The organism is Streptomyces sp. NPDC002467 (assembly GCF_042889825.1).
In the GTDB taxonomy this organism is placed as follows: Bacteria; Actinomycetota; Actinomycetes; order Streptomycetales; family Streptomycetaceae; genus Streptomyces.
In genome coordinates, this window is sequence record NZ_JBIARJ010000015.1 from 139,627 (window position 1) to 195,011 (window position 55,385).

Here is a 55,385-nt window from a genome sequence, read left to right on the forward strand (position 1 = left end):
GGCGTCGCCGGGTCCGTACCGGCCGGGGCGACCGGCGGGGCCGCGTACCTGCACGTCGGCAGCGGGCTCGGCGCGGGGCTGTGGCTGGGCGGCGGGGTCTATCGCGGGGGCCGGTCGGCGGCGGGCGAGTTCGGGCACCAGGTGCTCAGCCTGGACGGCCCGCCGTGCCGGTGCGGGGGGCGCGGGTGCGCGGAGGTGCTGTGCCTGGACGCGGTGGCCCGCGGGGACCTCGTCGAGGCGGCGCGGATCCTGGGGGAGGGGGCGGCGAACCTGGTGGCGCTGCTGGACGTGGACCGGGTGCTGTTGGGTGGGCGGGTCGTCGAGGCGGCCCCGGAGGTGTTCGTGGCCGGCGTCGGCGGGGTGCTCGCGGCGCGGCGGCTGAACCCCGATCCGCCGGTGGTCGCGGTGGCGGCGGTGGGCGTGGCGGAGGGCGCGGCGGAACTGGCCCTGGCCCCGTTCTTCGGCCGCACGGGCTGATCCGTCGTACGCGAGTGCTCGGCGGGGCGGCCCAGGTGACACCCCCGCAGGGGCGTCGCACGCCCGGCCCCGACGGCCCACCCTGCGGCCCGACCCGGGGTGCCGCTGCGCGGAGCCGGTCCCCTACCCGCCCTTCCACCGTTCCCCGGGCTCTGCCCGGACCCTCCCCCGGCTACCGCAGGGAGGTAACCCCGTCCCCAAACGCCGGACGGGCTGAAAAATCCAGCCCCGCCGGCGTTCGAGGCGCGGGCGCGGAGCGCCGTAGGGGGAGCACACGGCGGGCCGGCGCGGCTCGTCCGCCGATTGGGCGGAAAGCGGGGCCGGGCGGGCGCGGCTGCGATCGGGAGTGCGGACGGCATGGCAGGGTGCGGGCTGAGCCGGGGTGATTGTCGGCTGGTCCGACCAACGTCCCGTCCCGTCCTGTCCAGTTCAGTTCGGTCCAGTCCGACTAGCAGTGAGGGTCCTCCATGCGGCGACTGCGCAAAGCACTGGCCCTCACCGCCGTCCTCTGCGCCGCAGCGGTCGCCACCGCCCCCACCGCCGGCGCGGACATCGGCACCGGCGGCGGTGCCCGTCCCGCCCCCGCGATGCCCTCGCGCGCCCTCGCCACCTGCGGCGACGGGAAGAGCGCCGCGTTCCCCATCGGGGCACGCATCCGCGGCGGGCCGGCCGTGTACCGGACCGGCGGCGGACCGCAGAGCTGGTACCTGGACCTGACGAACGGCACGAACACCCAGTGCAAGGCCATCCACCCCGTCATCGTCTTCACGGACAAGGCCCGCGCCCTGCGCCCCGCGCACCTGCGCATGGACTTCGACGCGCCCGGCGGCCCCTTCCCGGTCAGCCTGGAGCGGACCGACCGCGACGAGATCATCGCGGTGTTCGACGGCGGCGACGCGTTCCCCGGGTTCTCCGTCGGGCCCGGCGGAAACCTGACCGTCAAGGTCTCCCTCGCCTTCGCCCCGGACGCCCCCACCGGCGAGGTCGTCGCCGACGCGGCCCTCGTGCAGCGCAAGGGCGACGACGGTGACTGGGTCGGGGAGGCGGGCGGATACCGGTTCTCCGTCGAGGGCCCGGACAGCGACGCCGACGGGTACGGGGACGGGTACGGGGACGGCTACTGGGACGGGGACGTCGGTGCGGCGGGCTCCCTCGCCCACACCGGCGGCGGCCACCACGACCTGGCGTACGGGGTGTACGGGGCGGGTGGCGCCGCCGTCGCCCTCCTCGCCGGCGGCGGGCTCGTCCTCGGCGCCCGGCGCCTGCGAAACCGCCCCCGCTGAACCGCCCCCGCTGAACCGCCCCCGCTGAACCGGCGCCGCCGACCGGCCCCCGAACCCCCGTACCGCGGCCGGGACATCCCTCCCGCATAGAGTCCCACCGTGGAAGAACAGAACCCGCCGCACCGCCCCGGCTCACCCGTGCGCTCCGGTATCCCCGAGCACGGCCGCATCCCCAAGTACTACGCCGTCAAGGCCCGGATCGCCGGACTGCTCGACGAGCTCGGCGAAGGCGGCCTGTTGCCCACCGAGCGGGATCTCGCCGAGCGGTACGAGGTGTCCCGCGAGACCGTCCGCCAGGCCCTGCGCGAGCTCCTGCTGGAGGGCCGGCTGCGCCGCTCCGGCCGAGGGACCGTCGTCGCCGGGCCCAAGTTGGAGCAGCCGCTGTCGCTGGCGAGCTACACCGAGGGCGTACGGCGTCAGGGCCGGCGCCCGGGGCGTCACCTCATCGGTCTGGAGCGGTTCCCCTGCCCGCCCGACCTCGCCCCCGGCATCGGCGCCGAGGCCGGCGAGCCCGTCTGGCACCTGGAGCGCGTGCTGCTCGCGGACGACGAGCGCGTCGGCCTGGAGAGCACGTACATCCGGGTGGCCCGCGCGCCCCGCCTGGACAGCGATTTCCGGCCCGACTCCTCCTTCTACGGATATCTGCGCGACAGCCTCGGGATCTCCTTCGGCGACGCCGACGAGAAGCTGGAGACGGTCCTCGCGACCCCCCGCGAAGCCCTGCTGATCGGCACCCCGCCCGCGCTCCCGATGCTGCTCATCCACCGCTTCTCGCGCGATACGGACGGCCGACCGCTGGAGCGGGTGCGTTCGCTCTACCGTGGTGACCGGTTCAGCTTCACGACCCGCCTGCGCCCCGAATAGACGGCCGGGAAACGGCGCATAGGGGGTGGAGCGGGGCGAAGCTCAAACGCCATTCGATCACGAGAAGGTAACGGGTCTAGGCCAAGTTTGGGGGGCTGTTCACCGACGCGTTGTCCTTCGGATCCCCCTCCGTCACGGCGCGCGGCCACTTTGGTCGGCGTGAGAGTCATAGTCGTCGGAGGCGGCGTGGTCGGCACCATGCACGCCTGGCAAGCAGTCCAACGCGGCCACGAGGTCGTCCAGATCGAGCGCGAGGCGGAGGCCCGTGGCGCGTCCCTGCGCAATTTCGGCCAGATCTGGGTCAGCGGTCGGGCGGGGGGCGAGGAGCTCGACACCGCCCTGCGGGCCCGCGAGCTCTGGGAGAGCATCGGCGCGGAGGTGCCCGGCCTGGGCTTCCGCGCCATCGGCTCCCTCACCCCCGTCCGCGGCGAGCGCGAGTACGCCGTCGCCGAGGCGGCCCTGGCCCGGCCCGATGCCGCCGCCCGCGGCTACGAGCTGGTCGGCGCCGAGGAGGCCCGGCGGATCAACCCGGCCCTGCGCGGCGGGTTCGACGCCGCCCTGTGGTGCGAGCGGGACGCGGCCGTCGAGCCGCGCACCGCGCAGCCGCACCTGCGGGCGGCGCTGACGGCCACCGGCCGCTACACCTTCCTCCCCGGGCGCGAGGTCCGCGAGGTCGTCGGTACGGGCGCCGTCCGCGACGACCACGGTGACGTCCACCGCGGCGACGTGGTCGTCCTCGCCACCGGAGCCTGGCTGGCCGGCCTGGTCCGCGAACTGGCCCCCGAACTGCCCGTGCGCCGCGTCCGCCTCCAGATGATGCAGACCGCCCCGCTCGGCGAGCCGCTGACCACCTCCGTCGCGGACGCCGACAGCTTCCGCTACTACCCCGCCTACAAGAGCGAGGCCCTCGACGCGCTCAACGCCGAGCAGGCGCAGGCACCGGTCGCCGCCGAGCACAAGATGCAGCTGCTCATGGTCCAGCGCCTCGACGGCGGTCTGACCATCGGCGACACCCACGAGTACGAGCACCCCTTCGCGTTCGACACCCTCGAAGACCCGTACGAGCACCTCGTCGGGGTCGTCGAATCCTTCCTGGGCCGCCCGCTGCCGAAGATCCGGCGCCGCTGGGCGGGCGTGTACGCGCAGTGCACCGACACCACCCGCGTCGTCCACCGCCGGCAGGTGGCCGACGGCGTCTGGCTGGTGACCGGACCCGGCGGACGCGGCATGACGTGCTCGCCCGCCATCGCCGAGACCACCGCGAACGAACTGGGCTGGTGAGCCGCATGACCACCGAACACAACGACAACGGCAGCAGGCTGATCGTCCTCGACATGGCCGGCACCACCGTCGCCGACGGCGGCCTCGTCGAGCGGGCCTTCGAGCGGGCCGCCGGCCACCTCGGCGTCGAGCCGGGCAGCGCCGATCACGCCGCGAAGCTCCAGTACGTCCGCGACACCATGGGCGAGTCGAAGATCTCCGTCTTCCGCCACCTCTTCGATACGGAGGAACTCGCCCAGCGCGCCAACTCCGCCTTCGAGCAGGCCTACGGCGAACTCGTCGACGCCGGCCTGATCTCCGAGATCCCCGGCGCCCGCGCCGCGATCGAGCGGCTCCGCGCCGAGGGCCGCACCGTGGTCCTGACCACCGGCTTCGCCCGCGTCACCCAGGACGCCATCCTCGACGCGCTCGGCTGGCAGGGCCTCGCCGACCTCACCCTCTGCCCGGCGGACGCGGGCGGCCGCGGCCGCCCGTACCCGGACATGGTGCTCGCCGCCTTCCTGCGGACCGGCGCCGTGGACGACGTACGCGAGATCGTGACCGCCGGCGACACCGCCTACGACATGCTCAGCGGCACCCGCGCCGGCGCGGGCACCGTCGCAGGCGTCCTCACCGGCGCCCACGACCGGGCGGCCCTGACCGGACACGGCGCCACCCACGTACTCGACTCCATCGCCGAACTCCCGGCGCTCCTGGCCGCGCCCGCCCCCCGGGCGGAGTCGGCGTGAGCGGCATACGTTTCGAAGGGGTCAGCGTCGCGTACGGCGGCAACACCGTCCTGGACTCCCTCGACCTCACCGTCGAGCCCGGCGAGGTGATGGCCCTGCTCGGCCCCTCCGGCTCGGGCAAGACCACGGCGCTGCGCGCGGTCGCCGGATTCGTCCGCCCCGCCGCCGGCCGCGTGCTCATCGGCGGCCGGGACGTCACCGCGCTCCCGCCGCACAAGCGCGGCATCGGCATGGTCGTCCAGCAGTACGCCCTCTTCCCGCACATGCGCGTCGAGGACAACGTCGCCTTCGGCCTCAAGGCGCAGAAGGCGCCCAAGGCGGAGATCCCCGGGCGGGTCGCCGAGGCCCTGGAACTCACGGGCATGGCCGCCTACGCCAAGCGCTACCCCCGCGAGCTGTCCGGCGGGCAGCAGCAGCGCGTCGCCATCGCGCGGGCGCTGGCCATCCGCCCCGGGGTCCTCCTCCTGGACGAACCCCTCTCGGCCCTCGACGCGCAGCTGCGCTCCGGGATGCTCGCGGAACTGGCCCGGCTGCACCGCGAGTTGCCGGACGTCTCCATCCTGTACGTCACGCACGACCAGGTGGAGGCGCTCACCCTCGCCGACCGGATCGCCGTCATGGACAAGGCCCGGCTCCAGGACTGCGGGACCCCGCAGCAGCTGTACCGGGCCCCGCGCACCGAGTTCACGGCGTCGTTCGTCGGCAACGCGAACCTGCTGCCGGTCACGGTCGCGGAGGGCGGCGCGGTGTTCGCCGGGCGGCCCCTGGCCCTCGACTCGGGCCGGGCCCTGCCCGGCTCCACGGCCACCTTGTGCGTACGGCCGCACCTGCTCGGCCTCGGCGACGGCCCGAACGCGCTGAGCGGCACGATCGCCGAGGTCCAGTGGCGGGGATCCACGCACCGGCTGTACGTGGACGTCGACGGGCACCGCGTGAAGGCGGACCTCCCCGAACTGCGGGAGACTCCGGCGTTGGGGGACCGGGTGACGCTGCACTTCGAACCGCGCGATGCGGTGCTGCTGGCCGCAGGGGTGTCCGATGGCTGAGGCCACGCGGCGTGCGGCCGCCGGCGTCCCGACCCGGCAGGCCCCCACCGGGGAGGCTCGGGGCTCCGCCCCGGACCCCGCGCCTCAAACGCAGGCGGGGCTGAAAGATCGGGGCTCCGCCCCGGCCCACCGGCATGTGCCGCCGTGGGTGTGGTCCGTGCCGCCCGTCGTCGTGCTCGCGCTCGTGTTCCTGTACCCGCTCGGGCTGGTGGTCCAGCAGTCGTTCAGCCCGGAGAACGGGGGCGGTGCCTTCGACGCGTACGGGTCCGTCCTCGCCTCCGCCTCCTTCCGCGAGGCGCTCGGGAACACCGTCTGGCTCGCCGTCGGCGCCACCGCCGGCTGTCTCCTCCTCGGTTTCACGCTCGCGCTGATCATCGCGTTCGTGCCCTTCCCCGGGGCCCGCGGCGTCGCGAAGTTCATCGACGTCTTCCTCTCCTTCCCCTCCTTCCTCATCACCCTCGCGCTGCTCTTCATCTACGGCACCGTCGGCATGGCGAACGGGGTCTGGACCGACCTCACCGGCGCCGCCGAAGGGCCGTTCCACTTCCTCACCACCCCCTGGGGCGTCCTCCTCGCGGAGATCACCTACTTCACGCCCTTCGTGATGCGCCCGCTGCTCGCCGCCTTCTCCCAACTGGACACCGCCCAGCTGGAGGTGGCGTCGAGCCTCGGCGCCCGCCCCGCCCGGATCGTGCGGAAGGTGATCCTCCCCGAGGCCCTCCCGGCCCTCGCCGCCGGCGGCAGCCTCGTCCTGGTCATGTGCCTCAACGAGTTCGGGATCGTCCTGTTCACCGGAGCCAAGGACGTCACGACCCTTCCGATGCTGATCTACGGCAAGGCCATCCTCGAATCCGACTACTCGGCCGCCTGCGTGGTCGCCGTCGTCAACATCGCGATCTCCGTCGGCCTGTTCGGCCTCTACCGGGTGGTGGGCAAGCGTGCTGGTGCATAGCAAGACCGGCCGCTGGGCCGCCTGGGGCCTGTTCGGCCTCCTCTTCCTGCCGCTCTTCGCCCTGCCCCTGCTCGTCGTGGTCGCGGCCTCCTTCGCCACCCGCTGGTCCGGGGCCTTCCCCTCCGGCGCGACCACCGCGAACTACGCCTCCGCCGTACGGGGCGAGTCCCTCCAGGCCCTGACCACCAGCCTGGTCACCGCCGTGGTCGCGAGCCTGCTCGCGCTGACCGTCGGCACCTGGGCCGCGCTGGCCGGCGCCGCACTGAAGAAGCGGGGCAAGCGGGCCATCGACGCGCTGTTCATGCTGCCCGTCGCCGTGCCGTCCGTGGTCGTCGGCCTCGCCGTGCTCGTCGCCTTCAGCCGGCCCCCGGTGCTGCTCAACGGCACGAGTTCCATCGTCATCCTGGCGCACACCGTTCTTGTCACGGCGTTCGCCCACCAGTCGGTTTCGGCCGCCATCGTTCGTCTCGACCCGGCCTACGAGCAGGCGGCGGCCTCCCTGGGCGCCCGCCCCTCGTACGTGCTGTGGCGGGTCAAGCTCCCGCTCCTGCTGCCGTCGCTCACGGCGGCCGCCGGGCTCTGCTTCGCCCTGTCCATGGGTGAGCTGAGCGCCACGATGATGCTCTACCCGCCGGACTGGATGCCCCTTCCCGTCCGGATCTTCACGGCCACCGACCGCGGTTCGCTCTACGGCGGCTCCGCCGTCGCCGTGGTCCTGATGGCCGCCACGCTGATCGTCCTGCCGGCGGTCTCCCGGATCCGCACCAGGGCCTCGTACCGCTGACCGGTTCCCCGGATTCCCTCGCTCGCCACCCCCGCCAAGTCCCCGCCGACTCCCTTTCCCCGTGAGGAAGTTCCATGCCCAGCAAGGTCCTGCTCCGTACCGCCTCCGCCGTCACCGGCGCCCTCGCCCTCGCCGTCTCCCTCACCGCCTGCGGCGGTGCCTCCACCGCCGCCGCCGGCAAGGACGGCGGCGGCGAGAAGGTCGTCACCGTCTACAGCGCCGACGGCCTCAAGAGCGAGAAGGGCGACGGCTGGTACGACAAGGTCTTCGCCGACTTCACCAAGAAGACCGGCATCGAGGTCAAGCTCGTCGAGGGCGGCTCCGGCGAGCTGGTGGCGCGCGCCGCCCGCGAGAAGACCAACACCCAGGCCGACGTCATCGTCACCCTGCCGCCCTTCATCCAGCAGGCCGACGGCAAGGGCCTGCTCCAGGCCTACAAGCCCCAGGGCTCCGACAAGGTCAACGGCGGCGACAAGGCCGCCGACGGCAAGTGGACCTCGGTCGTCAACAACTACTTCGGCTTCGTCTACAACAAGAAGGAGCTGACGCAGGCCCCCAGGACCTGGGAGGAGCTGCTGGACGCCAAGTACAAGGGCAAGCTCCAGTACTCCACCCCGGGCGTCGCCGGCGACGGCACCGCCGTTCTCATCAAGGCGATGCACGACTTCGGCGGCAAGGAGCCGGCGAACGAGTACTTGAAGAAGCTCCAGGCCAACAACGTCGGCCCGTCCTCCTCGACCAGCAAGCTCGCGCCGAAGACCGACAAGGGCGAACTGCTCGTCGCCAACGGCGACGTCCAGATGAACTACGCGCAGTCCAAGTCCATGCCGAACCTCGGCATCTGGTTCCCCGCGAAGGACGGCGGCAAGCCGACCACCTTCGCGCTGCCCTACGCGGCCGGTCTGGTCGACAAGGCCCCGCACAGCGAGAACGGCAAGAAGCTCCTCGACTTCCTGCTCGGCGAGGACGCCCAGAAGCTGGTCAGCGAGGTCGGCGGCGGCTTCCCGGCGCGCACCGACGTCAAGCCGACCGACGCGAACGCCGTCGAACTCACCAAGATCATGACGGGTGTCGAGGTCTTCGAGCCGGACTGGGCCGACATCGACAAGAACCTCTCCGCCTACGTCGACGCGTGGAAGTCGGCGACCGGAAGCTAACCGGTCACCTCCCGGTCACCCACGACCGGAAGAGTGACGCTTGCATAACGGGTCTGGACCGAAGCCGTCCCTCCGGTCCGGGCCCGTACGCACGCCCCCGCAAGGTCCCGCGCCTTCCGCCGCTCACTTGCTCCCAGGAGGAGTACGTGTCCACTGTCCTGCCCGGACGCACCCGCACCCGCACGCTCGCCGTGGCCGCCACCGCCACGGCCCTGCTCGCCACCGCCCTCGGCGTGCACACCGCCACGGCCACCTCCGCCGCCGCGGCCGGCAACACCGACAAGGTCCTCGTCATCGGCATCGACGGCACGGTCCTCGACCGCGTCAAGGTCGCCAACGCCCCGAACCTCCAGGGCCTGATGGCCCAGGGCATGACCGCCAAGAGCACCCTGTACGCGAACCCGATGGCCGCCACCTCCTCGGGCCCCGGCTGGTCCACCATCGCCACCGGCGTGTGGCCCGACAAGCACGGCGTGAAGGACAACTCCTTCACCGGCAAGAACTACACGGCCTACCCGGACTTCCTGACCCGCATCGAGAACGCCAAGCCGGCGCTCAACACCTACGCGGCCGCCGACTGGGAGCCCATCACCTCCACCGACCAGAACGGCCCGATCTTCTCGCCGAAGGTCGACAAGCGGCTCAACCTCAAGGGCGACCGCGACGGTTACGGCAGCGAGGACCCGAAGATCGCCGCCGCTGCCGCCGCCGAACTGCAGGGCCAGAACCCGGACGCCGCCTTCGTCTACCTCGGCGAGGTCGACCACGCCGGACACTCCTACGGCGCGGCCAGTCAGCAGTACCTCGACGCCATCGGCCGTGTCGACGCGCTGATCGGCCAGGTCCTCACCGCCGTCCGGAACCGCCCCACCTACGGCCAGGAGAACTGGAAGATCCTGGTCACCACCGACCACGGCCACACCGACGCCGGCGGCCACGGCGGCTCCTCCATCCAGGAGCGCGGCACCTTCGTCATCGCCAAGGGCGCGGGCATCCCGGCCGGTTCGGTCCGCAGCGACGTCAGGCTGGTGGACGTCGCCGCGACCGCGCTCCAGCAGGTCGGAGTCCCCACCAGCGGGCTGGACGGCGTCCCGCTGGACTCCCCGGACGACGACCCCTTCGACACCCTGCGCCCCAACCTCCAGGCGCGCGTGGACGAGACGGGCATCCCGGCCGGCACCAAGGGCTTCACGCACACCCCGCCCGCGGGTTGGTCGATCGACAACTCCAAGATGGGAACGGGCGGTGTCGCCGAGTGGGCCGGCTGGGCCTTCGCCACCGACGAGTTCTGGAGCCAGGCGCAGCGCGACCAGTGGCGCGAGCTGAACGTCCGCTCCCGTGACGTCTTCGCCGTCGCCGACTCCGACGAGTGGGACGACAAGAGCCACACCGGCGGCTACGACTCCACCCTGATCACCCCCAAGTGGGCGGTCACCGGCGGCACCACGCGCAACCTGACCTTCCAGACGCACTACCGCCACGAGGCCGGGCAGACCGCCCAGGTCCTCGTCTCCTACAACGGCGGTGCGCAGACGGTCGTCAAGAGCTACACGGCCGACGCCGTCGCCAAGTCCGAGTCGATCGCGCTCCAGGTCCCGGCCGGCGCCACCGACGTACAGGTCCGCTTCCGCTACGCGGGCAGCAACAACTGGTACTGGACCGTCGACAACGTCCGCCTGGGCTGATCCGCGCAGTATGCGGGGACCCGCAGTCCGGGCGGACGACGCTTCTGCGTCCACGACCCGGACTGGGGGACCTCGCGGTCAGATGAGGTCGACCAGGTTCGCGATGGAGTCCTTCACATGCGTCGGGCGGTACGGGAACTTGTCGATGTCCCCCGGGGCTGTCAGTCCGGTGAGGACAAGGAACGTCTCCATCCCCGCTTCCAGTCCGGCGAGGATGTCGGTGTCCATCCGGTCGCCGATCATGGCACTGGTCTCGGAATGGGCGCCGATGGCGTTGAGGCCCGTGCGCATCATCAGCGGGTTCGGCTTCCCCACGAAATAGGGCTCCTTCCCCGTCGCCTTCGTAATGAGGGCGGCAACCGCGCCCGTAGCGGGAAGCACACCTTCGGCAGAGGGGCCCGTCTCGTCTGGATTCGTCGCAATGAACCGTGCGCCATTATTGATCAAGCGCACCGCCTTCGTCATGGCTTCGAACGAGTAGGTTCGCGTTTCGCCCAGAATGACAAAATCCGGCTCGGTATCCGTCAGGATGTACCCCACCTCGTGTAGCGCGGTGGTCAGGCCGGCCTCACCGATGACGTAGGCGGAACCGCCGGGATGCTGCTTGTCGAGGAACTTGGCGGTCGCGAGTGCCGAAGTCCAGATGTTCTCGGCGGGCACGTCCAAGCCGATTCGACTGAGTCGCGCGTTAAGGTCTCGCGCCGTATGCATGGAGTTGTTCGTCAGCACCAGGAACGGGCGACCGGAGTCGCGCAGCTTTTTGATGAACGCGTCTGCTCCCGGCACGGGGACGCCTTCGTGCATCAGTACCCCGTCCATGTCGGTGAGCCACGATTCGATGGGCTTGCGCTTCGCCATGTTGCCGGTCTCCTGTACGCGTGGGTGGCTGGGGGTGCGCCGGGACGACGCTGTGCCGACACCCCAGCCTATCGATGCCAGTGGCTCTTGAATCATGCTTCCGGTCTGACGTGATGCGCGCAGTGGCACCGCGCAGCGCTCTTCCTGGAACCGGTGGCGACGAGTGCGTTGTGGAGGTGCTGCCCTGTTTCGGCTACTTCCAGATGATCTCGATCAGGTCGGGGCGGAAGGCTCCTCGCTGGGCCCCACCTTTGCCGACGGGCTGCACCACCACGGCCTCGACGCGCTTCCGGATCTCTTCCCGTTTCATGTCGATGGTGTAGTTGCCCCACTCTCGGACGACGCGTGCCGCCGTGCTCCCTGCCCGTGCGGGTGCAGCCGAAAGGTCGGAGACCTTCTCCTTCGTCTCCTGCTCCTTCTCCTCCAGTCGCCGGATCTCCCGCACGAACTCCGCGAGAGAGAACAGGCCATCGGCCCGCAGTCGGCGGGCTTCGACCTTGTCGGCTTCGATCTGTTTCAACGTCGCCTTGGCGGCGGCCGGCTCGGGGTCCTCTTTCGGGGCGGATTGAAGGGACGTGGTCTGCTCCATCAGGTTGCCGAGCAGGGCTTTCTCCATGTAGTCCTCGACCGGAGGTCCACTTCTCGACAGGCTGCCGCAGCCGCCGTCTGCCTTGCGGCAGTAGTAGTAATACCCGTACTTCTCGTAGCTGGTAGTGCCGCGCGCGTATGTCCCGGAAGAGAGGCCGGAACCGCACTTCCCGCAACGTGCGATGCTCGTCAACAGGCGCTTGGTGACGGTGCTTCCGGCCTTCCGGCCCTTGCCGGTCTTCGTGCGGGCGTCGAGCACGTCCACCAACTCGCGCCACTCGTCGGGCGTGAAGATGGTTTCCCACTGGCCCCTCACGGGGGTCCCGTCCGTCCGTTCGATGAGCCACTCGACGGGATCGACTCGGCCTGACCGCTCGCGCACCTCCTGGGGAATGTAGGCGCGATAACCGCACAGCCTGGGGTTGCGGAGCACGTATTTAACGCTCGTGTACCCGATCGTCTTGCCCGGGGGCGTCTGAGGGCTCCGAATGCCGAGTTCCGTCCATTCCCGATGGACGGTAGCGACTTTCTTTCCGTCGATGATGTCCTTGCGTGCGATCGTGAGGAGCTCGGCTTCCCGTTCGTCAATTCTTACGGAGTCCATCCAGCCGAACGCCCGCTGCCCCTTGTGGGGCCTTCCGTCGCCGGCCTCCGCGAGTTTTTGCCGGGCAACTCGGCGCGCGGCGTCTGCCGAGAACTTATTGGCGATGGTGACGTAGATCCGGGCCTGGAAGCGTCCGTCGGCGGTCGTGAGGTCGTAGTCCCCCGACGTGGTGGCGAAGGCCATGGGGCGACGGGCCTGCTCGTAGATGTCGATGAGGCGTTCCAGGTCGCGAGGCTGGCGTGCAATGCGGTCGATGTTGTACGCCAAGATTCCACTGATCAGGCCTCGTTCAAGGTCGATGACCATCGCTTCGAAATCGTTGCGCTTCACGTGGCGCTTGTAGGCGGAGGCATCTTTGTCCTCGTACATGCGGTGCACGTTGCATCTCATCAGCTTGGCCAGGTCGTATACGTCTTCGCGCTGACGTATGAGGCCCTCTTTGCCGTCGCGTCCATCGCCCAGCCGGCCGATGTCCGAGATCCGGATGTACCCGCCGACTGTGAGCACGTCTCCCCCATTGACAGATGTTTCACGGTCATCTCGCAGCATATGTTCTATGCGTGCGGAATGAGGTGCGAACGTACATGTTCGGGCACGGCGCGGGGGCCCGTTTCGTCTCCGACGCGGTCGCGCGCTGATCATCAAGCCGCCCGACCCGTTCGGGCCGGCGCGTTCGGCCATGGGGGCGAACCGTGTTTGAGGCGTACGGCTGACAGGGCTGACACGTACGGCGCCGCTCCGGATGCGGAGCGGCGCGCCGCGCGTGAATCTCCTTGACGAGGAGGTTCACCATGCGCAGTGTTCTGATCGCTCTCCGTGCCACCGGAGTGGCCGTCGCCCTGACGGCGCTCACCACGGTGGCCGCGCCCACCGCCCTGGCGGGCGAGGAGGACCACGGCGACCGCCGCGACCGGGGTGGAAACATCTCGATCGAGCCGAATCCGGCCCACCCCGGAGCGGAGGTCAAGCTGCGCGTCCACGGCTGCGAGGGCACCCGGGGCTCGGCGAAGTCCTCCGTCTTCGTGGACGACATCGACCTGTACGGACGCGACGGCGGACGCAGCCCGCTCTACGGGTCCGGCCGGATCGTCTCGCACGCCTCGCCCGGCTGGCACGCCGTCCGGGTGACCTGCGACGGCCGCGACGGGGTCACCGGCTCCATCGAGATCGGCCACCACCCCAGCCACCACGCCTCGCCGGTCTGGCCGGTCCACGCCGGCGGAGGCGGGATGGCGGCCGAGGTCGCCAAGCAGCAGCCGCAGAAGGCCGGCGACGCCGAGCTGGCCGCGGCCGCGAAGAAGGAGCACGGCGGCGGCGGTCCGGGCCTGCCGCACACCGTGATCGGCGCGGTCCTCGCCGCGGTGGCCACCCTGGCGGTGGCCGGCCGGGCGCTGACCCTGCGCCGCCGACGCAGCGGCGAATGAGCGCGGAGGCCAAGGGTTCCCCCGGCGGGCGGCTGCTGACCTTCGCCGCCTGGTCGGTGCTGGTGCTCGGACTGTGGCTGTGGGGCCGCCAGATCACCGGGGTCCCGGCCCCGCTCGCCGGCCAGGCCGGAGGGACGGTCGGCCCGGGGCTGCCCGCCGCGCGCGCCCCGCTCGCGGGGGCCCTGCCGCAGCGGGTCGACGTGCCCTCCATAGGCATCCAGGCCCCGGTGATCCCCCGGGACCTGGACAAGGACGGCGCGATCGAACCGCCCCCGTACGACAGCCCGGGCACGGTGGGCTGGTGGGGCAAGGGCGTACAGCCGGGCGCGGCGGGAACCGCGCTGATGGTGGGGCACGTGGACACCCGCGCCAAACCCGCGGTGTTCTACGGCCTGAGCTCGGCGCAGCCGGGCGACAAGGTGCGGGTGGTGCGGGCGGACGGCTCGGTCGCCGAGTTCACCATCGAGGACGTGCGGGTCTACGAGCGCGCGGGCTTCGACCCGCACAAGGCGTACGGACAGCGGATCGCGGGCCGGGCCGAACTGAGGCTGGTGACCTGCGGCGGTTCGTACGACAAGGAGGCCAAGGAGTACACGGCCAACGTGGTGGTCTCCGCCTACCTCACGGGTGCGGGCGTCCGCCCGGGCACGGCGGCGTAGGCGCTCGCACAACGAAGAAGCCCCTCGCAGTTCTCACTGCGAGGGGCTTCTTCCGTCTGTGCGCCGCCAGGGACTCGAACCCCGGACCCGCTGATTAAGAGTCAGCTGCTCTAACCAACTGAGCTAGCGGCGCTTGCTGACAGGGAAAACTCTACCCCACTTGCGGAGGTGCTCGTGACCAGCCACGCCCGCCTTGTCCGATTAACCCATGTTTGGGGGGTTTATCGTGCACGATATGTCTGGCCGTACCGCATCTGATGCCCCGCCAGACGCGGTCCGGCCGAACAGTGGACGAGCAGGGGAGTGGACGGAACCGCATGACGATGCAGCCTCCGATGCATGAGCCGACACCGGCGCCCGAGCGGGTGCCGATGCCGATGCCCGCCTTCGAGGAGTACGAGCCCGCGGGCGACTGCCCATGTCGGGGATGCGCGGAGCGTCGCCGCGCACTGGCCCGCGCCCGGGCCATACCGCTGCGGGACGGGGGGCATCCCGCGGCGCGCGGCGCACGGCGCGCGCTGGTCCTGGTCACCGCGGCGGGAGCGGTCCTGGGCGGTGGCGGCTCGGCCGCCGTCGCGGTGACCGCCCCGGCCCCGGGACCGGTGGCGCACGACGACCCCGGCACCCCCCAGGGCGGCAGGTCCCCGCTGCACGGCCCGAAGGCCGGCCCGGCCGGCAAGCCCGGGGCCCCGGGAGCTCCGGCGGCCGCGCTGAAGCGACTGGACCGGACGACGATCGTCAACCGGGCGAAGCTGTGGCTGGACGCGAAGGTCCCGTACAGCATGTCCGAGTACTGGACCGACGGCTATCGGCAGGACTGCTCGGGCTTCGTCTCCATGGCCTGGAACCTGGGTACGAACGAGTGGACCGGCAGCCTGGACAAGTTCGCCACCCGCATCACGAAGGACGAGCTGCTGCCGGGGGACATGCTGCTCTTCCACAACCCGGCGGACCCGAACAAGGGCTCGCACGTCACCCTCTTCGGCGGGTGGGTGGACGAGACCCGCACGCACTACATCGCCTACGAGCAGACGCGCCCGACGACGCGGAAGCTGGCGACGCCGTACGGGTACTGGAACAACGCGACGAAGTACCTCCCGTACCGGTACAACGGGGTCGTCGGCGGGGTCGACACCCCGGGCGCGCCGTCGGAGGGCTCCGCGGCGTTCCCGGGCGCGGGGAAGTTCGGCCCCGGGCAGAGCAACGACCACATCGCCCGGCTCGGCCGGATGCTGATCGACCGGGGCGCTTCCCGCTTCTACCCGCAGGGCGCGAGCAGGACGTGGTCGGATTCCGACCGGCTGGCCACGCAGGCCTTCCAGCTCGCCCAGGGCTGGACGGGCGCGGAGGCGGACGGGATGCCGGGCGCGCACACCTGGCGGCTGCTGGTCGACCGCCAGGGCAAGGACATCGCGCCGCCGGTGGGCGGCGCGGCGGGTCCGGGCGGCGTACGGGCCTATCCCGGGGCGTCGGTGTTCCGCCCGGGCTCCTCGCACGAGGCCATCACCGCGCTGGGCCGCCAACTGGTCAAGAAGGGCTTCGGCAAGTACTACCGGACCGGCCCGGGCCCCCGCTGGAGCGAGGCCGACCGCCGCGCCGTCGAGGCGTTCCAACGCGCGCAGGGCTGGCGCGGCGCGGCGGCCGACGGCTATCCGGGCCCGGAAACCTGGCGCCGGCTGTTCGCATGACGGAGGCAAACATGTACCCCACCCGCACCACCACAACCACGGGCACCCTCCGACTCCCCACCACTCCGGCCAAGCCGGACCCCCACCAGCCCACGGCCGCGACCGCGGCGCCCTCCACCCCGGAGCCGTACCAGGCCCCGGCCCGGTCCGCGGTGCCGGAGGCAGGTCGACCGTCGGCATGGGCCGCCCCGCAGCCGGCGCCCGCCGCACCACCGGCCACCGGGCCGGAGGCCCACCCGCCCGGACCCGCCGTGCCGGCGGCGCCCGCCGAGCCGAACGGGTACCAGGCCCCTGCCTGGGCCGCCGTGCCGGAGGCGCTCGCGGAGCCGGACGGGAACCAGGCCCCGCCCCGATACGCGGCCCCGGCGGCGTCCGTCGAGTCGGACGGGTACCAGGCCCCGGCCCGGCCCACCGTGTCGGCGGCGTCCGCGGAGCCGGATGCGTACCAGCCCCCGGCCTGGGCCGCCGTGCCGGCGTCCGTGGTGGCCGCAGAGCGGGAGGCCCACCAGGTCCCGGCCGACGGGCCGGCGGTGCACGCGCACCCGGGGTCCGGGGCGGAGCCCCGGTTTCGGGAAGGGGCGGGTAGGGGAGCAGCGCAGCAGGCCCCCACCACCCCCCTCGTGGCCGCCCCCCGCGAGGCCGCCGACCCCGCCGCCCCCCTGCTCGCGGCAGCGACGGCGCTGACGATGGCCGCCGAGCCGGAGGCGTACCCGGTCCCGGCAGGGCCCGCCGGGCCGCAGGCCACACCGGCGCCCGCACCCGTCCTCGCCCCGCCCCGCGAGGGGCCGGACCAGGGCGCCGGGAACGCCGACGGGTCCGGGGCGGAGCCCCGGTTGTGGGAAGGGGCGGGCAGGGGAGCAGCGCAGTCCCCCACCACCCCCCACGTGGCCGCCCCCCGAGAGGCCGCGGACCCCGAGCCCCCCACCCCGGAGCAAGCACACGCGCACGCGCACGCGCACACGCCCACCCCCGACCCCGCCACCCTCCGCCTGCGCAGCCACCCCGACCCCGACCCCGAACCCTCCGGCATCCCCGGCCCCGGCGTGGCCGAGATCGTCGCCCAGGCAGTGGCACGCGGCCTCCGCGCCGAGCAGGAGCAGGCGCAGGAGCGGCCGCAGGGGAAGAAGGGGGACGAGGACGACACCCAGGACATCCCCCGGTTCCGCCCGGCGGCGGCAACCCGCGGCACGGCCGTCACCGAAGTCCCGGTGCACCTCCCGTTCCACGGGCAGCCGAAGCCCACCCCGTCCGCCGAGTCCGCACGCACCCCCACCCCCACCCCCACCCCGCAACGCCCCGCGTCCCCCCGGCCCACCCCCGGCCGCCGCGTCCCCCGCGGGGACGACCGGCTCCGGGAGCACCGCGGCCCGGTGCTGCCCGGCTGGATCGGCGTGCTGGTCGGCGCGCTCGCCCTCTCCGGCTGCACGGCAGTGCTGTGGCGGGCCGGGATCCTCCCCGCCCCCCTCGTGGCCGCCTTCGGCGGGACCCCCCGCGCCTACCAGGGCCTGCGCGCCCAGCACTGGCCCCCGCTCGCCTTCCTCGGCATCGTCGCCCTCCTCGCCCTCGGCGGCCTCGGCCGTGCCCGTACCGGCCACGCCTGGGTGCTGACCCTCTTCGGCCGCTACCGCGGCACGGTCCGGCGCACCGGCCTGACCTGGATCAGCCCGTTGCTCCTGCGCCGCCGGGTCGACGTACGCCTGCGCCACTGGCGGAGCGACCCCATGCCCGCCGTGGACTCGGGCGGGCTCGCCCTCCAGGTGGTCGTCCAGGTGGTCTGGCAGGTCAAGGACACCGCCCGGGCGACGCTGGCCGTGGAGGACCACGTCGACTACCTGGCCGAGCAGGTCGAATCGGCCATGGCCCGCGTACTGTCCCAACTGCCCGCCGACGCCTTCCACGAGGACGCTCCGACCCTGCGCGACGCCGAGGCCGTCGGCGACGCGCTGACCCGGATGCTGGCGGCCGAGACCGAGGCTGTCGGGATCGAGGTGTACTCGGCGCAGCCCACCCGGATCGAGTACGCCCCCGAGGTGGCGGAGGCGATGCGCCGCCGCAGGGTGGCCGCCATCGACGCGAAGCACCGCGACACCGTGCTGACCTCGGTGGTGGACGCCGTGGACGACACCGTCCACCGGCTGACCTCACGCGGACTGGTCGAGCTGGACGACTACGAGCGCAAGGCGCTGGTCAAGGACCTCACCGTGGCCTTCTACACGGGCCGGGCGGAGTAACGCGGAGTAACGCGGAGCAGTACCCCCACACCATGGGAACGGGTGGCCGGACACGACCGGACCACCCGTTCCCTCATTGGTCTGGACATGGCCAACTCCCGTCAATAACCTGGGACTTGGTCTAGACCTGAAAAGCGGAACCCGAACCCCGCGCGTGCGCACGCCCTCCCCGAACCTCCCCCCACGTTCAAGGAGCATCAGCATCATGCGTCCCTTCCGCATGCCCGGACGGATGGCCGGCGCCGCCGCGCTCGGTCTCGGCCTCGTCGCCGGAGTCACCCTGCTCGGCGCCCCCACCGCCAGCAGCCACGGATACACCGACACCCCCATCAGCCGCCAGAAGCTCTGCGCCAACAAGACCGTCTCCAACTGCGGAGCCATCCAGTGGGAGCCGCAGAGCGTGGAGGGCTACAAGGGCTTCCCGGCGGCCGGCCCCGCCGACGGCAAGATATGTTCCGCCGGTCTCTCGCAGTTCGCGGAACTCGACGACCCGCGCGGTGGCGCCTGGCCCACCACGCCCGTGACCGGCGGCCAGAGCTACAGCTTCAGGTGGCAGTTCACCGCCAACCACTCCACCACCGACTTCAAGTACTACATCACCAAGAACGGCTGGACCGGCACCAAGGCCCTCACCCGCGCTGACCTCGAACCGCAGCCCTTCCTCACCGTCGCCTACAACGGTGCCCGGCCCGCCATGACCACCGTCCACCAGGGCGCCATGCCCAGCGGGAAGACGGGCCGCCACATGATCCTGGCCGTCTGGACCGTCAACGACACCCCGATGGCGTTCTACTCCTGCTCCGACGTTCAATTCTGACGCATCGTCAGCTACTCTCCGGCGGCATGCGGACGACGACTGCACCGGAAACCGTCGCGGAGCTCGTGGCGCGCCAATGGGGCGATCACCGGCCCGGGCTGATGTACGAGGACGCCGACGCCCGGCGGCACGTGCTCACCCACCACCGGACCGCCCAGGAGGCCGCCGCGCGCGCCGCGCTCCTCGTCGACCTCATGCCCCCGGGGGCCGAGCCGCACATCGGGGTGCTGCTCGACAACACCCCGGAGTTCCCGTTCTGGCTCGGCGCGGCGGCCCTCGCGGGGGCCGCCGTCGCCGGGATCAACCCCACCCGGCGCGGCCCCGAGCTGGCCCGCGACATCCTGCACACCGAGTGCCGGATCCTCGTCACCGAGCGGGCCCACCTGCCGCTGCTGCGCGGCCTCGACCTGCCCGGTGTACGGATGCTGGTCACGGACACCGAGGAGTACGCGGCCCTCCTGGCCCCCTACGCGGCAGCCCAGCCCGGCGACGCGGTACTGACCGCCCCCGGGCCGGCCACCCGCCTCCTCCTCTACTTCACCTCCGGCTCCACCGGCGCCCCCAAGGCGGCCGTCTGCTCACAGGGGCGGCTGGCGGGCGCCGGGGCCTCGCTGGCCCGGAGCTTCTCGGTCGGCGAGGGCGACGTCCACTACGTCTGCATGCCGCTCTTCCACGGCAACGCGGTGATCGCGGACTGGCTCCCGGCACTGGTGGGCGGCGCGGCCGTGGCCCTGCGGCGGCGCTTCTCCGCCTCCGCGTTCCTGGACGACGTACGGGCCTACGGTGCGACCTACTTCACCTACGTCGGGCGCGCGATCCAGTACCTCCTCGCCACCCCGCCCACCCCGGACGACCGCGCGCACAGCCTCCGGCTCGGATTCGGCACCGAGGCCGGCGCGGTGGACGCGGCGCGCTTCGCCGAACGGTTCGGGGTCCGGCTGGTCGAGGGCTACGGGGCCACCGAGGGCGGCGCCTCCGTCCAGCGCACGCCCGACACCCCGCCGGGCGCCCTGGGGCGGGCGGGGGCCGGCGACGACCTCGCGGTGATCGACCCGGAGACCGGCCGCGAATGCCCGCCGGCCGTCCTGGACGCGGAGGGGCGGCTGTCGAACGGCTCCGAGGCCATAGGGGAACTGGTCAACCGGGGCCGCAGCCTGTTCGAGGGCTACTGGCGCAACCCGGACGCGGAGGCCGCCCGTACCCGGGACGGCTGGTACTGGACGGGTGACCTCTTCTTCCGGGACGCGGAGGGCTTCCTCTACTTCGCGGGCCGCACGGACGACCGCCTGCGCGTCGACAGCGAGAACCTGGCGGCCGCCGTGATCGAGAACATCCTGGCCCGCTGGCCGGCGGCGGAGGCGGTCGCCGTGTACGCCGTCCCGGACGAGGTCGCCGGCGACCAGGTGATGGCGGCGGTCTCCCTCCGGGAGGGCGCCCGCTTCGACCCCGACGCCTTCACCGCCTTCCTGGCCGCGCAGCCGGACCTGGGCACGAAGATGTCCCCGCGCTACGTGCGCATCGTCCCGGACATGCCCGTCACCGCGACGAACAAGGTCCACCGGGTCTCCCTGCGCCGCGCGGGCTTCCGCTGCGCCCCGGACCCGGTCTGGCACCGCACCCCGACCGGGACCTACACCCCCTTGTCCCCGCCGGACCTCTCCGCCCTCCTGACCCGGTACGCCTCCCACGGCCGAAAGCCGCTCCTGGACCGCTAGGGGGGTAATGGTTTGGAGCACCCCCCGGCACCAGGTAGTATTTTCTTTGTCAGGCGCCGCTAGCTCAGTTGGTTAGAGCAGCTGACTCTTAATCAGCGGGTCCGGGGTTCGAGTCCCTGGCGGCGCACCTGTACTTCGGGCGGTTTCCGGTTCACCGGAAACCGCCCGAAGTGTTTTCCACGTTCTCCGACCGCTGCCCGACCGCTCCCCGACCACGGTCCGACGCCCGACGGGCCTCAGAGCGTGAGTGACAGCAGCAGCGGTGCGGCCTTCCGGTTCAGGGTGTCCGCCGCGGCGCGCAGCCGGTGCGCGTGTTCCACGGGCATCGACAGGGCCAGGCAGCCCACCGAGGCGCCAGCCGTGATCGGGACCGCCGCGCAGACGGTGCCCACGGCGTACTCCTGGAGGTCGAGCATCGGCACGGTGGCGGGCTGGGAGTCGAGCTTGGAGAAGAGGATCCGCTCGTTCACGATCGTCTTCGACGTGAGCCGGGCGATCTTGTGCCGGGAGATGTGGTCGCGCCGCCCGTTGAGGTCGAGCTGCGTCAGCAGGCACTTGCCGACCGCGCTGGCGTGCGCCGCGGAGCGGAAGTCGACCCACTCGTGGACCTTGGGCGTGCGCGGGCTGTCGGCGAACTGGGTGATCCTGACCTCGCCGTCCACGTAACGGCTGATGTAGACGGCGGCGCCGACGGAGTCGCGCAGCCGGTCCAGGGTGTCCTGGAGCTTGTCGGTCAGGGCCTGCTGCCGGTCGGTGCCGGAGCCGAGCAGAACGAGGGAGTCCCCTATGGCGTAGGCGCCGTCGGACACCTGCAGTACGTAACCCTCCCGGCGCAGCATGAGCAGCATCGGGGTGAGATGGACCGAGGGCAGGCCGGTCTCACGCGCGATCTGCGCATCGGTCACACCGCCGGTGTGCCGCGCGATCGTTTCGAGTACGCGCAGGGCGTACTGCGCCGAGTGGAACGGCGCGGTCGGCTCGGGCTTCAGCGCCACGGTTTCCCCCCTACCAGGTTGTTACCGCTTGCCCTACCACGATAGCCATCAAGGGGCCCATGTGGAGCGCCTGTTGAGGAGAATGACGGCTCAATCGCGCCGTCCCGCCTGTGGCTACTCCATCGGCATATGCCAGCGTCATGCCCCTCGCCCTCGGTGCCGGGAATGCCCGGTCGCCTCCGATGGTTCGAACTCCTCGTACGGACGTGGGCACGGGACGGGAGAGACGATGAGCGACACCGGGGACGCGCGGCGGCGCGACGGTGATGGCGGCGACGGCGCGGGCGCGGGCGTGGCGGGCGGCGTGGACGGCGCGGGCGACGGGATTCGCGGCACCGCCCGGGGTCGGGCGCCCGTACCGCTCTCCGTACTGGACCTCGTCACCGTCGGGGCCGGCCGCACCGCCCACGAGGCGCTGCGCACCAGCGTGGCCATATCCCGACTGGCCGAGCCCCGCGGCTACCACCGCCACTGGGTCGCCGAGCACCACTCCATGCCCGGGGTCGCCAGCTCCTCCCCGGCCGTGATCCTGGCCCACCTGGCCGCGCACACCTCCCGGATCCGCCTCGGTTCGGGCGGCGTCATGCTGCCCAACCACGCCCCGCTCGCCGTCGCCGAGCAGTTCGGCACCCTGGAGGCGCTCGCGCCGGGCCGGATCGACCTCGGGCTCGGCCGCGCCCCGGGAACCGGCGGCCGCACGGCCGCCGCGCTGCGCGGGCCCGGCCGCCTCGACGAGGCCGCGGACGAGTTCCCGCGCCGGCTCGCGGAGCTCACCCGCTTCCTCGACGACGACTTCCCGGACGGGCACCCGTACGCCCGCGTGCACGCCGTACCGGGGCCGGTCCAGGGCCCCACCGGGCGGCCGCCGCTGTGGCTGCTCGGCTCCTCCGGCTTCAGCGCCCGCCTGGCGGGGGAGCTCGGCCTGCCCTTCGCGTACGCCCACCACTTCTCGGCGGCCGGCACCCTGCCCGCGCTCGACCTCTACCGGCAGAGCTTCCGCCCCTCGGCCGTGCTGGACGCCCCGTACGCCGTCATCGGCGTCGCCGCGCTCGCCGCCGACACCGACGCGGAAGCCCGCGCCCAGGTGCTGACGGGCGCGCTGTCGATGCTGCGGCTGCGCAGCGGGCGGCCGGGTCTGATCCCGACGCCCGAGGAGGCGGCGGCGTACGCCTTCACCCCGCTGGAGCGGGAGTTCGTGGACGGGTGGATGGCGAACGTGGTCCACGGCACCGCAGAGGAGGTCCGAGAGGGCCTCGACGGCCTGGCCAAGCGGACGGGCGCGGACGAGCTGATGCTGACCGCCAACGCCCACGGCGGGGAAGCCCGGTTGCGTTCGTACGAGCTCGTCGCAGATGCGTACGGCATGGAGCCGCAGGTTCCCGCCAACGGTTGACCGCATGCGAACGGGGTTCGGCTGGTTTGTTGCCGAAACCTTGCGGGGCGGTGCCTGAAGAGAGCCTTAAACCGCTCGTCACCCGGGGTGGCGGGCGGTTTTTGACGCGCTCTCAGGTCTCTGACCAAGGGGTTTGTGCGGAGAGTGGTCTAGTCCTTCTTTGGTCCAAACCATTGACTCGGGCGTGCGGCGATCGCTATCACTTCTCCCACCTGATCTGCTGCGTTCCCCTCCCACCCCCACGGAGCGAGTTCATGCACATCCGTAAACCCCTCGTCGCGGCCGCCGCCACGGTCGCGCTCGCCGCCGGATCGCTGGCGGCCTTCGCCGGACTCGGCGGCGCCGCACAGGCCGCCGACTCCGGCGCCACCGTGAGCGGCGGTGGCGTGAAGATCGCCTACTACGACCAGTGGAGCGTGTACGGGAACGCCTTCTATCCCAAGCACCTCGACACGCGCGGCATAGCGGGCAAGCTGGATGTCATCAACTACTCCTTCGGGAACATCCACCCCACCAACCTCACCTGTTTCGAGGCCAACAAGGCGGCCGGCGACGACAACAACCCCAACGCCGGCGACGGCGCGGGCGACTCGTACGCCGACTACCAGAAGTCCTTCGGTGCCGCGGACAGCGTCAGCGGGGTCGCCGACAAGTGGGACCAGCCGATCGTCGGCGTCTTCAACCAGTTCAAGCAGCTGAAGGCCAAGTACCCCCACCTGAAGATCAACATCTCGATCGGCGGCTGGACGTACTCGAAGTACTTCAGCGACGCGGCGAAGACCGACGCCTCCCGCAAGAAGCTCGTCTCCTCCTGCATCGACCAGTACATCAAGGGCAACCTGCCGGTCGAGGGCGGTTACGGCGGCGCCGGCAGTGCGGCCGGGATCTTCGACGGCATCGACATCGACTGGGAGTACCCGGGTTCGTCGGGCGGCCACCTCGGCAACCACTACGCCCCCGAGGACAAGCAGAACTTCACGCTCCTGCTCAAGGAGTTCCGCGAGCAGCTCGACGCCTACGGCGCGGCCAACGGCGGCAAGAAGTACCTCCTGACCTCGGCCCTCCCCGCCGGCCAGGACAAGATCAAGTACATCGAGACGGACAAGATCGGCGCGTACCTCGACTACGCGAACATCATGACCTACGACATGCACGGCGCCTGGGACGGCGACGGGCCGACGTACCACCAGTCCCCGCTGTACTCCGGCGCGAACGACCCGACCGACCCGATCGCCCCCGGCACGCAGAAGTACAGCATCGACAACGCCATCGACTCCTGGATCGACGGCAACCCGGCCTATGGCATCACGGGCGGCTTCCCCGCCAACAAGCTGACGCTGGGCTACGAGTTCTACTACCGCGGCTGGAAGGGCGTCCCGGCCGGTACGGCGGGCGGTCTCGCCCAGCCCGCCACCGGCGCCTCGGGCGCCCGGCCCACCAGCCAGCAGGCCGGCATCGCCAACTACAAGGAGCTCGGCGGCATCGTCGACAACGCCGCGACCACCTTCTGGGACGACCAGGCCAAGGCCTCGTACTTCTACAAGGACGGCGAGTGGTTCACGGGCCTGAACCAGAAGTCCATCCAGGCCCGGGTCGACTACGGCAAGCAGCGCGGCCTGGCCGGCGCGATGATGTACTCCCTGCTCGGCCTGGACGACAACACCACCCTGCTGAACCAGATCTCGGACGCCCTCGGCGGAGCCACCCAGCCGCCGGTCACCACCCCGCCGACCACGACTCCGCCCACCACCACGCCTCCGACCACGACCCCGCCGACCACGCCGCCCGCGGGCTGCGGTTCGACCCCGGCGTACGTCGCGGGCACGGTCTACACCGGCGGCCAGGAGGTCTCGTACAACGGCCGCAAGTACAAGGCCCAGTGGTGGACGCAGAACGAGACGCCGGGCACCACCGGTGAATGGGGTGTCTGGAAGGACCTCGGCGCCTGCTGATCTCCCCCCACCCCGCGCCGAGCGGCCCTCCGCCCTGCCCCCTCTCCGGGGCGGGGCGGAGGTGTGTCACATGGTTGCCCCGTTTCCGACCCCGGTGCGTGCGGACGTCGCTACGCTCGGCGACAAGTCCGTTCTCCGCTTGGGGGTGCCGCCTGATGGCCGTGGTCCGTGACATCGATCCCAGTGCCTCGCCGCTGGACTACTACAGCTACGAGCTGCGGCGGCTGAGGGAGGAAGCGGGCCTGAAGCAGGCGCAGCTGGGCGCGATCATCTTCTGTACGGGTTCCCTGATCGGCATGGTCGAGAACGGCAAGCGGGTCCCGACGCGGGACTTCTCGGAACGGGTGGACGCGGCGCTTGGGACGGGCGGCGTGTTCTCCCGCCTGGTGGGGCTGGTCCTACGAAGCCAGTTGCCGACGTGGTTCCAAGCGTTTGCCGAACTGGAAGTCAGGGCCACCAACATCTCCTCGTTTCAGCCGCAGCTGGTGTACGGGCTTCTACAGACGGAGGAGTACGCCAGGGCGGTGCTCCGTGCGGGGTGGGGCGAGAACCTTGACGACGCGGTTGCCGCAAGGCTTGAGCGTCAGCGCATCCTGAGCAGGGAGCGCCCACCGTTTGTGTGGGTGGTGCTGGACGAGGCGGTACTACACCGGCCCTTCGGGAGCCGCGAGATCATGCGCCGACAGCTCGACCGACTGCTGGACTTTCAGGACAGGCGCGAAGTGCGGATTCAGGTCCTTCCGTTCAGTGCTGGACAACACCCCGCCACGGTAGGCGCGTTCACTGTCCTGAGGTTCGATGCTGATCCGGATGTCGTTTATGCCGAGAGCTACGGTTCGTCACACGTGAAGGCAAATCCCGAGACGGCCAGGGACTGCGCACATCGCTACGATCACCTACAGGCCGCGGCACTCTCCGTTGAGGAATCGGCGGCGCTGATCGCTCGCGTACGGGAGGAACGATATGGGGACCCAGACCAATCTGACGGGCGCGCTCTGGCGTAAGTCCAGCTACAGCGGCGGGACCGGCGGCGAATGCGTCGAGGTGGCCGCCCAGCCCCGCGAGGTCGCCGTCCGGGACTCCAAGAACCCCGACGGGCCCGCCTTCACCGTGGCGCCGGAGGCCTTCGCCGCCTTCGTCCGGAGCCTCTGAGCAGGCGGGCCGCGCCGGGTCGGCTCAGGCCTGGTACTGGCCGACCGTCACGAAGTACCGGAGGTCCTCCGGAGTGCCGTCCAGAGCCTTGTTGGCCGCCGCGCGCAGGGCGGGGCTGATGTCCGGGCGGGCCAGGATCCGCAGCACGGTGACGCGGTCGTCCTCGGCCTGGGCGAGCCGCAGGCCGGTGGCCAGGAACGCGGCGCGGTCGGCGGCGGTGCCGCTCAGGGCCTTGTTCGCCTCGCGGACCACGGCCTTGCCCGGCTTGCCCGCCAGGATCCGGAGGATGGCGACCGCGTTGTCCTCGTCCCGGGCGCGGGCGAGGCCCGTGGTCAGGAAGGTGACGCGGTCCTGCGGGGTGCCGGAGAGGGCCGCGTTCGCTTCGCGGATCACCGACTTGCCGCAGGCGCGGTCGGTCAGCAGCTTGACGATGGTGAACGCGTTGTCCGTGTCCTTGGCGGCGACCTTGGCCGTGGCCCCGCACACCGGCGTGGGGGCAGGAGCCGTCGCGGCGAAGGACGGCGTGGAGAGCAGCAGGGCCGGGGCCAGGGCGGCGGCCGTCAGGGCGAGCGCAACGCGGCGCGTGTTCATGGAGGTTCCCCCTCGATCATGCGATTCGCTGTGGTCTGGCAGCGAATGAGTCGGCTTCAGGCTAAGCCGATTGATCACTGATGATCGCGAGATTCCGTTTCGTTTTGTTTTGTTACAGGAGCGGGCCCCGTGACTCCTGTCAGACCATGGGGTGCGGGGCGGGTCCGTCCTGTTCGGCCCCGGCGGAGGCCGCCGCCTCGGAGGCCCGGCGGCGGATCATGCGGGCGATCGCGTCCGGCGGGACCGCGCGCGAGTACAGCCAGCCCTGGCCCGTGTCGCAGCCGACGCGCCGCAGCCGGGCCGCCTGGCCCGCTGTCTCCACGCATTCCGCGGTGACGGTGAGGCCCAGCCGGTGCGCGAGCTGGACCAGGGCCTCGACGATGGTCTCGTCGGCCGGGTTCGGGTGGGTGCCCTCCTCGTAGCGGAAGCCGCGTACGAAGGAGCCGTCCAGCTTCAGGACCGAGACCGGCAGCCGGCTGAGGTAGGCGAGGTTCGAATATCCGGTGCCGAAGTCGTCGATGGCGATGCGCACGCCCATGTCGCTGAGGGCTTGGAGGGCCTGGAGCGGCCGGCCGGCCGAGCCCATCACCGCCGACTCGGTCAGCTCCAACTGGAGCAACTGCGGCGCCAGACCGGTCTCGGCGAGGATCTCCGCGACGTCGCCCACCAGGTCGGAGTCCCACACCTGGCGCACCGCGACGTTGACCGAGACGAAGACCGGCGCGTCGCTGGGCTGCTCGATCTGCCAGCGCCGGGCCTGTCGGCAGGCCGTGCGCAGCACCCACCGGCCCAACTGGACGATGGATCCGTCCTCTTCGGCGATGCCGATGAACCGATTCGGCGTCAGGGTGCCGAACTGCGGGTGGTTCCAGCGCACCAGGGCCTCGACCCCCCGCAGCGCCCCGCTCTCCAGGTCCACCAGGGGCTGGTACTCCAGCGCGAACTCCCCGCGCTCCACCGCCGGCCGCAGGGTGGAGGAGAGGGCCTGCCGCGTCATGCGGTGCGCGTTGCGTTCCGGGTCGAAGAGGGTCCAGCGGGCCTTGCCGTCGGCCTTGGCCCAGTACAGGGTCGTGTCGGCGGCCTGCATCAGGCAGGTCGCCGAGGTCCCGGCCGTGGCCCGTTCCACCACCCCGATGGACGCCGAGACCGACAGCCGCTGCCCGGCCAGGTCGAACGGCTCCTGTACGGCGGCCAGTACGCTCCGCGCCAGGTCGGCGAGCTGCTCGGTTCCGGTGGAGTCCTCCACGAGCAGGGCGAACTCGTCGCCCCCGAGCCGCGCCACGAGGTGGCCGCCCGTACGCCCGTATCCGGACTGGTCGGCGCACTGGGTCAGCCGGGCGGCGACGGCGGTCAACAGCCGGTCGCCGACGCGGTGGCCGAGGGTGTCGTTGACGGCCTTGAAGCCGTCGAGGTCCAGGTAGCAGAGCCCGATCCGGCCGGTCCCGCCGCCGTACTCGTACGAGGAGGCCTCCAGGGCGGCGGAGAGCCGCTCGAAGAACAGTGCCCGGTTGGGCAGCCGGGTGACGGGGTCGTGCATCTGGAGGTGGCGCAGCCGGGCCTGGAGGTCGCGCCGGTCGCTGATGTCGGCGACGGACAGCAGGACGTCGCCGGTGCCGGGTACGGGCCCCAGGGTGACCTCGGTCCACAGCGAGTGCCCGTCGGGGTGCTTGAGCCGCCGGGTGCAGCGAAGCCGCGCCTGTCGCCCGCGGAGCACCTCCTGGTACGCGGCCCAGGTACGGGCCTCGGCGGCCAGGTCGACCAGGTCGGCGGCGCACCGGTGCGCGAGTTCGTGCGGCTCGGCGCCGAGCAGGCCGGCGAAGGCCTGGTTGGCGGTGACGACGTAGCCGTCCCGGTCGACGACGGCCATGGGCAGGTGAGCCGCGTTGAAGGCGGCCCGGTAGTCGCGCCGTTCGGCCTCGGCGCGGGGCGGGCTCGCCGTCGCGGACACTGCCGGGTGACGCTCCGTGACGGCCGAGCGGATGCTGTCGGCCGCCGAACCGGGTCCTTCTGGGGTTCCGCTCACCGTTGGCTCCCGCAGTGCGTGTCGGTGTCCGTGCAGGAAAGTGTGCCGATCATAGAGGCAGCCGGGAGGCCCTATCCAGCGGCGTCGCCGTACGGCGGGGGGTGGTTCGACGTGATGACGAACCGTTGGCCAAAGGACGGGCGATCGTTTCCGCTCGGCTGTGAGCGTGCGGAGACCTCTGTTGATCTCGTGTGATCGGTCGTGACGTTCTGTAGGTGTGGCGTGAAGTCCGGGGGTCACCGACTTGCCGTACCGCTCACTCGTGTGGGGCAGCGGAACAAGGCATTAGTAAGACAATCGCCTCAAGGTGGGACGAGAGGGTAGGAATCCACCACCGGAGGTCGATGTGCCGCGACAGCAGACACCCGGGGGAGTGGACCGCTCCCGCCTCCGCAGTGCGGCTGCCGCGCTCACCTCACTGTCGGCGCTCGCCGCCATGTCGCTCGTCGCGGGCCCCGCGGTCGCCGACTCCGGAGCCGGCCCGTGCGCGCTGACCCGCACGGCGGCCCACCACTCCCTCGGCCTGGACTCCTGGAACGGTGCCTACCCCAGGCCCGAGCGCACCCTGAACGCGGTGATGGTCTTCCTCTCGTTCCCCGACCACCGCCCCGCGCTGACGCCCGGGCAGATCACCGCCGACTACTTCCCGACCACCAGCGACTTCTTCGAGCAGGCCTCGTACGGCCGCTTCCATCTGGTCCCGCACCCGCAGAAGAGCTGGATCCGGATGCCGAAACCGTCCACCGCGTACGGGATAAGGCGCGACTGGGCCCCCGGGGACCGGGCGACCTACCTGCGCGACGCGGTCGCCGCCGCCGACCCCGGGGTGGACTTCTCCAAGTACGACGTCGTCTACTTCGTCGCCGACCCGGAAGCCCCCGGAGTCGACTCCGACGCCACCAAGGTCGTCAACTTCGAGCAGCCCATCGTCGCGGACGGCGCGGAGCTGCGCCGGATCGTCACCGTCTTCGAACGCCACCCTCCCGACCGCAACGTACTGGCGCACGAGACCGGCCACGTCTTCGACCTGCCCGACCTCTACCACCGGCCCACGGACGGCAAGGGCGACTGGGACACGTACGTCGGCGACTGGGACGTCATGGGCAGCCAGTTCGGCATGGCCCCCGACCTCTTCGCCTGGCACAAGTGGAAGCTGGGCTGGCTGGACGCCTCCCAGGTGGACTGCGTGCAGTCGGGCTCCTCGCTGCACACCCTGCAACCGCTGTCCCAGGCCCCGCCCAGCGGCGGCACGGGCGGGACCCGGCTCGCCGTGATCCGTACGGGTCGCGGCAGCGCGATCGCCATCGAGGCGCGGGGCTCCGCCGGCAACGACGGCAACACCTGCACGGAGGGCGTCCTCGTCTACCGGGTGCGCAACGAGGCGGCGTCCGGTGGCGGCCCGATCGAAGTGCTGGACGGGCATCCGCGGACGGAGGCCTGCTGGGAGCACTCGGTGTACCCGCCGCTGGCCGACGCCCCGCTGGAGGTGGGCGAGTCCTACACGGTGCCGGGGGAGCGGATCAGGATCGAGGTCGCGGACCGCACGCCGTCGGGCGCGTACACGGTGAAGATCACCACGTGACCGCCCGCACGCGCACGAAGAAGGCCCCCACTCCGAGGAGTGGGGGCCTTCTTCCGTCTGTGCGCCGCCAGGGACTCGAACCCCGGACCCGCTGATTAAGAGTCAGCTGCTCTAACCAACTGAGCTAGCGGCGCTTGCTGACGTCGTAGACATTACCAGGAGGTTCCGCGGAACTAAAAATCGATATCCGCAGCTCGGGCGGCGCGGACGAAGGCCCACAGCAGGGCGTCGGGTCCGGGGAGCCAGGGCGTGCGGGAATCGGGGGCCACCAGCCACCGCGAAGGGCCGGCCTCGGCGACCAGCGGGGGCACGGTGACGGCGTCGCCCCGACCGTGGCACAGCGGCGCGGGGACGCTGCGCGAAGCCCCCCACTCCTCCCACGCCAGCAGCGCGGGCAGCCGGTGGGCGGTGCCGGGCGCGGCGAACAGCAGCATCCGCCCCCGGTGCACGGCGACCGGGCCGCAGCCGGGCCCCTCGGCCCACAGCAGGTCCAGGATCCGGCGGCCGACCACGAGCGGCACGTTGACGACGTCGAAGGCCACTCCGCACGGCAACGCGGCGGGCGAGGTGGGCCGCGCCTGCCACGCCGCGAGGGTCAGCCCCGGATGCGCGCTGGCGGAGGCGAGCCAGTGCGCGCCCTGCGGGGTGACGCGGGTGGCGGGCGCGGTACGTACGTCCAGTTCGAGTGCGGGGCAGCCGGGAGTCATGACGCCAGGTCTACCCGGTGTGACGTACCGCTCTCCAGGAGTTACCGGAAACGGGGACAGGGTGGGGCGTGCGGGTGTATGTTGCGCCGCGCATATGCCAGTCCGCCGGTCCGCTGCGCTTGGCGGGACGGGGTTCGGTCGGTTGTCTGCGGCGCCGCTCCCGGGGCTCCGCCCCGGACCCCGCGCCTCAGACGCCGGCGGGGCTGATGTTGCTCCTGCCGTCCGCCTGGCGCGGCCGGGCTACGGGGTGTCGGGGCCTCGTTGGAGGGACTGGCCGAATTCGATCATCTTGCGGGCGTAGTCCTCGGTCCACTCCGCACGTTCGGCGATGGCGGCCGGGGACAGCCGGTCGAACCGTCGGGGGTCGGCCAGCTGTGCCGCGGCCACCGCCTGGAACTCCACCGCACGCTCCTGCGCGGCCCGGAACGCCAGAGTCAGCTCCGTCGCGCGGGCGAGCAGCTCCCGGGGGTCCTCTATCGACTCCAGGTCGAAGAAGTGCTCCGGATCCGCCACGACCTCGGACGGTTCGAAGAGGAGCGGCGCGGGCCGCAGCCTCCGCTCGGTCCGCTCGGGCTCTGCCATGCGTGTCCTCCTGCTGCGCGTGCGAATGGTTTCCGGGCCACCGTCCATTGTCCAACGGCCCGCAAGGGCGCACGAAGGGCCCGCGCGCGCCGGTCAGGCGGAGACGGCCTCGCCCGCCCGCTGAGCGGCCAGCAGCGCCACGTCGTCGAGCACGCCGGTCAGCTCGTCCGCGAGTCCCTCCGGGGCCGTGAACCCGTCCGTTCCGACCAGCTTCGGGATGCCCGCGACCGCGACGGAGCGCTCGGCGGGCACCATGCCCACCTGGGTGAGCACCGGCAGCAGCATCTGCGCGGCCGGGACGCCGCCCGTGGGGCCCGCGCTGTAGCTGACGATGCCGACCGGCTTGCCCTTCCACTCGTTGTAGAGGAAGTCGACGGCGTTCTTGAAGGGGGCCGTGAAGCCGCCGTTGTACATCGGCAGCACGAAGACGAGGGCGTCCGCCGACTCGATCAGCGCACTCCAGTCCTTGGTGTGCTGGTGGGCGTAGACGCCGCTGGAGGCGTACTCGGGCTCGTCCAGGAAGGGGAGCGCGATCTCGGCGAGGTCGACGGGGGTGACCTCGAAGTCGCCCCGGGCGCGGGCCTGCTCGGCGACCCACCGGGCGAGCGGGCGGCCGGAGGAGGTGGGGCGGGTGGCTGCGGAGATGACGTGGAGGCGGGTCACGGCGTGGAACTCCCGGTCGGTCGGTGCTGCTGGTTGTTGACGTGTCACCTATAAAAGCGAGGGATTGATGACATGTCAACCAGGTAGGTGATGTGTCATCGATCTGGCTAGAGTGCGGACATGACCGCCGCATCGGAGCCGCCGCGCTGGCTCACGGAATCCGAGCAGGACGCCTGGTACGCCTGGCGTCGGATGTTCCCGCTGGTCAACGCGGAGATCGCGCGGGATCTGAGTCAGGACAGCGCCCTGTCCGAAGCCGACTACGACGTCCTGTCGATGCTCGGCTCCAAGGACGGCCACCGGATGCGGATCAGCAAACTGGCCGAAATGATGCACTGGTCGCGCAGTCGGCTGTCCCACCAGCTCACCCGGATGGAGCAGCGCGGCATCGTCCGCCGCGAGGACGTCGCCGCCGACGGCCGGGGCGCCGAGGTGGTCCTCACCGAGGCCGGCGTGGAGACGATCACCACGGCGGCCCCGCTCCACGTCGAGTCGGTGCGCCGCCACCTGATCGACATCCTGACCCCGCAGCAGCTCGCCGTCCTCGGCGAACTCGGCGAGACCCTCCGCATCCGCCTCGGTGCCGAACGCAAGGCGCCCCGGTCCTCGGGTTAGGGCCGCCAGCTCACGCGGTGTTCCGCCAGGTGGGCCAGGACCGAGTGGTTCGCCTCCCAGCCGTCCGGGAACTTCACCGTCACCCCCAGCTGCACCGGTTCCGTCGACGGATGGTCGTCCAGGAGTTCCGCTATGCCCGCGCGGGCCACGACCACGCAGGCGTGGCGGTGGCGGGAGGCCAGGACGCACAGGCGGCCCGTCTCCAGGTGGAACGCCGTGGCGTCCGGGCGGCCCGACAGCGGGTGGAGGACCACCGTGAGGTCGTACTCGCGGCCCTGGAGGCGGTTGGCGGTGTCCACCGTGACGCCCGTGACCCCGAGGGCCGACAGGGCGGCGCGGACCGCGGCCGCCTGGTCGCGGTGGGCGGTGCCGACCGCGATCCGGTCGGCCGTGAGCGGGGTGGGGTCCGGGGACTGCTCGTCGGTGGTGACCGTCCCGCGGTCCAGCGCCCGGCGGACCACCAGGGCCACCGCCGCCACCGCCTCCGGGTCGGTCCGCGGGGTGTGCCGGGCGGGCAGCTCCAGCAAGCCCCAGCCCGACTCGGCGGCCTCGTCCAGCACCCGGTCCGGGCCGGAACCGTCCGACGGGACCCCGTACGACATCCGCCGCTCGCCCGGGCCGGTACCGCTGCGGAACCGCGTGTACGGGTAGAAGGCGCGCGAGACCAGCGGCGCGGCCGACGACGGCAGCCGCCAGGACACCGGGAGCCGGTGCTGGGGCAGCCCCGGGTTGTGCGCGAGGAGGGTGGACACCGCCGACGCCGAAGGGTCGTAGGAAAGCCCCGCCCACTGCTCGGCGCCGACCACGCTGAAGGGGTCCAACTGCCCCGGGTCGCCCACGAACAGCGCCCGCTCGAACAGGCCCGCCACGGCCAACAGCGCGTCGGAGCGCATCTGGTACGCCTCGTCGACGATCGCGTGCTCCCAGGGCTCCGCGTCCTTGACGTAGGCCCACTTCGCCGCCGTGGAGATGGTGATGGGGAGTTCGGCCAGGTCCCCGGGCTTGGCGGAGAGGGTGACCGAGGGGAGCTCGCGCAGCGCCGGGTCGTAGGCGTCACCGTCGCTGCTGTGCAGCCGGCCGACCTTCAGCTCCGGATCCTTGTCGGCGAGCCGCAGCACCAGGTCGTCGACCTGGGCGTTCGTCTGCGCCACCACCATCAGCCGGCGCCCGGCCGCCGCCAGCTCCCGGGCCGCCCGGACCACGAGCGTGGACTTGCCGGCGCCGGGCGGGGAGTCGACGACCACGCCCCGCTCGGCCCCGTACAGGGTGTCGCGCAGGATGGCGGCCGTCGCCTCGGCGGCCGCCGCCCCCGGGTCGAAGGCCGCGGAGGAGTCGATCGCGGTCACAGGAGGTCCTCGTCGGTCACGGAGTCGGGCAGTACGGGGGCGGTCAGGTGGCCCGGCGGCCCGCCGTGCGTCCACGGGGTGTTCTCCGGGTCCGGCAGCTTCGGGCCGCCGCGCGCGTCGTGCTCGAAGAGCGTCCAGCACACCCGGTCGCCCTTGTCCGGCACGGACCCCGGTTCCGGATCACGGCCGCGGCCCATCTTGTCGAGCAGCCTCAGCACGACCAGGCCCTCGCCCTCGTACCGCACGAACTGCGCCGACTGCGGACGCCCGTCCAGCGAGCGGAACACCTTCGCGCCGCCCCCGTCGCCGATTTGCGGCCGGTCCTCCGTGGCCACCGTCACGAGCGGGCGCGGGCTCGGCCGCTTCGCCTCCGTCCACTCCATCACCACCTCGGTGACCTCACCGGCGAAGGCCTCGCCCGACAGCCGTCGACCCGCCATGACCAGGGGGTCGTCCAACGCCTCCTGGGCGTCCAGCCGCACTTGCTCCGTCTCGCGCGTGGCCAGCTTCTGAGCCGCCGTCACCGCGTCGTCGTGGCGCGGCTGCGGCGGTTCGCCCGCCCGTACGCGGTCCCGGTGGCCCGTGTACGACCAGCGGTCGCGCGTCCAGCGCTCCTCGGCCCGCTCGCCGGGGGGCAGGGCGCGGGCCAGGTCCAGGGCCCGCCACACCGCGTCCCAGGTCGGCCGCATCTGCGCCGCCACGAGGACCCGTACGCCCTCCTCGGCGCGGGACACCGCCCGCTCGTCGCGGGGCTCCGCCGTGCGGGCCGCGTCGTAGCGGGCCATCGCCGGGGCCAGCAGCTTGTTGTCGAAGGCCGGGTCGGTGGCCGGACCGGCGGGCGGCACCAGCAACTGCCCGTCGCGGTCCCGGCCCAGCTCGGCCCGCTCAGCCGACGCGGCGCCGGATTCGCCCTCCGGGGGCGCGATCCAGGCCAGGAGGGCGCCCAGGTGCTGGTCCTCCAGGTTGCTCTGGCCGGTCGCCCAGTGCCGGGACAGCAGATCGGTCGCCGACAGCAGCATCGAGGAGCCGGGCACCCGCGAGCGCTCGGCGAGGTGGGTGAACCAGCGCCCCAGCAGCGGCACCCGGGCCGGGGCCGGATACGGATTCTCCGGATCCTCCTCGGCCGTGCGGCGGAATCGCATCGACCGCCCCAGCAGCCGCACGTACTCGATGCCCGCCCGGCTCGGCACGACCAGCTGCGGTGCGTCCAGGCACAGCTCGGCCTCGACCTTGGACCGCTTCCCCGTCTCGGGATCGGTCTCGTTGCGCTCGACGAGCTCCACGGCGTCCGCGTACCCGTCGATGTGGTCCAGCACGTGCACGGCCAGGTCCGCGAGGAACGTCCAGCGCAGGTCGCGGTCGCGCGGCTGCGGTATCACGAAGACGTGCGGATCGTGCCGGTCGGTGCCGACCATCGCGCCCAGCGGGGCGCCGGCCTCACCGGCGGTGGTCAGCGGCACGAAGACCAGAGGGTTCTCGCTCAGGTGGCGGTGGCGCACGGTCGCGAGCGGCTGGGCGCGGCCCGCGCGGACGGCCTCCAGCCGGGCCAGGGTGTTCAGCAGGGGCATGCCGCGCCCTCCTCGGCCGAACGCAGGGCCTCGGCGCGCAGCCGGGCCGCCTGGTGCAGGGCCTCGGCCGTCGGATCGCCCTCGGGGCCCGCCCCGGAGGCGGCCGCCGCGAGGGCCGCCTCGATGGTGGTCAGCGCGCCGAGTTCACCCCGTACGGAACGGCCCAGCGAGGTCACCTCGCCCGCGGCGCGGGCCCGCTCCCGGCAGTGGAAGGCCAGCTCGCAGGCGGCCAGGCACTCGGGGGCGTACGAGGCGTCCACCGCGGCCACGGCCTCGGCGAGCTCCTCGGCGGTGCGCTCCGGGTCGAAGCTGAGGCCCTCGGGGAGGGCGGCGGCCAGCTCGTCGACCCTGGTCAGGCGTTCGAGCTGGCGCAGGGTCACCGAGCGCTCGCGACGGATGTCGACGGCGGAGGCGGTGGGCAGGTTGGAGAAGTCCTTCGGGCAGACCAGCAGCACGGTGTGCCCGACCTCGGCGCCCGCCAGCTTGCGGGCGGTCTTCTCCAGGGCGAGCACGTACACGGCGGCCTGGCGGGCGGCTGCGCCCACCTTCGCGGAGTCGGCGGACCCGTCGATCATCGGGAACGACTTGATCTCCACGACCGTCCAGCGGCCGTTGGGGTGGACGACGACGGCGTCCGGCTCCAGGTAGGCGGGGGACCCGGCCACCTCCAGGGCCAGCATCGGATGGTCCAGCAGCGTCCAGGCCTTCGCACCGGTCGCCTCGCGCAGCGCCAGCGCGGTCCGGGCGGCGCGGCCCTCGGGGCCGGCGGCGGCCAGATCGGGGACGAGCGCGCCCCGGCCGGGCGGTTCGGAGCCCGCGCCGAGGTGCTCGTGCACCAGCCGCAGCAGCTCGGCGCCGCCGTCGCCCTTGACCTTGGCCTCGAAGGAGTTGCCGCGCACGATGGCGAACTGCGACTGCCCGAAGGCGGCGGGCGAACCGAGGGCGGAGGCGAGGACGGTCTTGTCCACGCCGGCGCCGTCGAGCAGGGTGCGTCGGCCGCATCCGGGGTTGGCGGCGAGCGCGGCCAGCGCCCGGGCGTCGAGCGGGCGCGGGGGCACGGCGGGGCCGCGCAGACCGGCGAGCCGCTGCCGCAGCGTGGTCGGCTGCGCAGGGCTGCTGGGCGGGTAAGAGCTCACCCGCGGAAGTGTCCCATCCGCCACTGACAATCGGGGGCTTCGTCCGGAAAACGGCGGTGGGATGATGTACGGACGATCAGCCGCACCACCGGGAGAACTCACATGGCCCCCCGCATCCTGCTGGCCCGTCACGGTCAGACGGCGTGGTCCAAGCTCGGCAAGCACACCGGACGCACGGACGTGCCGATGCTGGAGGAGGGCCGACAGGGCGCGAAGCTGCTCGGTGAGCGGCTGGCCCGCGAGCCGTGGAACGGCCTGCCGGGCGTGGAGGTCCGCACGAGCCCGCTGGTCCGCGCGAGCGAGAGCTGCGACCTGGCGGGCTTCGGCGTGCGGGCCGATCCGTGGGACGCGCTGATGGAGTGGGACTACGGCGACTACGAGGGCATGACCCCGGCCGAGATCCAGGCGGTCCGGCCCGGCTGGCTGATCTGGCGCGACGGCGTCCCGGGCGGCGAGTCGGTCGCGGACGTGGGGGCGCGGGCGGACGAGGTGGTCGAGTGGGCGCGTTCCGCCGAGCGGGACGTCCTGGTCTTCGCGCACGGCCACATCCTGCGGACGCTGGCCGCGCGGTGGCTGGGCTTCGACGTCTCCTTCGGAGCGCGGATCCGTCTGGAGCCGACGTCGCTGTCGGTGCTGGGCTGGGCGTACGGGTCCCCCGCGCTGGAACGCTGGAACGACACGGGGCACCTGGACACGTAGCGGCCGTCTGCCCGTGCGGCTCGAGGATCGGGGCTCCGCCCCGGACCCCGCGCCTCAATCGCCGGCGGGGCTGGGTGTGGCCGCGGTCGTCTTCCCGTGCGGCTCGAGGATCGGGGCTCCGCCCCGGGCCCCGCGCCTCAATCGCCGGCGAGGCTGGATCTGCCGATCGGGGCCCCGAACCTGCGGCCCCTGCGCCATTGCCCGGCGAGGCCGGATTTGCCGGTCGGGGCCCGAGTCCTCAGGTCCTGCGCGGTGTCCCGGCGAGGACGAGGAGACACTCCGGAGGGCCCCCGGCCCGCCGACGCGCTCCCGAACCGCACCCCCCCCCAGCCCCGCCGGCGCTTGAGGCGCGGGGTCCGGGGCGGAGCCCCGGCAGCGGCGCCGCGCCCGGCAGCGGACCCCAGCGGCAGCGCCCCGGCAACGGCGCCGCGGTGGTCACACCGACACGTGCCGAGTGAGGAACGCGTCCACGCGGGGCGAGCGCTGGTGGGGAACCAGGACGCGGGCCGTTTCCGAGAGCATCGCGCGGATGCGGGTGGAGTGGACCTCGGTCAGCAGGTCCAGTACGCGCCCGCCCGCCCAGGCCGCCTCGTCGGGGGCTCCGGCGCGGGCCAGGTCGCCGGCGAGTTCGGCGGTGTAGAGGGCCACGTTCCGGGCGAAGTGCGGGTCCTGGAGGTCGGCCGCGCGCCGGGCGTGCCGGGCCGCGCGGGCGTGTTCGCCGAGGGCCGCCCAGCACCGGGACTCCAGCGATTCCAGCTCGGCCTCGCCGAAGAAGGACATCCACTCGGGGTCGGCGCCCGCCGGGCCCCGGGAGAACTCCGTGTGCGCCCGCGTCAGCGACTCCTCGCACGCCTTGCGGTCGGACAGCCCCGCCCAGCCCCCCGCCTCCCGCAGGGCCAGCAGGGAGAGCAGTCGCGGTGAGCCCAGCGAGCGGGCGGCTCGGCGGCCCGCCTGGGCCGCGCGTACCGCTTCGCGGGAGCGCCCGCAGTCCCGGGCCAGGAAAGCCATGTTGCTGAACGCGTGCGCCTCCAGGCCCGCGTCCCCCGACACCCGGGCCGTGGCGAGGGCCTCCGCGTAGTGCGAGCGGGCGTCGTCGAAGCGGCCGGAGTCGTGGGCCAGCCAGCCGACGGAGACGGCCAGTTCCCCGGCGCCCGCGTGCAGCCGGTCCTCGGTGGACTGCCGGGTGGCACCCGCGTCGAGGAGCGCGTACGCGGTGCGCAGCGGCTCGGCGGCCCTGCGGTAGAGGGCGTCCGCGCCGTGCCGGTCGTCGAGCAGCCGGATCTGGCGTACGGCGTCCTCGACGGCGGCGGCCTCGGACTCACCGGCGCGGGAGGGGAAGCGGCGGGTGTCGCCGAGCAGGGTGAGGCCGAGGGTCGCGGCCGCCACGGTCGCGGAGCCGCCCGCCATGAACGCGCGACGCAGCACGTCGCTCTCCTTGGATGGGGTGGGGGAGGTGAGGGGGGAGAAGGGGTCGGGGTCGCGTTGCGCCGAGCGGCCGCGGACGGCCTCCCGCGGGGAGAATCCGAGGTCGGCCAGGGCGCGGCCGGGGAACATGTGGAGGAAGACCCGCTCGTACGCGTAGTTGGGGCACCGGATCTCGCCGGACTCGACCCTGCCGATGTAGCGGGCGTCGCAGGAAACCGTTTCGCCGATTTCCCTCGCGGCCCGGCGCACCAGCGCGGCGAACTCGGCCGGGGAGTGCTGCCCGCGCAGCCGCCGGAACGTGGAGTTGGGTGAGTGGGGGGACGCCGCCATGGACGTGGCCTCTCTGGCAAGGAACCCAGCGCCGGTGCTGTGACGTGTGGGGTGGGGCCCGGCGCGCATGAACGTACCGTCAGCGGGGGGTGGTTGATGCGGTGTTTGGCTACAAAACGGATATCTCACCCGCGATCCGCCATGAACTGCCATCCTTTGCGGCGTCTTGCCGCCGCACCCGTTGACGTTCCCGTGCGTTGAACCCATGCGGATACGGATCGAGGAGGGGTTCCCCTTGGTGGAGGGCGGCATGGAGAGCACTGGAACGAACACCGCGCCCGAGCCCGGCCGGGCCCCGGCCCCCGGCCCGGTTCAGGCCCCGGCTCCGGGCCCGGATCTGGACCTGGTGACCGTGCCCGCGCGGCAGGGGTTGGAGGCGGTGGACATCATCCGCCGCGCCGCGAGTCCCTCCGGCGGGGTCGGGCCGGTCCTGCACGACGGGTCGGGCGACACCCTCGGCTTCCTCGTCCCGCCCGGCACCGCCGACGCGTGGGACCTGCCGGGCAGCGCGTGTACGCAGACGAACGGGCGTGGGGTGCGGTTCGGCGACGCCGTCTCGCCCACCTCGGGCGCCACGGGCTGGCTGCTCCCGCCGGAGGCCGTCGGGCCGGTCACCGACCCGGCGGTGCTGCGTGCGGCGCTCGGTGAGGCGGCCCGGCTGATCGAGGCCGCCGACAACTGTCGCTGACCAGCGATAATGGGGTCGTGGCGGGCAAGGACAGAGGCAAGGGCAGGCAGCGCGGCGGCGCCGAGGCGGTCGCCGGGCGGGTGGACGGCGGTCTGGCGGAGCTGGCGCCGGACCGGGAGCGTCCGGGTGCCTGGACGCTGCTGATCGACGGGGCCCCGCAGTCGCACGTGGACCTGGGCGACCCCGGGTACCTGGACTTCGCGTACCAGCGCCGGATCGGCCACCTGATCGACCTCGTCGCGCCCGCCCGGCAGCCGCTGAACGTGGTGCACCTGGGCGGCGGGGCCTTCACCCTGGCCCGCTACACCGCCGCCGCGCGGCCCCGCTCCACCCAGCAGGTCGTGGAGATCGACGCCGCGCTGGTGGCCTTCGTACGGGAGCACCTGCCGCTGGACCCGCAGGCGCGGGTCCGGGTCCGGGCGGTGGACGCGCGGGCCGGGCTGGCCAAGGTGCCGGACGGCTGGGCGGACCTGGTGATCGCGGACGTGTTCAGCGGCGCCCGCACCCCGGCGCACCTGACGAGCACCGAGTTCCTGGACGACGTACGCCGCGCCCTGGCGCCCACCGGGTGGTACGTGGCCAACCTCGCGGACGGCCCGCCGCTGACGCACCTGCGGGGGCAGATCGCGACGGCCGCGTCGCGGTTCGCGGAGCTTGCGCTGGCCGCGGATCCGGTCGTGTGGCGGGGGAAACGTTTCGGCAATGCCGTGCTGGTGGCCTCGGACCGAGAACTCCCGGTCGCCGAGTTCACCCGCCGGGTGGCGAGCGACCCGCACCCGGGGCGCGTCGAGCACGGCAGGGCCCTGGCGGACTTCGCCGGCGGCGCGGCTCCGGTCGCGGACGCCTCGGCGGTGGCCTCCCCGCAGCCGCCGCCGTCGGTGTTCCGTTAGGTGGGAGAGGGCCGCTGACAGGCCTTGTTTCCGACCCATCGGTCACGGATGCTGTAATTCGGATCACAGTATGATCGATCCGGGTCTCGTGCCGAGGCCACCGCCTGCACAGCCTGTGGGCCCCGCAAGGGGCTGCCTTTCTGCAACGCGTTTCAGGAGACACTGAAGTCATGTCTGATTCCTCCACGACCTCCGGTCCGTCCACCCCCGGCACCGAGGGCTCGGATTACACCCGCAGGCTGGCCCGGCTGGAGAAGTCGGGGATCAAGCAGCTGCTGCCCACGCAGGCGCCGTACAAGTGGAACCTGCAGCGGCTGAAGCTGGGACGCGTCCTGGACGTCGGCTGCGGCATCGGCCGCAACCTGCTGAACTGCGGTCCCGACAGCGTCGGTGTCGACCACAACCCGACCTCCGTGCAGACCTGCCGCGACCGGGGCCTGACCGCCTACACCCCGGACGAGCTGGCCGCCGCCCCGGACTGCGGGCCCGGATCCTTCGACAGCCTGCTCGCCGCGCACCTGCTGGAGCACCTGGACGAGGAGACGGTGACGTCGATCCTGGACCAGTACCTCCCGCTGGTGAAGCCGGGCGGCTCGGTCGTCTTCATCACCCCGCAGGAGGTCGGCTTCCGTACCGACGCCACCCACGTCCGGTGGGTCGGCTTCGAGGAGCTGCGCAACCACGCGAGCCGGGCCGGGATCGCGGTGCAGCGCACCTACTCCTTCCCGTTCCCCCGCCCGATGGGCAAGGTCTTCCCGTACAACGAGTTCGTGCTGGTGGGCACCGTCCCGGCGTGATCAGGGGTCGATGATCTCCACCGCCGGCGGGTGGTCGTGCCAGGTGCAGAACACCGACACCTCGCGGCCGTCCTTGGTGAAGGTGACCCGGATCCAGTAGTCCTGCTTCCACACCTGCATCCGCCAGCCGGCCGCGGGGGTCGCGGAGACCAGCTCGGCGGAGGACGCCCCGAGACCGAAGACGACCCGGCCGCCGGAGACCGGATAGGCCTGCACCTTGCCCGAAGCCTCCTCCTGCCTGCCCGCGCGGGGGGAGGCCGACGGCTTCGAGGACGACTTGCCGGCGGACGGATCGGTGGACGGCCCGGCGGAGGAAGACGCCGACGGGACGGGCTCCGGCTCATCCGACGGGGACGGCGACTGCTCCGGCAGTGACCGGTGCGTCGAGGAGGACAGCGGCTGGGCGGCGGCCAGCGGCACCGCGAGCGGCGGATCGTAGGCCGTGCCCGACATGACGGTGTGCACGCCCCACCACGACAGGGTCACCGCGGCCCCGGTCGCCAACACCCATGCCATGGCATGTACAAGTCCTCGTTGCATCAGGGCACATACTGCACCACCCGTCACAAGACCGTCCCGACACCCCGGGCAGTACCCCGAATGGGCTACGGTGCGGGCCATGGCAAGTGTGCTCGTGGTCGAGGACGACCAGTTCGTACGTTCCGCCCTCATCCGGCACCTGACCGAGGCCTCGCACACCGTGCGGAGCGTCGGCACGGCCCTGGAGGCCCTGCGCGAGGTCGCCCACAACCGCTTCGACGTGGTCATCCTCGACCTCGGCCTGCCCGACCTGGACGGGTCGGAGGCACTGAAGATGCTGCGCGGCATCACCGACGTGCCCGTCATCATCGCGACCGCGCGCGACGACGAGGCGGAGATCGTCCGGCTGCTCAACGACGGCGCCGACGACTACCTGACCAAACCCTTCTCCGTGGAGCACCTCTCCGCCCGGATGGCCGCCGTCCTGCGCCGCTCCCGCGCGGCCGCCGGCGCCGAACCGCCCTCCCGCGTGCTGCGCGTCGGCGGACTCGCCATCGACCCGCTGCGCCGTCAGGCCGAGCTGGACGGGGCCGTACTGGACCTGACCCGCCGGGAGTTCGACCTGCTGGCCTTCCTCGCCGGGCGGCCCGGGGTCGTCGTGGCCCGGCGCGAACTGCTCGCCGAGGTCTGGCAGCAGTCGTACGGGGACGACCAGACCATCGACGTCCACCTGTCCTGGCTGCGCCGCAAACTCGGCGAGACCGCCGCCCGCCCCCGCTACCTGCACACCCTGCGGGGCGTCGGGGTCAAGCTGGAGCCGCCGCAGTGAGCGGGCCACTGTGAGGTGGGCGCTGGTCAAGGTGTGCCTCGCGGTGACCGCCATGGTGGTCGTGGCCTTCGCGGTGCCGCTCGGCCTCGTCGTCCAGGAAATGGCCAGCGACCGGGCCTTCTCCAACGCGGAACGGCAGGCCGCCACCATCGGACCCACGCTGTCCATCACCACCGACCCGGTGCAGCTGCGCAAGGCCGTGGAGTCCACGCAGATGGGCGCCGCCCGGCGGATGGCCGTCCACGTGCCCGCGATCGGCGGCAGCGCCCCGGTGGAGATCGGCGGGGGCTGGGCCGGCGAACAGGCCGTGGCGGCGACCCGGCGGCTCGGGCGGGCCACGACGGCCTCCGCGGCGGGCGGGGGCTCGGCGCTGCTCCAGCCCACCGCCCTCGGCTCGGGGGACATCGCCGTGGTGGAGATCTTCGTACCGGAGAACGAGGTCAGCAACGGCGTCACCACGGCGTGGGCGATCCTCGCGGGCGTCGCCCTCGCGCTGATCGTCGGCTCGGTGGCGGTCGCCGACCGGCTCGGCGTCCGACTGGTCCGGCCCGCCGAACGTCTCGCGGACGCCGCCCACCAACTGGGCGAGGGCAGGCTCGGCGCACGCGTCCCCGAGGCCGGGCCGAAGGAACTGCGCTCGGCCGCCGTCGCGTTCAACGCGATGGCCGACCAGGTCGTGGAACTGCTCGCCAACGAAAGGGAGCTGGCCGCCGACCTCTCGCACCGGCTGCGGACCCCGCTGACGGTGCTGCGGCTCAACGCGGCCTCGCTCGGGGACGGTCCGGCCGCCGAACAGACCCGCGCGGCGGTGGAGCAGCTGGAGCGCGAGGTCGACACGATCATCCGCACCGCCCGCGAGCAGCGCCCGGCGACAGGGCTGGCCGGGGCGGGCGTGAACACCGGGTGCGACGCCTCCGAGGTGATCCGGGACCGGATGGCCTTCTGGTCGGCGCTGGCGGAGGACGAGGGGCGCGAGGTGCGGCTCGCGGGAGTGGACCGTACGGTACGCATCCCCGTGGCCCGGCCCGAACTGGCCGCAGCCCTCGACGCCATGCTCGGCAACGTCTTCCGGCACACCCCCGAGGGCACCCCCTTCGCGGTGGACGTCCACGACGCGGGCGACGCGGTCATCGTGCTGGTCTCCGACGCGGGCCCCGGCATCGACGACCCGGACGCGGCCCTGCGGCGAGGCAACGACGGCGCCCGCGACGGCTCCACGGGCCTGGGCCTGGACATCGTGCGCCGGGTCGCGGAGTCGACCGGCGGCGACGTACGGCTGGGCCGCTCGGTGCTCGGCGGGACCGAGGTACGGGTCTGGATCGGCCTGGACGGCCGTGACGGCGGCCGGGGCGGGGCGGGCGGCGCGCGGGTGCGGGGCGGCCGGCGCAAGCGGCGCGGACAGCAAGCGAAGTAATCGGGGGCGCGCCTTGCGGGCGGTATGTCCCCCTGTCGATACCGTCCGCTCCATGGACACCCTCATCTTCGGCGGGCTCCTCGCCACGCTGGTCGCCCTGTACCGGGAGTCGTCCCGGACGCTCGTGCTCGGGGCGTGGTGGGTCGTGCTGATCGCCGCGATCCTGCTGATGGCGCACCACATCACCAGCGGCCTCGCCCTGAACCTGAGCTACTGACGATGGCCGCGATGCACACCCTGCTTCCGCAGTCGGCGCCGACGACCGGCCTGCTCGGCCGGGTCCAGTACTGGTTCGCCTGCTTCTTCGCCATCGGCTGGACGGGGGTCGTCTGCGGCGGCCTCTACTACCAGTTCGGGCTGTGGGAGTACCCCTGCCCGCTCTGCGTCGTGCAGCGGATGTTCATGCTGCTGGCCGCGTTGGGCGCGGCGTACGTCCTGCGCACCGCGATGGCGCACGGCACGCTGTCCGGCCGCGACTACATGACGGGCTGGGGCATGTCCCTGGTCGCGGTGATCGCCGGCTCCTTCGCCTCCTGGCGGCAGACGATGCTGCACGTCCTGCCGGGGGACAAGGGGTACGGCAGCGAGGTCCTCGGGCTGCACCTGTACGTGTGGGCGTGGATCCTCTTCCAGGCCTCGGTGGTCGCCATCGGCATCGTCATGGCCTTCGCCCACACCACGGCGGCCCGCACCGTACCGGCGAACGTCCCCGGACCCCTGCGGACGGCCGGAACCTTCGCGCTGGCCTTCCTCGGCCTGGTCATCGCCGTCAACCTCGTGGCCGTCTTCTTCGAGGAGGGCCTCCACTGGTTCCTGCCGGACGACCCGAACCGCTACCGGTTCTTCCACGACGTGGGCGCCCCCGGCTAGTCGATCTTCCGTACGGAATGCCGTGCGCGCTGGTTGAGTTGGACCCGTCGTGCCGCTCCGGCACGCCCACAGTCCCGCACGCGCTCGATAGGAAGAACCGATATGCGTTACGCAGTCCTCGGCACCGGAATCGTCGGCCGCACCGTCGCCGCCCGGCTCGTCTCCCTCGGGCACGAGGTGGTCATCGGCACCCGCGACCCCGAGGCCACGCAGTCCCGCGCCGAGTGGTCCGACTGGCACGCGGGGCAGCCCGAGGTCGGGCTGCGCTCCTTCCCCGAGGCGGCGCGGCACGGCGAGGTGCTGGTCAACGCCACCGGCGGACAGGCCAGCATCGCGGCCCTGACGGAGGCGGACGCCGCCGAGCTGGACGGCAAGGTCCTGATCGACATCGCGAACCCCCTGGACTTCTCCCAGGGGTTCCCGCCGTTCCTCGACCCGGTGAACACCGACAGCCTCGGCGAGCTGATCCAGCGCACCTTCCCGGGGCTGCGGGTGGTCAAGACCCTGAACACGATGAACTGTCAGATCATGGTCGACCCGACCCGGGTCGCTGGCGACCACAACGTCTTCCTCTCGGGCGAGGACGCGGACGCGAAGAAGGCCGTACGGGAACTGCTCGCCTCCTTCGGCTGGAAGGACGAGAGCATCCTCGACCTCGGCGGCATCGAGACGGCCCGGGGCACGGAGATGCTCCTGCCCGTCTGGCTCCGGCTGATGGGGTCGCTGGGCCACTCCGACTTCAACTTCCACATCCAGGGCGCCCACCCGAAGGCGTAGCCGTCCGGACCCGGGGCACCCGAACGGTCCCCGCCCGGACGGTCGCGGAGATGTTGCCGCGCCGGGCGGGGCCGCCCACGGTGGGCGTGACGAGAGGAGCCGCGCATGAGAGTCATGCTCCGTGCCCACCTGGACACGCAGGCCGCCAACGAGGGCATCAAGAGCGGCGCACTGATGCAGTCGATCACCAGGATGATGGACACCCTCAAGCCGGAGGCCGCGTACTTCGGCCCCAACGAGGGCGTCCGTTCCATGTGGGCCGTCTTCGACCTCCAGGACAGCTCCCAGCTGCCGAAGATCACCGAGGACCTCTTCCTGCAGTTCAACGCCGAGGTGGAGGTCGGCCCGGTGATGAACGGCGACGACCTGAGGAAGGGCATCGCCGCCATGGACTCCTCACCGGGCTGAGCCGCGCCACGGACGCCGCAGCACCGCCACGAGGGCCGGCGCGCCCGCCGACCGCCGGCCGTACCACAGCCCGAGGAGGCCGCCCGCCGTTAGGGCGAGGCCCAGGAGGACGGGCCAGTCGGAGGCGGTGTCCGGGTCCTCGTCCGTCGGCCGGGTGGAGCCCCGCCCGGACACCGCGGTGATCTCGCCCCGCCAGACCCGCGCGGTGACCCGGTCGCCCTTGCGCAGCTCGGACCCGAGGGGCGGGTCGCCGTCGAAGCCGACACGGACGCGACCGGACCCGTCGGCGAGGTCGACCAGGTAACCCGAGGAGCGGGCGCCCTTCGCCGAGACCTCCACCACGGTGTACGGGACCTCGCGCAGGCAGTCCTCGTCCGCGTCCGGGAGCGGAGCGGCGCTCGGGCAGGCCACGGCCGCGTCGTAGGCCCCTGCCTTCGCGAGCGCGTCCGGAACCCCGGCGAAGACCGCTGCGGCCAGGAGCAGGCCGACCAGCCCGCCGAGCAGTGCCAGGGCGCCCCTGCGACGGGGCCGCGGCGGACGACGCGCGGAACGCTTGGAACGACCCATCGATCCCCCCGGACTGGGCTACGTCGCCACGATAGGCGCGTTGCGGACCCGAAGGCGGGCCGGCCGGCGTCAAGGGCGCGACAAGAAACCGGACTTGGCCACGCGGGCGTACCAGTGGGCGCTGGAGCGCGGGGTCCGCGTCAGGGTCTCGTAGTCGACGTGGACGATGCCGAACCGCTTGTCGTAGCCGTAGGACCATTCGAAGTTGTCCATCAGCGACCACAGGAAGTAGCCCTCCACCGGGGCGCCGTCCGCCAGCGCCCGGTGGACCTCGGCCAGGTGGGCCTCCAGGTAGCCGATGCGGGCCGGGTCGTGCAGGGCGGAGCCGTACGCCGCGCCGTTCTCGGTGACCAGGAGCGGTATGCCGGGGGCTTCGCGGGCGCAGTGCGTGAGCAGGTCGTGGAGGCCCGTCGGGTCCACGGACCAGCCCATGTCGGTTCGCTCGCCCGGGGGTTGGTGGAAGGCCACCCCCTCCGCGCCCGGCCACGGGGAGTGTTCCCCGCCGCCGTGGCCGTCCGCGCGCGGTCCGGGCGCGCCGTCGGGGGCCGCCGAGACCAGCGCCGGGGTGTAGTAGTTCACGCCCAGGAAGCCCAGCGGCCGGTGGATCAGCGCCTCGTCGCCGGGGCGTACGAAGGACCAGTCCGTCAGGGCGGCGGTGTCCGCGAGGAGGTCCTGCGGATACGCCCCGTGCAACAGCGGGCCGGTGAAGATCCGGTTGCCGAGGGCGTCGATGCGCCGCACCGCGTCCGCGTCGGCCGCCGAGCCGGTCAGCGGCCGTACCGCGCTCAGGTTCAGCGCGATGCCCGTCCGCGCCGACGCGGGCAGCACGGCGGCGGCCAGCCCGTGCGCCAGGTTGAGGTGGTGCGCGGCGCGCAGCGAGTCCGCGGGGGAGGTCCGGCCGGGGGCGTGGACCCCGGAGGCGTAGCCGAGGAAGGCGCTGCACCAGGGCTCGTTGAGGGTGGTCCACAGCTCCACGCGGTCGCCCAGCGCCGCCGCGACCAGGGAGGCGTACTCGGCGAAGGCGTACGCCGTCTCCCGCTCCGGCCAGCCGCCGGCGGTCTCCAGCTCCTGGGGCAGGTCCCAGTGGTACAGGGTCACGCACGGCTTGATCCCGTGCGAGAGCAACTCGTCGACGAGCGCGTCGTAGAAGCCGATCCCGCCGGCCAGCACCCGCGGCCAGGACACCGAGAACCGGTACGCGCCCAACCCCAGCCCGGCCATCAGCCGGACGTCCTCCCGCCACAGCCTGTGGTGGTCCACGGCCACCTCGCCCGTGTGACCGCCGTACACCTTGCCCGGAGTGGCGCAGAAGGTGTCCCAGATCGACGGCCCGCGCAGCGCGGCCGCCCCCTCGATCTGGAAGGCCGCGGTGGCCGTGCCCCAGAGGAACCCCTCGGGGAAATGCATGTCCGTCATCCCTTTATCGCTCCCTGCATGATGCCGCCGACGATCCGGCGGCCGAAGACGAGGAACACCAGCAGCAGCGGGAGCGTGCCCAGCAGCGCGCCCGCCATGATCACCGACTGGTCGGGGATGTAGCCCCGGCCCAGCCCGGTCAGGGCCACCTGCACCGTCGGGCTGCCGTTCTGGGTCAGCGCGACGATCGGCCAGAAGAAGTCGTTCCAGGCCATGACGAAGGTCAGCATGGCCAGCACCGCCATCGCCGGTCGGGCCGCCGGGAACACCACGTGCCACACGATGCGCAGCGAACTCGCCCCGTCCGTGCGGGCCGCCTCCACCAGCTCCGACGGCAGCGCCCGGGTCAGGTACTGCCGCATGAAGAAGACCCCGAAGGCGGACACCAGGGTCGGCAGGACCACCGCCTGGAGCCGGTCGGTCCACGACAGTCGGGCGATCAGCATGTACAGCGGGACCACGCTCAGCTGCGGCGGGATCAGCATCGTGCCGACCACCAGCGACATCAGCAGCCGGCGGCCCCGGAAGCGGAGCTTGGCGAAGGCGAAGCCCGCCAGGGTGGAGAACAGCACCGTCCCGGCCGCCACCGTGCCCGCCACGATCACCGTGTTGAGCAGGGCCGTGCCCATGTTCGCGTCGGTCCACGCGATCCGGAGGTTGCGCCCCAGGTTCCCGCCGAACCAGAAGGGCGGCGGGGTCTGCGCCAGACGCGTACTGCTCCGGGAGGCCGCGATCGCCGTCCACACCAGGGGGAAGAGCGAGCCGGCCGTGAACAGGGCGAGGACCGCGTACGTGAACCTCCCCGCGCGCAGGGACCTCATCGGGAAGCCTCCCGTCCGCGCAGCAGCCGCGCCGCGCCCGCGAGGACCAGCAGGATCAGGAACATCGCCCACGCGATCGCCGAGGCCCGCCCCAGGTGCAGGTTCACCCAGCCCTGTTCGTACAGGTACAGCCCGAGCGTCTGGAACTGGTGGTCCGAGCCGCCCGTCGCCCCCGCCCCGCCGTTGAACAGCAGCGGCTCGCCGAAGAGTTGGGTCGCCCCGATCGTCGACACCACACAGGTGAAGAGGATCGTCGGACGCAGGGACGGCACGGTCACGTGGACGAACTGCCGCCACGGCGAGGCCCCGTCGAGGGCCGCCGACTCGTACAGCTCGTCCGGCACGGCCTGCATGGCCGCCAGATAGATCAGCGCGTTGTAGCCCGTCCACCGCCAGATCACGATGGCGGACACCGCCAGCTGCGAGGCGAAGGTGCCGTTCTGCCAGTCAACCGCCCCGAAACCGACCGCCGACAGAGCCCAGTTGACCATCCCGTAGTCCCGACCGAAGAGCAGGACGAAGACCAGCGTGGCCGCCGCCACCGAGGTCGCGTACGGGGTGAGCACCGCGACCCGGAAGAAGGTCGAGCCGCGCAGCCTGTGGTTGAGGAGGTGGGCCAGACCGAGCGCGATCGCCAGCTGCGGCACCGTGGACAGCAGGCCGATGGTGACGGTGTTGCGCAGGGCGTTCCAGAAGAACTCGTCGTCCCACAGGCGGGTGAAGTTCCTCAGCCCCACCCAGGTCATCGAGTCCGGATCGGTCAGTTCCACCTGGTGCAGCGCCGCCCAGCCCGTGTACAGCAGCGGGAACAGCCCGAAGGCGGCGAAGAAGAGGAAGAACGGCGCCACGAAGGCGTACGGACTCCAGCGCACGTCCCACCGGTAGCGCCGCGACCGCCAGTCCCTCGCGGGGCGGCGGGCGGAAGCGGCGGGGGCGAGCACCACGGTCTCGTCGGTCACGCCCCCACCACCCCGGGCCGACCCGCACGGGCAAAGCACCCGGCCGGGCCAATCCAGCCCCGCCGGCGCCGCACCCGCACGGGCAGAGCACCCGGCCGGACAAATCCAGCCCCGCCGGCGTTTGAGGCGCGGGGTCCGGGGCAGCGCCCCGGCAACGGCGCCGCAGGCCCCGTGCCCCGGCTGGGGCCGCGGGCCTCGGGCCGGGCCCCGGGCCGGGCCTCCGGCCGTGGCTCCGGTCGCGCCACGGGCCGGGCCCTGGGTGGGGCTTCGGGGCAAGCCTCGGGCCGTGCCGCCGGCAGGGCAACCGGCCCGGTCACTGGGCCAACGCGTTGTCGATGGCCTTCACCGCGGCCTCCCAGCCCTCCTGGGGACTGCGGCCCTTCTGGTCGACCTGGAGCATCCCGATGTCCGCCAGGTTCTGCGCGATCACCAGGTCCTTCGGGCCGACCGCCGCCACCGGCACCCCCTGCGCCGCCTTCGCGAAGATCTCGCCGATCGGGGCCCCGCCGAAGTACTCGTGCTTCGCGCCCGACACCGACGGCAGTCCGTACGCGGCACTCGCGCTCGGGAAACTGCCCCGCTTCTCGAAGAGCTTCGCCTGCTGCGCCGGGGCCGTCAGCCACGCCGCCAGCTTCGCGGCCTCCTCGGCGTGCTTGCCCGCCTTCGGCACCACCAGGAACGAGCCGCCCCAGTTGCTCGGCTTCGGCGCCTGCGCCACGTCCCACTTGTCCTTGCCGGCCGGGCCCGCCTTGTCCTGGATGTAGCCGAGCATCCAGGCCGGGCAGGAGACGGTGGCGAAGGAACCGTTCGCGAAGCCCTGGTCCCAGGCCGGGGTGAACTGCTGGAGCTTCGCGCTCAGCCCCTCCGTGGAGAAGGACGCCGCCAGGTCGAAGGCCCCGCGCACCGCCGGGTTGGACTTGTAGACGACCTTGCCCTGGTCGTCGTAGAACCGCTGCGCGCTGCCGCCGGTCACCGCCGCCATCACGCCCGAGGCGGAGTCCACGAAGGCCTTCCCCTCCCCGGCCTTCGCCTTGTAGGCCTTGCCGGCCTCCAGGTACTTGTTCCAGTCGCCCGTCCACAGCGCGCCGACCGCCGCCCGGTCCGTGGGCAGACCGGCGGCCTCGAAGAGGTCCTTGCGGTAGCAGATGCCCTGCGGGCCGATGTCGGTGCCGAGACCGACCGTGGCCCCGCCCTTGGCCGCGCTCGCCGTGCCCTGCGCCCATTTCCACGGCAGGTACGCGGCCTTGTCCACGCCCGGAGCCTTGCCCAGGTCGACCAGCTTGTCCGCCTGGGTGGCGGTGATCTCCGCGATGTTGTTGACCTCGACGGCCTGGATGTCGGAGAGCCCGCTGCCCGTGCCCAGGTGGGTCAGGAGCTGGGGGTAGTAGTTCTCGTTCCGCTCGATGGAGGTCTGCTCGATGCGGACCCCGGGATTCTGCGCCATGTACTCGTCGTAGAGGCCGGCCTCCTGGAGGCCGAAGGCCCCGAAGACACCGACGGTGAGGGTGGTCTTCGCCTTGCCGTCGGAGGCCGTGGAGCCGCCCGCGGACGGCTCGGCGGGATCCTCCGCGCATCCGGCGAGGAGCAGGGCCGCCGCGCCGATCAGACCGGCGGTGGTGACAAGGGTTCTTCGGGCTCGCATCGGGGTCCTCCCTGGGGGACGGAACGTGCCGGGTGTCGCGTGTCACAATGTGGGAGCGCTCCCACGGTCGTCAAGAGGTAGATTCACATCCGGGAGGAAGCCATGAACGGGCAAGCGCGCGGTGGGGGACGGCCGACGCTCGAGGAGGTCGCCGCGCGGGCCGGAGTCGGCCGCGGCACGGCCTCCCGGGTCATCAACGGCTCCTCCAAGGTCAGCGAGGGGACCAGGGCCGCCGTCGAACGGGCCGTCGCCGAGCTGGGGTACGTGCCCAACCGCGCCGCCAGGGCCCTCGCCGCCAACCGGACCGACGCCATCGCGCTCGTGATCCCCGAGCCCGAATCCCGCTTCTTCGCCGAGCCGTACTTCTCCGACGTGGTCCGCGGGGTCGGCGCGGCCCTCGCCGAGACCGACGTCCAACTGGTGCTCACCCTGGCCGGCGGCGACCGCGAACGCCGCCGCCTCGCCCAGTACCTGACCGGGCACCGCGTCGACGGGGTGCTGCTCGTCTCCGTCCACGCCGGCGACCCGCTGCCCGAGATGCTGGCCGAGCTCGGCATCCCCACGGTGATCAGCGGCCGCCGCTCCGCCGACGAGCCGCTGCCCTGCGTCGACTCCGACAACCTGGCGGGCGCCGCCGAGGCCGTACGCCACCTCCTCGGCCGGGGCCGGCGGGAGACGGCCGTGATCACCGGCCCGCTGGACGTGTACGGGGCCCAGTGCCGCCTCGACGGCTACCGACAGGCCCTTCAGGCCGCCGGGCGGCCCGTCGACGAGGAACTGATCGCCATCGGCGACTTCACCGAGGAAGGCGGCCGGCGGGCCATGCGCGAGCTGCTGGAACGCCGCCCCGCACTGGACGCGGTCTTCGCCTGCTCGGACGTCATGGCCGCCGGCGCCCGCCGCGAGCTGCGCGCGGCCGGGCGGCGGATCCCGCAGGACGTGGCGCTGGTCGGCTTCGACGACTCGGTGGTGGCCCGGCACATGGACCCGCCCCTGACGAGCGTCCGCCAGCCCATCGAGGAGATGGGCCGGACCATGGCGCGGATGCTGTTGGACCGGATCGGCGGGGAGGGCGCCGGCCCGGCCGGAGTGGTCCTGCCGAACCGGCTGGTGGTCCGGGATTCCTCGTGAACACCCCGGAGCACGCAGAAGGCCCGGTCCGCTTTCGCGGACCGGGCCTTCTCGCAGGGTGAGTGACGGGACTTGAACCCGCGGCCACCTGGACCACAACCAGGTGCTCTACCAACTGAGCTACACCCACCATGTCCGGTCGGGGAAACCGACCGGCCGAAGAAAAGGGTACAGGGTCCGGGAGGGTGCTCGCTCCCCCCCTTCTTCCGCGCCCGGCTCCGGTGTGGCTACGCGCCGCCCACCACGTGCTTCGCCGCGATGGCCCGCGCCGTGTCGGTGTCCGGTCCGGGCTGGGGCACGAAGACCGCCTCCCGGTAGTAGCGCAGCTCGGCGATGGACTCCCTGATGTCCGCGAGCGCCCGGTGGTTGCCGTTCTTCGGCGGGCTGTTGAAGTAGGCCCGCGGGTACCAACGGCGCGCCAGCTCCTTGATCGAGGACACGTCCACGATCCGGTAGTGCAGGTGGCCCTCCAGCGCGGGCATGTCGCGCAGCAGGAAACCGCGGTCGGTGCCGACCGTGTTCCCGCAGAGCGGCGCCTTGCGCGGCTCCTTCACGTGTTCCCGTACGTAGGACAGGACCTGTGCCTCGGCGTCCGCGAGGGTGGTCCCGCCGGCCAGCTCTTCGAGCAGTCCGGACGAGGTGTGCATCTCGCGCACCACGTCGGGCATGGTCTCCAGGGCGTGGTCCGGCGGGCGGATCACGATGTCCACGCCTTCGCCGAGCACGTTGAGCTCCGAGTCGGTGACCAGTGCGGCCACCTCGATAAGTGCGTCGTCCGTCAACGAGAGCCCGGTCATCTCGCAGTCGATCCACACCATGCGATCGTTCATGTGTCCCACCTTATGCGGTTGCCCGGGGCTCCGGTGGTGTCCGGCGGGTCGTACGCGGAAGGTCCCCCACCGGTGGTGACCGGTGGGGGACCTTCTCATGCCGTACCCGTTGTGAGGGTCACGCGTGTTCGCGCAGGACCCGGCCCGGAGCGTAGAGCTCCGTCACCGTCGGGCCCGTCGCGGCCAGGGCCGCCGCCGCGCGCTGCGGCTGCGGGGTCCGCTGGTGCGGCACCGGGGCGGACTGGATGTCGGACACCTGCGCCACGTCGGACTGCGGGCGGCGTGCCCGGTAGGCCGAACGGTAGGCGGCCGGGGAGGACCCCAGCTGCCGGCGGAAGTGACCGCGCAGGGCGACCGGCGAACGGAACCCGCAGCGCCCGGCGACCTCGTCGACCGAGTAGTCGGAGGTCTCCAGCAGCCGCTGTGCCTGGAGCACCCGCTGGGTGATCAGCCACTGGAGCGGCGCGCTGCCGGTCAGCGAACGGAACCGCCGGTCGAAGGTGCGCCTGCTCATGTAGGCGCGGGCCGCCAGCGTCTCCACGTCGAACTGCTCGTGGAGGTGTTCCAGTGCCCAGGCGACGACCTCGGCCAGCGGGTCGGCGCCGATCTCCTCCGGCAGCGACCGGTCGAGGTAGCGCTCCTGGCCGCCGGTGCGGCGCGGCGGGACGACGAGCCGGCGGGCCAGTGCCCCGGCCGCCTCGCTGCCGTGGTCCGTGCGCACGATGTGCAGGCACAGGTCGATTCCGGCCGCGGTGCCCGCGGACGTGAGCACGTCGCCGTCGTCGACGAACAGCTCGCGCGGGTCGACGTGGACGGACGGGTACCGCTTGGCCAGCGTCGGCGCGTACATCCAGTGCGTCGTGGCGGGCCGGCCGTCCAGCAGACCGGCGGCGGCGAGCACGAAGGCCCCCGTGCACAGTCCGACGATCCGGGCACCCTCCTCGTGCGCCAGACGCAGTGCGTCGAGCGCCTCCGGAGGCGGCGGTGAAGTGATGGAACGCCACGCGGGCACGACGACCGTGCCTGCCCGGGCGATCGCCTCCAACCCGTACGGCGCGGTCAGTTCGAGTCCGCCGGTGGTCCGCAGCGGACCGTCCTCCCCGGCGCACACGAGCAGTCGATAGCGTGGAACTCCCGCGTCCTGCCGGTCAATGCCGAACACGGAAAGTGGAATGGAGCTCTCGAAGATCGGCCCGCCGCTGAACAGCAGCACCGCGACGATCTCCCTGCGGCGACGCCCCGCGAGCTTCCGTCCCGCGTCAGCGA

General features: G+C 72.4%; 52 protein-coding genes, 4 tRNA genes and 1 pseudogene (2 of these 57 only partly in view). 34 read left to right on the forward strand and 23 right to left on the reverse strand.

What is annotated here, in order from left to right; translation table 11 throughout:
- From ACFYYJ_RS28260 to ACFYYJ_RS28305, 10 genes are all read left to right on the forward strand, one after another.
- A protein-coding gene (locus ACFYYJ_RS28260) for an ROK family protein (RefSeq protein WP_389136519.1) crosses the window boundary here: on the forward strand, positions 1-477 show its 3' end. The gene continues 600 nt to the left of window position 1, outside the view; 477 of the gene's 1,077 nt are visible here — the last part of the coding sequence; its start codon lies off the left edge, out of view; it ends in the stop codon at positions 475-477.
- A 467-nt stretch (positions 478-944) separates the two neighbouring features.
- A complete protein-coding gene (locus tag ACFYYJ_RS28265; RefSeq protein ID WP_389136522.1) occupies positions 945-1,760 on the forward strand; it encodes a hypothetical protein in 816 nt (271 codons plus the stop codon).
- Between the two features lie 99 nt (positions 1,761-1,859).
- Complete coding sequence (locus tag ACFYYJ_RS28270) at positions 1,860-2,624, forward strand: GntR family transcriptional regulator (protein ID WP_385124782.1); 765 nt, start codon at positions 1,860-1,862, stop codon at positions 2,622-2,624.
- 159 nt (positions 2,625-2,783) lie between these two features.
- Entirely contained in the window at positions 2,784-3,905 is a 1,122-nt protein-coding gene (locus ACFYYJ_RS28275; RefSeq protein ID WP_389136526.1) for a TIGR03364 family FAD-dependent oxidoreductase, read from the forward strand.
- Positions 3,906-3,910: 5 nt separating this feature from the next.
- Positions 3,911-4,633, forward strand: coding sequence for a phosphonatase-like hydrolase (locus ACFYYJ_RS28280; RefSeq protein ID WP_389136529.1), 723 nt, complete (start codon positions 3,911-3,913; stop codon positions 4,631-4,633).
- Complete coding sequence (locus ACFYYJ_RS28285; RefSeq protein WP_385360985.1) at positions 4,630-5,679, forward strand: ABC transporter ATP-binding protein; 1,050 nt, start codon at positions 4,630-4,632, stop codon at positions 5,677-5,679. Before ACFYYJ_RS28280 ends, ACFYYJ_RS28285 begins: the two co-directional genes overlap by 4 nt.
- Complete coding sequence (locus tag ACFYYJ_RS28290; RefSeq protein ID WP_385124787.1) at positions 5,672-6,631, forward strand: 2-aminoethylphosphonate ABC transporter permease subunit; 960 nt, start codon at positions 5,672-5,674, stop codon at positions 6,629-6,631. Before ACFYYJ_RS28285 ends, ACFYYJ_RS28290 begins: the two co-directional genes overlap by 8 nt.
- Positions 6,618-7,415 carry an ABC transporter permease gene (locus ACFYYJ_RS28295; RefSeq protein ID WP_385124788.1) on the forward strand — a complete coding sequence of 266 codons (798 nt, stop codon included), beginning with the start codon at positions 6,618-6,620 and terminating at the stop codon, positions 7,413-7,415. Before ACFYYJ_RS28290 ends, ACFYYJ_RS28295 begins: the two co-directional genes overlap by 14 nt.
- A gap of 74 nt (positions 7,416-7,489) precedes the next feature.
- Positions 7,490-8,572, forward strand: coding sequence for a 2-aminoethylphosphonate ABC transporter substrate-binding protein (locus ACFYYJ_RS28300; RefSeq protein ID WP_389136536.1), 1,083 nt, complete (start codon positions 7,490-7,492; stop codon positions 8,570-8,572).
- A gap of 146 nt (positions 8,573-8,718) precedes the next feature.
- Positions 8,719-10,257 (forward strand): alkaline phosphatase family protein, encoded by a 1,539-nt coding sequence (locus tag ACFYYJ_RS28305; protein WP_385360976.1) that lies wholly within the window; start codon positions 8,719-8,721, stop codon positions 10,255-10,257.
- 78 nt (positions 10,258-10,335) lie between these two features.
- Here ACFYYJ_RS28305 and ACFYYJ_RS28310 read toward each other — a convergent pair whose 3' ends face one another.
- Both ACFYYJ_RS28310 and ACFYYJ_RS28315 read right to left on the reverse strand, forming a co-directional pair.
- Positions 10,336-11,115 carry an HAD-IIA family hydrolase gene (locus ACFYYJ_RS28310; protein ID WP_384593732.1) on the reverse strand — a complete coding sequence of 260 codons (780 nt, stop codon included), beginning with the start codon at positions 11,113-11,115 and terminating at the stop codon, positions 10,336-10,338.
- Positions 11,116-11,308: 193 nt separating this feature from the next.
- On the reverse strand, positions 11,309-12,814 hold the full coding sequence (locus tag ACFYYJ_RS28315; protein WP_389136540.1) for a recombinase family protein: 1,506 nt from the start codon (positions 12,812-12,814) through the stop codon (positions 11,309-11,311).
- A gap of 284 nt (positions 12,815-13,098) precedes the next feature.
- On the opposite strand from ACFYYJ_RS28315, the gene ACFYYJ_RS28320 reads away from it, so the two are divergent.
- On the forward strand, positions 13,099-13,731 hold the full coding sequence (locus ACFYYJ_RS28320) for a hypothetical protein (protein ID WP_385124792.1): 633 nt from the start codon (positions 13,099-13,101) through the stop codon (positions 13,729-13,731).
- Positions 13,728-14,390, forward strand: a complete 663-nt coding sequence (locus ACFYYJ_RS28325; protein ID WP_385124794.1) for a class F sortase — start codon at positions 13,728-13,730, stop codon at positions 14,388-14,390. Before ACFYYJ_RS28320 ends, ACFYYJ_RS28325 begins: the two co-directional genes overlap by 4 nt.
- 59 nt (positions 14,391-14,449) lie before the next feature.
- On the opposite strand, the gene ACFYYJ_RS28330 is transcribed toward ACFYYJ_RS28325, so the two are convergent.
- Positions 14,450-14,523 (reverse strand) — tRNA-Lys (locus ACFYYJ_RS28330).
- 238 nt (positions 14,524-14,761) lie between these two features.
- Here ACFYYJ_RS28330 and ACFYYJ_RS28335 point away from each other — a divergent pair.
- The 5 genes from ACFYYJ_RS28335 (at position 14,762) to ACFYYJ_RS28355 (ending at position 20,968) form a co-directional block, all read left to right on the forward strand.
- On the forward strand, positions 14,762-16,078 hold the full coding sequence (locus ACFYYJ_RS28335) for a peptidoglycan-binding protein (RefSeq protein ID WP_385360993.1): 1,317 nt from the start codon (positions 14,762-14,764) through the stop codon (positions 16,076-16,078).
- An 11-nt stretch (positions 16,079-16,089) separates the two neighbouring features.
- Positions 16,090-18,309, forward strand: a complete 2,220-nt coding sequence (locus tag ACFYYJ_RS28340; RefSeq protein WP_389136544.1) for an SPFH domain-containing protein — start codon at positions 16,090-16,092, stop codon at positions 18,307-18,309.
- Positions 18,310-18,514: 205 nt separating this feature from the next.
- Positions 18,515-19,126, forward strand: coding sequence for a lytic polysaccharide monooxygenase (locus ACFYYJ_RS28345; RefSeq protein ID WP_389136547.1), 612 nt, complete (start codon positions 18,515-18,517; stop codon positions 19,124-19,126).
- 26 nt (positions 19,127-19,152) lie between these two features.
- Positions 19,153-20,841, forward strand: a complete 1,689-nt coding sequence (locus ACFYYJ_RS28350) for an AMP-binding protein (RefSeq protein WP_389136550.1) — start codon at positions 19,153-19,155, stop codon at positions 20,839-20,841.
- Positions 20,842-20,894: 53 nt separating this feature from the next.
- A tRNA-Lys gene (locus ACFYYJ_RS28355) sits at positions 20,895-20,968 on the forward strand.
- Positions 20,969-21,077: 109 nt separating this feature from the next.
- Here the strand turns inward: ACFYYJ_RS28355 and ACFYYJ_RS28360 are convergent.
- Complete coding sequence (locus ACFYYJ_RS28360; protein WP_385124798.1) at positions 21,078-21,836, reverse strand: IclR family transcriptional regulator; 759 nt, start codon at positions 21,834-21,836, stop codon at positions 21,078-21,080.
- A 229-nt stretch (positions 21,837-22,065) separates the two neighbouring features.
- Here ACFYYJ_RS28360 and ACFYYJ_RS28365 point away from each other — a divergent pair, with 229 nt between their 5' ends.
- From ACFYYJ_RS28365 to ACFYYJ_RS28380, 4 genes are all read left to right on the forward strand, one after another.
- Positions 22,066-23,229, forward strand: coding sequence for an LLM class flavin-dependent oxidoreductase (locus ACFYYJ_RS28365; RefSeq protein ID WP_389136554.1), 1,164 nt, complete (start codon positions 22,066-22,068; stop codon positions 23,227-23,229).
- 254 nt (positions 23,230-23,483) lie between these two features.
- Complete coding sequence (locus tag ACFYYJ_RS28370) at positions 23,484-25,181, forward strand: glycosyl hydrolase family 18 protein (protein WP_389136557.1); 1,698 nt, start codon at positions 23,484-23,486, stop codon at positions 25,179-25,181.
- 155 nt (positions 25,182-25,336) lie between these two features.
- Positions 25,337-26,185: a helix-turn-helix transcriptional regulator gene (locus tag ACFYYJ_RS28375; protein WP_389136560.1), complete on the forward strand. Its 849-nt coding sequence runs from the start codon at positions 25,337-25,339 to the stop codon at positions 26,183-26,185.
- Complete coding sequence (locus ACFYYJ_RS28380) at positions 26,145-26,333, forward strand: DUF397 domain-containing protein (RefSeq protein WP_389136563.1); 189 nt, start codon at positions 26,145-26,147, stop codon at positions 26,331-26,333. Before ACFYYJ_RS28375 ends, ACFYYJ_RS28380 begins: the two co-directional genes overlap by 41 nt.
- Positions 26,334-26,357: 24 nt before the next feature.
- On the opposite strand, the gene ACFYYJ_RS28385 is transcribed toward ACFYYJ_RS28380, so the two are convergent.
- Both ACFYYJ_RS28385 and ACFYYJ_RS28390 read right to left on the reverse strand, forming a co-directional pair.
- Positions 26,358-26,924 carry an ALF repeat-containing protein gene (locus ACFYYJ_RS28385; RefSeq protein ID WP_385124804.1) on the reverse strand — a complete coding sequence of 189 codons (567 nt, stop codon included), beginning with the start codon at positions 26,922-26,924 and terminating at the stop codon, positions 26,358-26,360.
- A gap of 139 nt (positions 26,925-27,063) precedes the next feature.
- On the reverse strand, positions 27,064-28,947 hold the full coding sequence (locus ACFYYJ_RS28390; RefSeq protein ID WP_389136566.1) for a putative bifunctional diguanylate cyclase/phosphodiesterase: 1,884 nt from the start codon (positions 28,945-28,947) through the stop codon (positions 27,064-27,066).
- A 346-nt stretch (positions 28,948-29,293) separates the two neighbouring features.
- On the opposite strand from ACFYYJ_RS28390, the gene ACFYYJ_RS28395 reads away from it, so the two are divergent.
- Complete coding sequence (locus tag ACFYYJ_RS28395) at positions 29,294-30,529, forward strand: M6 family metalloprotease domain-containing protein (RefSeq protein WP_385360954.1); 1,236 nt, start codon at positions 29,294-29,296, stop codon at positions 30,527-30,529.
- Positions 30,530-30,589: 60 nt separating this feature from the next.
- Here the strand turns inward: ACFYYJ_RS28395 and ACFYYJ_RS28400 are convergent.
- The 4 genes and pseudogenes from ACFYYJ_RS28400 to ACFYYJ_RS28415 form a co-directional block, all read right to left on the reverse strand.
- Positions 30,590-30,663 (reverse strand) — tRNA-Lys (locus ACFYYJ_RS28400).
- Positions 30,654-31,236: pseudogene (locus tag ACFYYJ_RS28405) on the reverse strand (bifunctional DNA primase/polymerase). The gene ACFYYJ_RS28400 and the pseudogene ACFYYJ_RS28405 overlap by 10 nt, the downstream one beginning before the upstream one ends.
- A gap of 240 nt (positions 31,237-31,476) precedes the next feature.
- Positions 31,477-31,818, reverse strand: a complete 342-nt coding sequence (locus tag ACFYYJ_RS28410) for a hypothetical protein (RefSeq protein WP_385360951.1) — start codon at positions 31,816-31,818, stop codon at positions 31,477-31,479.
- Positions 31,819-31,911: 93 nt separating this feature from the next.
- Entirely contained in the window at positions 31,912-32,481 is a 570-nt protein-coding gene (locus tag ACFYYJ_RS28415) for an NADPH-dependent FMN reductase (protein WP_385124809.1), read from the reverse strand.
- Positions 32,482-32,601: 120 nt separating this feature from the next.
- On the opposite strand from ACFYYJ_RS28415, the gene ACFYYJ_RS28420 reads away from it, so the two are divergent.
- The gene (locus ACFYYJ_RS28420; protein WP_389136570.1) at positions 32,602-33,096 is read left to right on the forward strand and encodes a MarR family winged helix-turn-helix transcriptional regulator; all 495 of its coding nucleotides are present in this window, start codon (positions 32,602-32,604) and stop codon (positions 33,094-33,096) included.
- Here ACFYYJ_RS28420 and ACFYYJ_RS28425 read toward each other — a convergent pair.
- The 3 genes from ACFYYJ_RS28425 to ACFYYJ_RS28435 are packed head-to-tail and all read right to left on the reverse strand — an operon-like array spanning position 33,093 to position 37,146.
- Complete coding sequence (locus ACFYYJ_RS28425) at positions 33,093-34,442, reverse strand: AAA domain-containing protein (protein ID WP_385124812.1); 1,350 nt, start codon at positions 34,440-34,442, stop codon at positions 33,093-33,095. The genes ACFYYJ_RS28420 and ACFYYJ_RS28425 overlap by 4 nt on opposite strands.
- Positions 34,439-36,010: a hypothetical protein gene (locus tag ACFYYJ_RS28430; RefSeq protein WP_385124814.1), complete on the reverse strand. Its 1,572-nt coding sequence runs from the start codon at positions 36,008-36,010 to the stop codon at positions 34,439-34,441. Before ACFYYJ_RS28430 ends, ACFYYJ_RS28425 begins: the two co-directional genes overlap by 4 nt.
- Positions 35,998-37,146 carry a hypothetical protein gene (locus ACFYYJ_RS28435; protein ID WP_389136573.1) on the reverse strand — a complete coding sequence of 383 codons (1,149 nt, stop codon included), beginning with the start codon at positions 37,144-37,146 and terminating at the stop codon, positions 35,998-36,000. Before ACFYYJ_RS28435 ends, ACFYYJ_RS28430 begins: the two co-directional genes overlap by 13 nt.
- 102 nt (positions 37,147-37,248) lie before the next feature.
- Between ACFYYJ_RS28435 and ACFYYJ_RS28440 the strand changes: the two genes are divergently transcribed.
- Positions 37,249-37,845, forward strand: a complete 597-nt coding sequence (locus tag ACFYYJ_RS28440; protein ID WP_385360943.1) for a histidine phosphatase family protein — start codon at positions 37,249-37,251, stop codon at positions 37,843-37,845.
- Positions 37,846-38,280: 435 nt separating this feature from the next.
- Here the strand turns inward: ACFYYJ_RS28440 and ACFYYJ_RS28445 are convergent, their stop codons facing one another.
- Positions 38,281-39,600 carry a tetratricopeptide repeat protein gene (locus ACFYYJ_RS28445; RefSeq protein ID WP_385124818.1) on the reverse strand — a complete coding sequence of 440 codons (1,320 nt, stop codon included), beginning with the start codon at positions 39,598-39,600 and terminating at the stop codon, positions 38,281-38,283.
- Between the two features lie 250 nt (positions 39,601-39,850).
- On the opposite strand from ACFYYJ_RS28445, the gene ACFYYJ_RS28450 reads away from it, so the two are divergent.
- From ACFYYJ_RS28450 to ACFYYJ_RS28460, 3 genes are all read left to right on the forward strand, one after another.
- Positions 39,851-40,288: a hypothetical protein gene (locus tag ACFYYJ_RS28450; RefSeq protein WP_385360940.1), complete on the forward strand. Its 438-nt coding sequence runs from the start codon at positions 39,851-39,853 to the stop codon at positions 40,286-40,288.
- A gap of 17 nt (positions 40,289-40,305) precedes the next feature.
- Complete coding sequence (locus ACFYYJ_RS28455) at positions 40,306-41,178, forward strand: spermidine synthase (protein WP_389136579.1); 873 nt, start codon at positions 40,306-40,308, stop codon at positions 41,176-41,178.
- 170 nt (positions 41,179-41,348) lie between these two features.
- Complete coding sequence (locus ACFYYJ_RS28460; RefSeq protein ID WP_385360937.1) at positions 41,349-41,975, forward strand: class I SAM-dependent methyltransferase; 627 nt, start codon at positions 41,349-41,351, stop codon at positions 41,973-41,975.
- On the opposite strand, the gene ACFYYJ_RS28465 is transcribed toward ACFYYJ_RS28460, so the two are convergent.
- The gene (locus ACFYYJ_RS28465) at positions 41,976-42,515 is read right to left on the reverse strand and encodes a hypothetical protein (RefSeq protein WP_385360935.1); all 540 of its coding nucleotides are present in this window, start codon (positions 42,513-42,515) and stop codon (positions 41,976-41,978) included.
- Between the two features lie 79 nt (positions 42,516-42,594).
- Between ACFYYJ_RS28465 and ACFYYJ_RS28470 the strand changes: the two genes are divergently transcribed.
- The 6 genes from ACFYYJ_RS28470 to ACFYYJ_RS28495 all read left to right on the forward strand — a co-directional run bounded on the left by ACFYYJ_RS28470 (position 42,595) and on the right by ACFYYJ_RS28495 (position 46,753).
- Complete coding sequence (locus tag ACFYYJ_RS28470; protein ID WP_365171531.1) at positions 42,595-43,284, forward strand: response regulator transcription factor; 690 nt, start codon at positions 42,595-42,597, stop codon at positions 43,282-43,284.
- Between the two features lie 10 nt (positions 43,285-43,294).
- Complete coding sequence (locus ACFYYJ_RS28475) at positions 43,295-44,698, forward strand: sensor histidine kinase (RefSeq protein WP_385124825.1); 1,404 nt, start codon at positions 43,295-43,297, stop codon at positions 44,696-44,698.
- Between the two features lie 52 nt (positions 44,699-44,750).
- Positions 44,751-44,915: a DUF5993 family protein gene (locus ACFYYJ_RS28480; protein WP_385124827.1), complete on the forward strand. Its 165-nt coding sequence runs from the start codon at positions 44,751-44,753 to the stop codon at positions 44,913-44,915.
- A gap of 11 nt (positions 44,916-44,926) precedes the next feature.
- The gene (locus ACFYYJ_RS28485; protein WP_385360929.1) at positions 44,927-45,568 is read left to right on the forward strand and encodes a disulfide bond formation protein B; all 642 of its coding nucleotides are present in this window, start codon (positions 44,927-44,929) and stop codon (positions 45,566-45,568) included.
- Positions 45,569-45,670: 102 nt separating this feature from the next.
- Positions 45,671-46,345 carry an NADPH-dependent F420 reductase gene (locus tag ACFYYJ_RS28490; protein ID WP_389136586.1) on the forward strand — a complete coding sequence of 225 codons (675 nt, stop codon included), beginning with the start codon at positions 45,671-45,673 and terminating at the stop codon, positions 46,343-46,345.
- Positions 46,346-46,450: 105 nt separating this feature from the next.
- Positions 46,451-46,753, forward strand: coding sequence for a hypothetical protein (locus tag ACFYYJ_RS28495; protein WP_389136589.1), 303 nt, complete (start codon positions 46,451-46,453; stop codon positions 46,751-46,753).
- On the opposite strand, the gene ACFYYJ_RS28500 is transcribed toward ACFYYJ_RS28495, so the two are convergent.
- The 5 genes from ACFYYJ_RS28500 to ACFYYJ_RS28520 form a co-directional block, all read right to left on the reverse strand.
- Entirely contained in the window at positions 46,742-47,320 is a 579-nt protein-coding gene (locus ACFYYJ_RS28500; protein WP_389136591.1) for a hypothetical protein, read from the reverse strand. The two genes, ACFYYJ_RS28495 and ACFYYJ_RS28500, sit on opposite strands and share 12 nt — an antisense overlap.
- 69 nt (positions 47,321-47,389) lie before the next feature.
- Positions 47,390-48,736 (reverse strand): GH1 family beta-glucosidase, encoded by a 1,347-nt coding sequence (locus tag ACFYYJ_RS28505; RefSeq protein WP_389136594.1) that lies wholly within the window; start codon positions 48,734-48,736, stop codon positions 47,390-47,392.
- Complete coding sequence (locus tag ACFYYJ_RS28510; RefSeq protein ID WP_384736468.1) at positions 48,733-49,557, reverse strand: carbohydrate ABC transporter permease; 825 nt, start codon at positions 49,555-49,557, stop codon at positions 48,733-48,735. Before ACFYYJ_RS28510 ends, ACFYYJ_RS28505 begins: the two co-directional genes overlap by 4 nt.
- On the reverse strand, positions 49,554-50,516 hold the full coding sequence (locus ACFYYJ_RS28515) for a carbohydrate ABC transporter permease (RefSeq protein ID WP_389136597.1): 963 nt from the start codon (positions 50,514-50,516) through the stop codon (positions 49,554-49,556). The genes ACFYYJ_RS28510 and ACFYYJ_RS28515 overlap by 4 nt, the downstream gene beginning before the upstream one ends.
- Before the next feature lie 313 nt (positions 50,517-50,829).
- The gene (locus ACFYYJ_RS28520) at positions 50,830-52,158 is read right to left on the reverse strand and encodes an ABC transporter substrate-binding protein (protein ID WP_389136600.1); all 1,329 of its coding nucleotides are present in this window, start codon (positions 52,156-52,158) and stop codon (positions 50,830-50,832) included.
- A gap of 102 nt (positions 52,159-52,260) precedes the next feature.
- Here ACFYYJ_RS28520 and ACFYYJ_RS28525 point away from each other — a divergent pair, with 102 nt between their 5' ends.
- A complete protein-coding gene (locus tag ACFYYJ_RS28525; RefSeq protein ID WP_389136603.1) occupies positions 52,261-53,289 on the forward strand; it encodes a LacI family DNA-binding transcriptional regulator in 1,029 nt (342 codons plus the stop codon).
- 57 nt (positions 53,290-53,346) lie between these two features.
- Here ACFYYJ_RS28525 and ACFYYJ_RS28530 read toward each other — a convergent pair.
- The 3 genes from ACFYYJ_RS28530 to ACFYYJ_RS28540 form a co-directional block, all read right to left on the reverse strand.
- Positions 53,347-53,419, reverse strand: a tRNA-His gene (locus ACFYYJ_RS28530).
- A 97-nt stretch (positions 53,420-53,516) separates the two neighbouring features.
- Positions 53,517-54,119, reverse strand: a complete 603-nt coding sequence (gene orn, locus ACFYYJ_RS28535) for an oligoribonuclease (protein WP_385124842.1) — start codon at positions 54,117-54,119, stop codon at positions 53,517-53,519.
- 118 nt (positions 54,120-54,237) lie between these two features.
- Positions 54,238-55,385, reverse strand: the 3' portion of a protein-coding gene (locus ACFYYJ_RS28540; RefSeq protein WP_384589866.1) for a helix-turn-helix domain-containing protein. It continues 25 nt past the right edge of the window; the window shows 1,148 of its 1,173 coding nt (coding positions 26-1,173); its start codon lies beyond the right edge, outside the window; it ends in the stop codon at positions 54,238-54,240.

What these genes read in the sequence shown, in the direction of transcription:
- ACFYYJ_RS28500 (WP_389136591.1), bottom strand. Translation starts at nt 47,320, where the DNA reads ATGGGTCGTTCCAAGCGTTCCGCGCGTCGTCCGCCGCGGCCCCGTCGC.
- ACFYYJ_RS28370 (WP_389136557.1), top strand. Translation starts at nt 23,484, where the DNA reads ATGCACATCCGTAAACCCCTCGTCGCGGCCGCCGCCACGGTCGCGCTC.
- ACFYYJ_RS28510 (WP_384736468.1), bottom strand. Translation starts at nt 49,557, where the DNA reads ATGAGGTCCCTGCGCGCGGGGAGGTTCACGTACGCGGTCCTCGCCCTG.
- ACFYYJ_RS28325 (WP_385124794.1), top strand. Translation starts at nt 13,728, where the DNA reads ATGAGCGCGGAGGCCAAGGGTTCCCCCGGCGGGCGGCTGCTGACCTTC.
- ACFYYJ_RS28460 (WP_385360937.1), top strand. Translation starts at nt 41,349, where the DNA reads ATGTCTGATTCCTCCACGACCTCCGGTCCGTCCACCCCCGGCACCGAG.
- ACFYYJ_RS28440 (WP_385360943.1), top strand. Translation starts at nt 37,249, where the DNA reads ATGGCCCCCCGCATCCTGCTGGCCCGTCACGGTCAGACGGCGTGGTCC.
- ACFYYJ_RS28280 (WP_389136529.1), top strand. Translation starts at nt 3,911, where the DNA reads ATGACCACCGAACACAACGACAACGGCAGCAGGCTGATCGTCCTCGAC.
- ACFYYJ_RS28385 (WP_385124804.1), bottom strand. Translation starts at nt 26,924, where the DNA reads ATGAACACGCGCCGCGTTGCGCTCGCCCTGACGGCCGCCGCCCTGGCC.
- ACFYYJ_RS28525 (WP_389136603.1), top strand. Translation starts at nt 52,261, where the DNA reads ATGAACGGGCAAGCGCGCGGTGGGGGACGGCCGACGCTCGAGGAGGTC.
- ACFYYJ_RS28350 (WP_389136550.1), top strand. Translation starts at nt 19,153, where the DNA reads ATGCGGACGACGACTGCACCGGAAACCGTCGCGGAGCTCGTGGCGCGC.
- ACFYYJ_RS28410 (WP_385360951.1), bottom strand. Translation starts at nt 31,818, where the DNA reads ATGGCAGAGCCCGAGCGGACCGAGCGGAGGCTGCGGCCCGCGCCGCTC.
- ACFYYJ_RS28380 (WP_389136563.1), top strand. Translation starts at nt 26,145, where the DNA reads ATGGGGACCCAGACCAATCTGACGGGCGCGCTCTGGCGTAAGTCCAGC.
- ACFYYJ_RS28450 (WP_385360940.1), top strand. Translation starts at nt 39,851, where the DNA reads ATGGAGAGCACTGGAACGAACACCGCGCCCGAGCCCGGCCGGGCCCCG.
- ACFYYJ_RS28265 (WP_389136522.1), top strand. Translation starts at nt 945, where the DNA reads ATGCGGCGACTGCGCAAAGCACTGGCCCTCACCGCCGTCCTCTGCGCC.
- ACFYYJ_RS28465 (WP_385360935.1), bottom strand. Translation starts at nt 42,515, where the DNA reads ATGCAACGAGGACTTGTACATGCCATGGCATGGGTGTTGGCGACCGGG.
- ACFYYJ_RS28520 (WP_389136600.1), bottom strand. Translation starts at nt 52,158, where the DNA reads ATGCGAGCCCGAAGAACCCTTGTCACCACCGCCGGTCTGATCGGCGCG.
- ACFYYJ_RS28320 (WP_385124792.1), top strand. Translation starts at nt 13,099, where the DNA reads ATGCGCAGTGTTCTGATCGCTCTCCGTGCCACCGGAGTGGCCGTCGCC.
- ACFYYJ_RS28365 (WP_389136554.1), top strand. Translation starts at nt 22,066, where the DNA reads ATGAGCGACACCGGGGACGCGCGGCGGCGCGACGGTGATGGCGGCGAC.
- ACFYYJ_RS28470 (WP_365171531.1), top strand. Translation starts at nt 42,595, where the DNA reads ATGGCAAGTGTGCTCGTGGTCGAGGACGACCAGTTCGTACGTTCCGCC.
- orn (WP_385124842.1), bottom strand. Translation starts at nt 54,119, where the DNA reads ATGAACGATCGCATGGTGTGGATCGACTGCGAGATGACCGGGCTCTCG.
- ACFYYJ_RS28335 (WP_385360993.1), top strand. Translation starts at nt 14,762, where the DNA reads ATGCCGATGCCCGCCTTCGAGGAGTACGAGCCCGCGGGCGACTGCCCA.
- ACFYYJ_RS28310 (WP_384593732.1), bottom strand. Translation starts at nt 11,115, where the DNA reads ATGGCGAAGCGCAAGCCCATCGAATCGTGGCTCACCGACATGGACGGG.
- ACFYYJ_RS28445 (WP_385124818.1), bottom strand. Translation starts at nt 39,600, where the DNA reads ATGGCGGCGTCCCCCCACTCACCCAACTCCACGTTCCGGCGGCTGCGC.
- ACFYYJ_RS28340 (WP_389136544.1), top strand. Translation starts at nt 16,090, where the DNA reads ATGTACCCCACCCGCACCACCACAACCACGGGCACCCTCCGACTCCCC.
- ACFYYJ_RS28485 (WP_385360929.1), top strand. Translation starts at nt 44,927, where the DNA reads ATGCACACCCTGCTTCCGCAGTCGGCGCCGACGACCGGCCTGCTCGGC.
- ACFYYJ_RS28490 (WP_389136586.1), top strand. Translation starts at nt 45,671, where the DNA reads ATGCGTTACGCAGTCCTCGGCACCGGAATCGTCGGCCGCACCGTCGCC.
- ACFYYJ_RS28480 (WP_385124827.1), top strand. Translation starts at nt 44,751, where the DNA reads ATGGACACCCTCATCTTCGGCGGGCTCCTCGCCACGCTGGTCGCCCTG.
- ACFYYJ_RS28495 (WP_389136589.1), top strand. Translation starts at nt 46,451, where the DNA reads ATGAGAGTCATGCTCCGTGCCCACCTGGACACGCAGGCCGCCAACGAG.
- ACFYYJ_RS28420 (WP_389136570.1), top strand. Translation starts at nt 32,602, where the DNA reads ATGACCGCCGCATCGGAGCCGCCGCGCTGGCTCACGGAATCCGAGCAG.
- ACFYYJ_RS28345 (WP_389136547.1), top strand. Translation starts at nt 18,515, where the DNA reads ATGCGTCCCTTCCGCATGCCCGGACGGATGGCCGGCGCCGCCGCGCTC.
- ACFYYJ_RS28375 (WP_389136560.1), top strand. Translation starts at nt 25,337, where the DNA reads ATGGCCGTGGTCCGTGACATCGATCCCAGTGCCTCGCCGCTGGACTAC.
- ACFYYJ_RS28505 (WP_389136594.1), bottom strand. Translation starts at nt 48,736, where the DNA reads ATGACGGACATGCATTTCCCCGAGGGGTTCCTCTGGGGCACGGCCACC.
- ACFYYJ_RS28430 (WP_385124814.1), bottom strand. Translation starts at nt 36,010, where the DNA reads ATGCCCCTGCTGAACACCCTGGCCCGGCTGGAGGCCGTCCGCGCGGGC.
- ACFYYJ_RS28290 (WP_385124787.1), top strand. Translation starts at nt 5,672, where the DNA reads ATGGCTGAGGCCACGCGGCGTGCGGCCGCCGGCGTCCCGACCCGGCAG.
- ACFYYJ_RS28300 (WP_389136536.1), top strand. Translation starts at nt 7,490, where the DNA reads ATGCCCAGCAAGGTCCTGCTCCGTACCGCCTCCGCCGTCACCGGCGCC.